General features: G+C 45.0%; 51 protein-coding genes, 2 pseudogenes and 1 riboswitch (2 of these 54 cut by a window edge). Of the genes and pseudogenes, 25 read left to right on the plus strand and 28 right to left on the minus strand.

Features of this window, described 5'->3' with window-relative positions; genetic code table 11:
- Nucleotides 1–852 carry the 3' portion of a sodium:solute symporter gene (locus DSM107010_RS11025; RefSeq protein WP_015156133.1) on the plus strand. Its footprint begins 756 nt before the window's first position, so the window shows 852 of its 1,608 coding nt (coding positions 757–1,608); its start codon lies beyond the left edge, outside the window; its stop codon occupies nt 850–852.
- 44 nt (nt 853–896) lie between these two features.
- Here the strand turns inward: DSM107010_RS11025 and DSM107010_RS11030 are convergent, their stop codons facing one another.
- Nucleotides 897–1,799, minus strand: coding sequence for a carbohydrate ABC transporter permease (locus DSM107010_RS11030; RefSeq protein ID WP_199755488.1), 903 nt, complete (start codon nt 1,797–1,799; stop codon nt 897–899).
- A gap of 264 nt (nt 1,800–2,063) precedes the next feature.
- Between DSM107010_RS11030 and DSM107010_RS11035 the strand changes: the two genes are divergently transcribed.
- Together DSM107010_RS11035 and DSM107010_RS11040 are read left to right on the plus strand one after the other, a co-directional pair.
- Nucleotides 2,064–2,588 (plus strand): hypothetical protein, encoded by a 525-nt coding sequence (locus tag DSM107010_RS11035; protein WP_041462559.1) that lies wholly within the window; start codon nt 2,064–2,066, stop codon nt 2,586–2,588.
- Nucleotides 2,585–3,229, plus strand: a complete 645-nt coding sequence (locus tag DSM107010_RS11040) for an OmpA family protein (protein WP_106169094.1) — start codon at nt 2,585–2,587, stop codon at nt 3,227–3,229. Before DSM107010_RS11035 ends, DSM107010_RS11040 begins: the two co-directional genes overlap by 4 nt.
- A 41-nt stretch (nt 3,230–3,270) precedes the next feature.
- On the opposite strand, the gene ilvD is transcribed toward DSM107010_RS11040, so the two are convergent.
- The 5 genes and pseudogenes from ilvD to DSM107010_RS11060 all read right to left on the minus strand — a co-directional run bounded on the left by ilvD (nt 3,271) and on the right by DSM107010_RS11060 (nt 8,478).
- Nucleotides 3,271–4,956: a dihydroxy-acid dehydratase gene (gene ilvD / locus DSM107010_RS11045; RefSeq protein ID WP_106169095.1), complete on the minus strand. Its 1,686-nt coding sequence runs from the start codon at nt 4,954–4,956 to the stop codon at nt 3,271–3,273.
- Nucleotides 4,957–5,444: 488 nt separating this feature from the next.
- Entirely contained in the window at nt 5,445–5,624 is a 180-nt protein-coding gene (gene psb34 / locus DSM107010_RS11050; protein ID WP_015156128.1) for a photosystem II assembly protein Psb34, read from the minus strand.
- A gap of 149 nt (nt 5,625–5,773) precedes the next feature.
- Nucleotides 5,774–6,568 (minus strand): annotated as a pseudogene (locus DSM107010_RS42910) (glycine oxidase ThiO); the annotation flags it as partial.
- Between the two features lie 162 nt (nt 6,569–6,730).
- Nucleotides 6,731–7,810: pseudogene (thiO, locus tag DSM107010_RS42915) on the minus strand (glycine oxidase ThiO); the annotation flags it as partial.
- A gap of 94 nt (nt 7,811–7,904) precedes the next feature.
- A riboswitch (TPP riboswitch) is annotated at nt 7,905–8,000 on the minus strand.
- A 139-nt stretch (nt 8,001–8,139) separates the two neighbouring features.
- Nucleotides 8,140–8,478: a 2Fe-2S iron-sulfur cluster-binding protein gene (locus DSM107010_RS11060; RefSeq protein ID WP_106168436.1), complete on the minus strand. Its 339-nt coding sequence runs from the start codon at nt 8,476–8,478 to the stop codon at nt 8,140–8,142.
- Nucleotides 8,479–8,572: 94 nt separating this feature from the next.
- On the opposite strand from DSM107010_RS11060, the gene cimA reads away from it, so the two are divergent.
- Nucleotides 8,573–10,231 (plus strand): citramalate synthase, encoded by a 1,659-nt coding sequence (cimA, locus tag DSM107010_RS11065; RefSeq protein WP_106168433.1) that lies wholly within the window; start codon nt 8,573–8,575, stop codon nt 10,229–10,231.
- 14 nt (nt 10,232–10,245) lie between these two features.
- Here the strand turns inward: cimA and DSM107010_RS11070 are convergent, their stop codons facing one another.
- From DSM107010_RS11070 to DSM107010_RS11080, 3 genes are all read right to left on the minus strand, one after another.
- A complete protein-coding gene (locus DSM107010_RS11070) occupies nt 10,246–10,533 on the minus strand; it encodes a tetratricopeptide repeat protein (RefSeq protein WP_106168432.1) in 288 nt (95 codons plus the stop codon).
- Nucleotides 10,534–10,604: 71 nt separating this feature from the next.
- Nucleotides 10,605–10,889 carry a tetratricopeptide repeat protein gene (locus tag DSM107010_RS11075; protein ID WP_106168435.1) on the minus strand — a complete coding sequence of 95 codons (285 nt, stop codon included), beginning with the start codon at nt 10,887–10,889 and terminating at the stop codon, nt 10,605–10,607.
- Nucleotides 10,890–10,950: 61 nt separating this feature from the next.
- Complete coding sequence (locus tag DSM107010_RS11080; protein WP_241994188.1) at nt 10,951–11,409, minus strand: tetratricopeptide repeat protein; 459 nt, start codon at nt 11,407–11,409, stop codon at nt 10,951–10,953.
- A gap of 942 nt (nt 11,410–12,351) precedes the next feature.
- Between DSM107010_RS11080 and DSM107010_RS11090 the strand changes: the two genes are divergently transcribed.
- Nucleotides 12,352–12,957: a hypothetical protein gene (locus DSM107010_RS11090; RefSeq protein ID WP_127022959.1), complete on the plus strand. Its 606-nt coding sequence runs from the start codon at nt 12,352–12,354 to the stop codon at nt 12,955–12,957.
- A gap of 55 nt (nt 12,958–13,012) precedes the next feature.
- Here DSM107010_RS11090 and DSM107010_RS11095 read toward each other — a convergent pair whose 3' ends face one another.
- Complete coding sequence (locus DSM107010_RS11095; RefSeq protein ID WP_127022962.1) at nt 13,013–14,689, minus strand: sodium:solute symporter family protein; 1,677 nt, start codon at nt 14,687–14,689, stop codon at nt 13,013–13,015.
- A gap of 9 nt (nt 14,690–14,698) precedes the next feature.
- Nucleotides 14,699–14,953 (minus strand): DUF4212 domain-containing protein, encoded by a 255-nt coding sequence (locus tag DSM107010_RS11100; protein WP_015156119.1) that lies wholly within the window; start codon nt 14,951–14,953, stop codon nt 14,699–14,701.
- 189 nt (nt 14,954–15,142) lie between these two features.
- On the opposite strand from DSM107010_RS11100, the gene DSM107010_RS11105 reads away from it, so the two are divergent.
- Nucleotides 15,143–15,976, plus strand: coding sequence for an aminotransferase class IV (locus tag DSM107010_RS11105; RefSeq protein ID WP_127022965.1), 834 nt, complete (start codon nt 15,143–15,145; stop codon nt 15,974–15,976).
- A 43-nt stretch (nt 15,977–16,019) separates the two neighbouring features.
- Here the strand turns inward: DSM107010_RS11105 and DSM107010_RS11110 are convergent, their stop codons facing one another.
- Nucleotides 16,020–16,877, minus strand: coding sequence for an EamA family transporter (locus tag DSM107010_RS11110; protein ID WP_106218029.1), 858 nt, complete (start codon nt 16,875–16,877; stop codon nt 16,020–16,022).
- Between the two features lie 272 nt (nt 16,878–17,149).
- Between DSM107010_RS11110 and ftsH3 the strand changes: the two genes are divergently transcribed.
- The 3 genes from ftsH3 (at nt 17,150) to cobS (ending at nt 20,482) form a co-directional block, all read left to right on the plus strand.
- On the plus strand, nt 17,150–18,988 hold the full coding sequence (gene ftsH3, locus DSM107010_RS11115) for an ATP-dependent zinc metalloprotease FtsH3 (protein WP_015156116.1): 1,839 nt from the start codon (nt 17,150–17,152) through the stop codon (nt 18,986–18,988).
- Nucleotides 18,989–19,221: 233 nt separating this feature from the next.
- Nucleotides 19,222–19,596 carry a type IV pilus biogenesis protein EbsA gene (ebsA, locus tag DSM107010_RS11120; RefSeq protein ID WP_015156115.1) on the plus strand — a complete coding sequence of 125 codons (375 nt, stop codon included), beginning with the start codon at nt 19,222–19,224 and terminating at the stop codon, nt 19,594–19,596.
- A gap of 133 nt (nt 19,597–19,729) precedes the next feature.
- Nucleotides 19,730–20,482 carry an adenosylcobinamide-GDP ribazoletransferase gene (gene cobS, locus DSM107010_RS11125; RefSeq protein WP_106169765.1) on the plus strand — a complete coding sequence of 251 codons (753 nt, stop codon included), beginning with the start codon at nt 19,730–19,732 and terminating at the stop codon, nt 20,480–20,482.
- Between the two features lie 88 nt (nt 20,483–20,570).
- Here the strand turns inward: cobS and DSM107010_RS11130 are convergent, their stop codons facing one another.
- The 4 genes from DSM107010_RS11130 to DSM107010_RS11145 all read right to left on the minus strand — a co-directional run bounded on the left by DSM107010_RS11130 (nt 20,571) and on the right by DSM107010_RS11145 (nt 23,432).
- Complete coding sequence (locus DSM107010_RS11130) at nt 20,571–20,822, minus strand: hypothetical protein (RefSeq protein WP_127022968.1); 252 nt, start codon at nt 20,820–20,822, stop codon at nt 20,571–20,573.
- Between the two features lie 174 nt (nt 20,823–20,996).
- The gene (locus DSM107010_RS11135) at nt 20,997–21,887 is read right to left on the minus strand and encodes a trypsin-like serine peptidase (protein ID WP_158631769.1); all 891 of its coding nucleotides are present in this window, start codon (nt 21,885–21,887) and stop codon (nt 20,997–20,999) included.
- Between the two features lie 193 nt (nt 21,888–22,080).
- Nucleotides 22,081–22,464, minus strand: coding sequence for a hypothetical protein (locus DSM107010_RS11140; RefSeq protein WP_106167822.1), 384 nt, complete (start codon nt 22,462–22,464; stop codon nt 22,081–22,083).
- 110 nt (nt 22,465–22,574) lie between these two features.
- Nucleotides 22,575–23,432, minus strand: coding sequence for a trypsin-like serine peptidase (locus DSM107010_RS11145; RefSeq protein ID WP_181246366.1), 858 nt, complete (start codon nt 23,430–23,432; stop codon nt 22,575–22,577).
- 404 nt (nt 23,433–23,836) lie between these two features.
- Here DSM107010_RS11145 and dxs point away from each other — a divergent pair, with 404 nt between their 5' ends.
- The 9 genes from dxs to DSM107010_RS11190 all read left to right on the plus strand — a co-directional run bounded on the left by dxs (nt 23,837) and on the right by DSM107010_RS11190 (nt 34,564).
- Nucleotides 23,837–25,747 carry a 1-deoxy-D-xylulose-5-phosphate synthase gene (gene dxs / locus DSM107010_RS11150; protein ID WP_106167820.1) on the plus strand — a complete coding sequence of 637 codons (1,911 nt, stop codon included), beginning with the start codon at nt 23,837–23,839 and terminating at the stop codon, nt 25,745–25,747.
- 195 nt (nt 25,748–25,942) lie between these two features.
- Nucleotides 25,943–27,007, plus strand: coding sequence for an S-methyl-5-thioribose-1-phosphate isomerase (gene mtnA, locus DSM107010_RS11155; protein WP_106167819.1), 1,065 nt, complete (start codon nt 25,943–25,945; stop codon nt 27,005–27,007).
- A 113-nt stretch (nt 27,008–27,120) separates the two neighbouring features.
- The gene (locus DSM107010_RS11160) at nt 27,121–28,557 is read left to right on the plus strand and encodes a serine/threonine-protein kinase (protein WP_015156109.1); all 1,437 of its coding nucleotides are present in this window, start codon (nt 27,121–27,123) and stop codon (nt 28,555–28,557) included.
- Nucleotides 28,558–29,005: 448 nt separating this feature from the next.
- Complete coding sequence (locus DSM107010_RS11165) at nt 29,006–29,674, plus strand: COP23 domain-containing protein (protein WP_106167818.1); 669 nt, start codon at nt 29,006–29,008, stop codon at nt 29,672–29,674.
- Nucleotides 29,675–30,529 (plus strand): S1 family peptidase, encoded by an 855-nt coding sequence (locus tag DSM107010_RS11170; protein WP_241994190.1) that lies wholly within the window; start codon nt 29,675–29,677, stop codon nt 30,527–30,529.
- Between the two features lie 194 nt (nt 30,530–30,723).
- On the plus strand, nt 30,724–32,490 hold the full coding sequence (locus DSM107010_RS11175; protein ID WP_106167816.1) for a tetratricopeptide repeat-containing S1 family peptidase: 1,767 nt from the start codon (nt 30,724–30,726) through the stop codon (nt 32,488–32,490).
- 120 nt (nt 32,491–32,610) lie between these two features.
- Complete coding sequence (psb28, locus tag DSM107010_RS11180; protein WP_015156105.1) at nt 32,611–32,946, plus strand: photosystem II reaction center protein Psb28; 336 nt, start codon at nt 32,611–32,613, stop codon at nt 32,944–32,946.
- A gap of 14 nt (nt 32,947–32,960) precedes the next feature.
- Nucleotides 32,961–33,464, plus strand: coding sequence for a MogA/MoaB family molybdenum cofactor biosynthesis protein (locus DSM107010_RS11185; protein ID WP_106167815.1), 504 nt, complete (start codon nt 32,961–32,963; stop codon nt 33,462–33,464).
- A gap of 398 nt (nt 33,465–33,862) precedes the next feature.
- Nucleotides 33,863–34,564 (plus strand): hypothetical protein, encoded by a 702-nt coding sequence (locus DSM107010_RS11190; RefSeq protein ID WP_015156103.1) that lies wholly within the window; start codon nt 33,863–33,865, stop codon nt 34,562–34,564.
- Between the two features lie 153 nt (nt 34,565–34,717).
- Here the strand turns inward: DSM107010_RS11190 and mraY are convergent, their stop codons facing one another.
- Both mraY and DSM107010_RS11200 read right to left on the minus strand, forming a co-directional pair.
- The gene (gene mraY, locus DSM107010_RS11195) at nt 34,718–35,827 is read right to left on the minus strand and encodes a phospho-N-acetylmuramoyl-pentapeptide-transferase (protein ID WP_015156102.1); all 1,110 of its coding nucleotides are present in this window, start codon (nt 35,825–35,827) and stop codon (nt 34,718–34,720) included.
- Nucleotides 35,828–35,996: 169 nt separating this feature from the next.
- Nucleotides 35,997–36,254, minus strand: a complete 258-nt coding sequence (locus DSM107010_RS11200) for a DUF3134 domain-containing protein (RefSeq protein ID WP_015156101.1) — start codon at nt 36,252–36,254, stop codon at nt 35,997–35,999.
- A gap of 277 nt (nt 36,255–36,531) precedes the next feature.
- Here DSM107010_RS11200 and DSM107010_RS11205 point away from each other — a divergent pair, with 277 nt between their 5' ends.
- A complete protein-coding gene (locus tag DSM107010_RS11205; protein ID WP_015156100.1) occupies nt 36,532–37,116 on the plus strand; it encodes a PAP/fibrillin family protein in 585 nt (194 codons plus the stop codon).
- A 23-nt stretch (nt 37,117–37,139) separates the two neighbouring features.
- Here DSM107010_RS11205 and DSM107010_RS11210 read toward each other — a convergent pair whose 3' ends face one another.
- The 5 genes from DSM107010_RS11210 to DSM107010_RS11230 all read right to left on the minus strand — a co-directional run bounded on the left by DSM107010_RS11210 (nt 37,140) and on the right by DSM107010_RS11230 (nt 43,314).
- Entirely contained in the window at nt 37,140–37,910 is a 771-nt protein-coding gene (locus DSM107010_RS11210; protein WP_106169590.1) for a Uma2 family endonuclease, read from the minus strand.
- A gap of 86 nt (nt 37,911–37,996) precedes the next feature.
- Nucleotides 37,997–38,422, minus strand: coding sequence for a pentapeptide repeat-containing protein (locus DSM107010_RS42185; RefSeq protein WP_015156098.1), 426 nt, complete (start codon nt 38,420–38,422; stop codon nt 37,997–37,999).
- A gap of 177 nt (nt 38,423–38,599) precedes the next feature.
- Nucleotides 38,600–40,144 carry a MocR-like pyridoxine biosynthesis transcription factor PdxR gene (pdxR, locus tag DSM107010_RS11220; protein ID WP_127022972.1) on the minus strand — a complete coding sequence of 515 codons (1,545 nt, stop codon included), beginning with the start codon at nt 40,142–40,144 and terminating at the stop codon, nt 38,600–38,602.
- 377 nt (nt 40,145–40,521) lie between these two features.
- Entirely contained in the window at nt 40,522–41,736 is a 1,215-nt protein-coding gene (locus tag DSM107010_RS11225) for a DUF790 family protein (RefSeq protein ID WP_106170325.1), read from the minus strand.
- 48 nt (nt 41,737–41,784) lie between these two features.
- Nucleotides 41,785–43,314 carry a DEAD/DEAH box helicase family protein gene (locus DSM107010_RS11230; protein ID WP_015156095.1) on the minus strand — a complete coding sequence of 510 codons (1,530 nt, stop codon included), beginning with the start codon at nt 43,312–43,314 and terminating at the stop codon, nt 41,785–41,787.
- Nucleotides 43,315–43,747: 433 nt separating this feature from the next.
- On the opposite strand from DSM107010_RS11230, the gene DSM107010_RS11240 reads away from it, so the two are divergent.
- Complete coding sequence (locus tag DSM107010_RS11240) at nt 43,748–44,200, plus strand: hypothetical protein (RefSeq protein WP_015156094.1); 453 nt, start codon at nt 43,748–43,750, stop codon at nt 44,198–44,200.
- 39 nt (nt 44,201–44,239) lie between these two features.
- Nucleotides 44,240–44,500 (plus strand): hypothetical protein, encoded by a 261-nt coding sequence (locus tag DSM107010_RS11245; protein ID WP_015156093.1) that lies wholly within the window; start codon nt 44,240–44,242, stop codon nt 44,498–44,500.
- Between the two features lie 93 nt (nt 44,501–44,593).
- Here the strand turns inward: DSM107010_RS11245 and DSM107010_RS11250 are convergent, their stop codons facing one another.
- The 3 genes from DSM107010_RS11250 to DSM107010_RS11260 form a co-directional block, all read right to left on the minus strand.
- On the minus strand, nt 44,594–47,599 hold the full coding sequence (locus tag DSM107010_RS11250; protein ID WP_158631771.1) for a CHASE domain-containing protein: 3,006 nt from the start codon (nt 47,597–47,599) through the stop codon (nt 44,594–44,596).
- 361 nt (nt 47,600–47,960) lie between these two features.
- Entirely contained in the window at nt 47,961–49,664 is a 1,704-nt protein-coding gene (locus DSM107010_RS11255; RefSeq protein WP_106168623.1) for an OmpA family protein, read from the minus strand.
- Nucleotides 49,665–49,694: 30 nt separating this feature from the next.
- On the minus strand, nt 49,695–50,903 hold the full coding sequence (locus DSM107010_RS11260) for a hypothetical protein (RefSeq protein WP_106168624.1): 1,209 nt from the start codon (nt 50,901–50,903) through the stop codon (nt 49,695–49,697).
- A 274-nt stretch (nt 50,904–51,177) separates the two neighbouring features.
- On the opposite strand from DSM107010_RS11260, the gene DSM107010_RS11265 reads away from it, so the two are divergent.
- From DSM107010_RS11265 to DSM107010_RS11275, 3 genes are all read left to right on the plus strand, one after another.
- Nucleotides 51,178–52,137, plus strand: a complete 960-nt coding sequence (locus DSM107010_RS11265; protein WP_051033284.1) for a DNA-methyltransferase — start codon at nt 51,178–51,180, stop codon at nt 52,135–52,137.
- 318 nt (nt 52,138–52,455) lie between these two features.
- Complete coding sequence (locus DSM107010_RS11270) at nt 52,456–53,253, plus strand: hypothetical protein (protein ID WP_015156088.1); 798 nt, start codon at nt 52,456–52,458, stop codon at nt 53,251–53,253.
- A 364-nt stretch (nt 53,254–53,617) separates the two neighbouring features.
- On the plus strand, nt 53,618–54,673 hold the full coding sequence (locus tag DSM107010_RS11275) for a DUF4082 domain-containing protein (RefSeq protein WP_015156087.1): 1,056 nt from the start codon (nt 53,618–53,620) through the stop codon (nt 54,671–54,673).
- On the opposite strand, the gene DSM107010_RS11280 is transcribed toward DSM107010_RS11275, so the two are convergent.
- Entirely contained in the window at nt 54,670–55,902 is a 1,233-nt protein-coding gene (locus DSM107010_RS11280) for a methionine gamma-lyase family protein (RefSeq protein WP_127022974.1), read from the minus strand. The two genes, DSM107010_RS11275 and DSM107010_RS11280, sit on opposite strands and share 4 nt — an antisense overlap.
- Nucleotides 55,903–55,989: 87 nt before the next feature.
- Between DSM107010_RS11280 and DSM107010_RS11285 the strand changes: the two genes are divergently transcribed.
- Nucleotides 55,990–56,802 (plus strand): acyl-CoA desaturase, encoded by an 813-nt coding sequence (locus DSM107010_RS11285; protein ID WP_015156085.1) that lies wholly within the window; start codon nt 55,990–55,992, stop codon nt 56,800–56,802.
- Between the two features lie 214 nt (nt 56,803–57,016).
- Here DSM107010_RS11285 and DSM107010_RS11290 read toward each other — a convergent pair whose 3' ends face one another.
- Nucleotides 57,017–57,671 carry the 3' portion of a glutamate-5-semialdehyde dehydrogenase gene (locus DSM107010_RS11290; RefSeq protein ID WP_015156084.1) on the minus strand. It continues 611 nt past the right edge of the window, so the window shows 655 of its 1,266 coding nt (coding positions 612–1,266); its start codon lies off the right edge, out of view — the gene reads right to left on this strand; its stop codon occupies nt 57,017–57,019.

The raw sequence follows: 57,671 nt of genomic DNA on the forward strand, positions 1-57,671 counted from the left end.
CGCACCCTTGCCGCACCTAATATTGAAGTCGCAAGGCGATCGACAATTTTTGCTGGATTTTTAAAACTTCTACCTGTATTTATCCTTGTCTTACCAGGGATCGCCGGGAGAATTCTGTTTCCCGATGTAGAACCAGACCGGATATATGCCACGATGGTGAATAATCTCCTCCCGCCTGGAATTAAAGGATTAGTGGTAGCTGGGTTGCTGGCGGCGTTGATGAGTTCTCTTTCCAGCGTCTTTAATAGTAGTTCCACGCTAGTTGTGATGGACTTCTACCAAAAATGGAAACCAGAGGCAAGCGATCGCGAGTTAGTGCGAGCCGGACAGATTTCGACTATTCTACTGGTAGTGACTGGTTTGCTATGGCTCCCCTTTATCGGGTTGATGAGCAATCAGCTTTATGTCTATCTCCAGTCAGTACAAGCCTACGTTTCGCCACCGATTGCTGCTGTCTTCTTGATGGGGATATTGTGGAAACGCGCTACTGGTAGGGCGGCTTTCAATACCTTAATTACTGGTTTTATTTTGGGTGCAATTCGATTTATCGCCGAAATCGCCGTAAAAGCAGGTTGGATAACTTGGCGACCTTTGGTAGCCTATGCCACAATCAATTTCTTACACTTCGCGATTCTGCTGTTTGTCATTTCTATTGCCATTTTGGTACTTGTCAGTTTAACCAGTGCTGCACCAAACCAGAGACAACTAGAAATCTTCCAACACTCAGATGCAGAGTTGGAGAAGTTTGCTGGTTCGCATCGATCGCACAATCTCAATGTTAGGTCGAGTTTCATCCTCGCCGCGATCGTCTTGGTATTTTGGGTTGTTTTTAGTCCCTTTGTCGTTAGTTAATCGCTAGAAAAAGTAGAGACGTTACATGTAACGTCTCTACACTGCTAATTCTTTGGCGACAGTTTCAGATTCAAAATTGACAAAACCAAGATGATTAAAAACATTGCCAAACCGATCGTGCAGGCGTAGCTAATATCTAAACTACTGCCAAAAGCTTGTTCGTAAAGGTAATAAACAATAGTTTTAGAACTGTTGCGGGGTCCACCTTTGGTCATGATGTAGATTTCTTCAAAAACCTTGGTGGCGGAAATGGCAGAAATGACAGCTACTAGCATTAAGTAAGGTCGCATTAATGGCACTGTAACATCCCAGTGTTTGCGCACGCCATCGGAACCGTCGATCGCAGCAGCTTCGTATAATTCTGCTGGAATCGACTGTAACCCAGCTAAATAAATCACCATGTAGTATCCCAGTCCTTTCCACACTGTCACCGCGATGACGCTAAAAAGGGCAAATCTGGGACTAGTCAGCCAGGGTATACCACTAGTTAAAATTCCAGTTTGTTTCAATAATTGATTTAGCAATCCATTCTGAGCATATAACCACCGCCAAGCAATCCCTGCTACGACCATAGAAATAATCACAGGCGTGTAATAGGCAGCGCGAAACCAGTGCATTCCTCGTAGTTTCTGGTTAACTAAAATCGCCAAAACCAAAGGAATTGCAACCAAAATCGGCACGGCGATCGCCAAATACAATATTGTATTTCCTAGAGTTTGCCAAAAGACTTTATCCTGCCACAAACGCTCAAAGTTAGCCAAGCCAATCCATTCAGGTGCTTGGGTTATGTCGTATTCGTAACGAGTAAAGCTCAAGTAAAATGCTTGCAGGGCAGGATAAAAGACCGTTAACCCCAGAACAAGCAGTGCTGGTAGTAAAAATAAGTATGGAGTGAGGCGCTGTTGAATTAACGTCCAGTTAATGGGAACGGATTTCTGCATGGTCATTGCTTTGTAGTGGCAATCAGAGCTTTTCGATGTTTCTAGTGTTACTCGAATAGGATTTGCAAGTAGATAGCGGACGTGTAAAAGTTTTCTCGCTTCATTTATAATTTTCTGGTCGCCGCTAAACACGACGGTTAGATGGCTTGAATCAGTGTAGATTGTATTGATATCTAAGGCAACGGAAATATTACTATGAAAACATGCAAGGTTATTTCAGTCTCTTGCCTAATATTCTCTACTAGTATTTGTGGGTGTCAAATAGATACTTTGAACGCACGAGCAACTCAGCCGAGTGTTGCGGCTGCTCAAGAGCCAGAAAATTCTACAGGTGTCCAGCTTGCAAGTATAACTTCAGCGTCAGCTAAAACATTGTTAATAACGCTTAGTAAGGACTCGAAGCCTAAACCGATCCAGACGCGATCGGGACCAGGGGGTTTAGAAGTTGACCTCGTGCGTGCTGGCATCACTGGAAAAATTCTCACTGTCGAACTGCTCTATCGCAACCCAACCAGTGCATACACCCGCAATGTCGAGATGCCGATTCAGCAAGTTAGCTATATTGATGATGCGACAGCAAAACGCTATGGCGTGCTTAAAGATGAATCCGGTCAATACTTGGCATCGCCGTTGGGAAAGAGGGACAAAACAATCGTGGATTTGGGAAATTTTTCTAGCGTCGAAAAGTCTAAGGTGGCGTGGTTTAAGTTTCCTGCACCGCCTGCCGGAACAAAGACTATTTCGATTAACATTCCCGATGTAGGTCCTTACGACGGTATATCGGTACGACCATGAAATACGTTCTCCTCCAAGCGGCTTTCAGCGTTTCTGCGATGATGTTGGCAAGTTGCAATGAGCCGATCGAGAAATCTCGTGATGCTTCTACTGCTGAGTCAGTTAATCCGAAACAAGTACAGCAGTTTGCTACTGCGCAAGTACAACCGGAGCCGTTGAAGCAGGAACGAGAACGCGCCTCATCTTTTCCGGATTCCGGTAGTCAATTAACAGGTGATGTTAGCGATCTGGAAGGACTGGTTGCTGACTTGGATGGTCGTATTACAGAGTCGGAAACAATTATCGATCTGCCAGCTGATGTGCTGTTTGATTTTGACAAAGCTAATATTCGTCCCGATGCTGTTCCAAGGTTAGAGAAGTTAGCTCGCCTGATTCAACAATCCGGTAGTGTTATGGTGCAGGTCAACGGTTATACAGACTCGAAAGGCAGCGATGCGTATAACATGAAGCTATCCCAGCGTCGCGCTGCTGCGATCGCCCAGTGGCTTGCTAGCAAGGAAGGCATAGAGTCCGAACGCTTGCGGACTAAAGGCTATGGCGAGAGCCAACCTGCTGCACCAAATGTGAATCCAGACGGTTCGGACAATCTAGAAGGACAGCGGACAAATCGCAGAGTTCAAGTAATCATTCCGCGATCGTAGGTTTTGTCCTCTGCCATCCGCTTTAAGAATTCGCTTCGATATCAACCCAGACCCAGATCCGTCACAGCACCGAGACTGCTAGAAGATACTAACTTGGCATACTTTGCTAACACGCCTGTAGTATACCGTGGCGGGCGGGGTTTCCAGCTAGCGCGACGTTGGGCTAATTCTTCATCCGATACGTGCAGGTGTAAGGCACGGGAACGAGCGTCGATGGTAATTGTATCTCCTTCTTGCACTAGGGCGATCGCACCTCCTACAGCGGCTTCTGGGGCGACGTGACCGACGACCATACCGTATGTTCCACCGGAGAAACGCCCGTCAGTGATTAATCCCACCGAGTCTCCCAAGCCAGCGCCGATAATTGCCGAAGTAGGGGCTAGCATTTCTCGCATCCCAGGACCTCCTTTGGGTCCCTCGTAGCGCACGACGATGACATCACCTGCTTGGATCTGTTTTGCCAAAATTGCGGCTAGACAGGCTTCCTCGGATTCAAATACCCGCGCTGGACCCGAAATTTTTGGTAACTTCACCCCTGTAATTTTTGCTACCGAACCTTCTGTAGCCAAATTTCCCTTCAAAATAGCTAAGTGTCCTTCAGCATAAAGGGGATTTTCCCAAGGACGAATCACATCTTGGTTTGTAGGTGGAGTATCGGGGACATCAGCTAAAACTTCAGCAATGGTTTGTCCGGTAATTGTCAGCGCATCGCCATGTAATAAACCATGTACGAGCAACATTTTCATCACTTGGGGAATTCCGCCGACTTTGTGTAAATCTGTTGCTACATATCTACCACTCGGCTTGAGATCGCATAGGACTGGAACGCGGGCGCGAATGGTTTCAAAGTCATCTAGAGTGAGTTCTACTCCTATTGAATGGGCAATCGCCAGCAGGTGTAAAACAGAATTGGTAGAACCACCCACAGCCATGATCGTCGCGATCGCATTTTCAAACGCCTTACGAGTGAGAATTTGACGGGGTAAAAGTTGGTTGCGAATGGCTTCAACTAAAACAAAAGCTGATTTTTCCGTACTTTCGGCTTTTTCTGCATCCTCCGCTGCCATTGTGGAAGAATAGGGCAAGCTCATCCCCATAGCTTCAAACGCAGAAGACATTGTATTTGCCGTATACATTCCACCACAGGACCCAGCCCCAGGACAAGCACGGCGTTCGACTTCGATTAATTCTGTTTCGTCAATTTTGCCAGCACTGTATTGTCCTACAGCTTCAAAAGCACTGACAACTGTTAAATCTTTGCCGTTGTAGTGTCCGGGTTTAATTGTTCCACCATAGACAAATATTGCTGGGATATTCATCCGCGCCATAGCAATCATCGCCCCTGGCATGTTCTTATCGCAACCGCCGATCGCTAAGACTCCATCCATACTCTGTCCGTTACAGACAGTTTCAATTGAATCGGCAATCACTTCCCGCGATACGAGGGAATATTTCATCCCTTCCGTTCCCATCGAAATGCCGTCGCTGATGGTAATCGTACCGAACATTTGCGGCATTCCCCCAGAGTTACGCACTCCGGCTACAGCACGTTGGGCAAGCTCGTTAATTCCCATGTTGCAGGGAGTAATGGTACTGTAACTGTTAGAAATACCAACGATGGGTTTAGTAAAATCTGCATCGCCAAAACCGACAGCCCGTAACATAGCACGGTTAGGCGATCGCTGTACGCCTTGGGTAACGACTTGACTTCTGAGGTTGTCCGACATTTTCTATCCTTGGGGATACGATCGTAGGGGGAGAGTTTGTATTGTCGCAAAAAAAGATTGGACTTGGTAATAGAACTTCTTACGATTTAATCATGCCGCAGATAGATACTGATATTCACAGCAAAGTTACATAATAGTAATGTCGAGAGCAGAAATTTAGTTAAATTTCTGCTCTCGACAAGGATAGTGAGTTAGATGGCAAGGCAAAAAGTTTGCCTGCTTGAATTGAGATTAATAGCGATTGTTGACTGAACTAGTGGTAGAAAAGCAGCGATCGCATTGTTGTTTTTTGAATAAAAATCAATAAATATAAATAACGCTAGAGGTGTAGGGTGAGCAACGCCCACTCTAATACTGAAACCAAAAACAAAAATTTCGCCCAAATACTTCTTTACTGCTTAGATCTCTCACCTTGTATAGTAGGTGCGATCGCGATCGTCGGGTATTTGGCGAAAAACTAATGGTTAAATTGTCAAAAACCCTTAATGTTAACTGGCGCTAGAGACCGCTACAGCAACGAATACTAAAGCCACAACCAAAAATGCACCTGCAACGCCACCAATAATATAGTTACGCTTCTGAGTACTGCTTGGTGGTTCTGCCGTGTAAACTTTGGGTTCTACAGCAAAGTTATTTAAACGACCGCCTTCTTCGGTGGTATAGGGCATGAATCAAGTCCTTTCTATTTTTGCTTTGCTTAACTGTAACAAAAAATGGTAGAAATACTCTCATACTTTAGTTAAGAAAATTTACATATACGGGAGTCGGTAGGGGCGCACGGCTGTACGCCCTTACAGGAGTTGGGGAAACAACCGCTTTAGCTCGTGACAGTGCCGCTAAGAGGGGAACTAGCGATCGCGTAATCTTTAATTGGTATTCGTCCGGCGAGGTAGGCGAGTCGTCCGGCTTCGGTGGCTAGTTTCATACCGCGTGCCATAGCAGGAGGGTTCTTAGCTTGGGCGATCGCCGTGTTAATCAGTAAAGCATCTGCCCCCAACTCCATTGCTTGCGCGGCTTCGCTAGGCGTGCCAATTCCCGCATCTACCACCACTGGTACGCCAGCATTTTCAATGATGATTTGAATATTTGCCGTTGTTTTCAATCCTTGTCCAGAACCAATTGGAGAAGCCAAAGGCATCACAGTCACGCAGCCGACTTCCTCCAAGCGTTTCGCCAGCATTGGATCGGCATTGATGTAAGGTAATACGGCGAAACCTTCCTTCACCAGTTGTTCTGCTGCTTGTAAAGTCCCGATCGGATCGGGCAGCAAATATTTTGGATCGGGAATCACTTCTAACTTGACAAAATTGTTATCTTCTTGTCCTAAAACCTTCGCCATCTCGCGCCCCAAACGAGCAACGCGAATTGCTTCTTCCGCCGTCTGACAACCAGCGGTATTGGGCAACATCCACAGCTTTGTCCAATCCAAAGCCTCAGCTAAATTTTCATGTCCAGGTGCTTTTGTTTGCACTCGTCGCACAGCAACGGTGACAATTTGACAACCGCTAGCAACCACGCTTTGCTGCATCTCTTCTACGTTGCGATACTTACCAGTACCAGTCATCAAGCGGGAAGAAAAAGTGCGATCGGCAATCACTAAAGGGCGATCGAGGGACTGTTGCTGTGATAGATCTAAGGTTTGCATTTGTGAATTGTTGGTAATTGGTAATTGGTAATTGGTAGTTGGTAATTGGTAGTTGGCAATGTCTCCCTCAGCTCCCTCAGCTCTCTTCTCCCGACTCCCGACTCCCGACTTCCAACTCTCGCCAAGAAATCGCAAATAACTAAAACTCTCTAGCAAAGGATCTAATTTTTGTTCCCATAAGTCAGCAATTAACTTGGCAGTGATGGGTGCGAGGAGGATACCGTTGCGATAGTGACCAGTGGCTAAGGTAAGATTCGAGCAGGGGCTATTTCCTAAAATGGGTAGTTCGTCAGGAGTCGCAGGACGAAAACCCCACCAAAATTCGCGAATTGGATAATCTTGTAACTGGGGATAGATCCGAATGGCTCGTTGCAGTAAAGTTTGAATTCCCGCTGGGGTATTATAAGGGGTAAATCCTACATCTTCACTGGTAGCACCAATAATAATGCGGCGTTCGCGGCGCGGTACGATGTAGACATCTGAAGCATACAAAACCCGCTGGAGCATCGCATCAGCGCGATCGCTATCTGGTATTTGTACCGATAGCATTTGCCCTTTTTTCGGACGCACGGGTAAAGGTAACAACTCTGACGACCAAGCACCGGATGCCAGGATATAGCGATCGGCTGAGAAGTTGCCACTGGCAGTCTGAACGCCAATAACTCGCCCTTGATGCTGTAAAATGCCTTCAACAGCAATTCCATCGTGCAAATCTACGCCCAACGATTCTGCTGCCGACCATAAAGCCAAAGTCAAAGCCCGATTATCGACTTGAGCATCTTCGGGATACCACCAACCGCCCTCAACTGCTTCACTCAATCCTGGTTGATAGAGGTGGATTGCCTCTTTATCGAGATAGTAAGCGGGGGAAGAATTATTTTCTTGTAGGAGTGTACGGCTGTGCGCCCCTACATCTTCATAAACAGGCGCGAGAATGCCGCAAGCCCAGTAACCTGTTGGTTTACCGCTAATTTCTTCTAGCTTGCGCGTCCATTCGGGGTAGAGCGATCGCGATCGCAAACACAGATCTAACATTGCCCCTGGAGGGATTTGCTCGGCTTGAGGCGCTAGCATTCCCGCCGCTGCATGACTTGCCGCAGCATGAAAATCGCGACAGAGTAAAGTGACAGATGCACCGCGCAATCTTAACTCAACGGCGATCGCCAAACCAACGACCCCGCCACCAATAATTAAAATGTCATTTGTCATTTGTCATTTGTCATTTGTGAGTTAGGCAAGAGGCGAGAAATTGAGCGATCGCTTTTACCTGCAATGCTTCGCCAGCCATTCTGTATATATCTTGAGTTCTCATAAACAGCTTCCCTCCGCTGGTATTACCCAGTCTCAGGTTCTAAGGGACTATCTCAGCCTGGTTCCCCAGACACCCCTAGCTATGGTTGACTATCCTAGCACGCGGATAAGCGGAAAATGTGGATAGCTTCTCATGTTATCCCTATTGTCATAGTAGTTCGCTACATAACACATCGACAGGAAAAACGCAGATCATCTCCATCAATAAACCCCTCAGCTTTCACTTTCTATAATTCCGAATTCCACACAGTTTCCGTACCTTGTCCCCAGAAGCCGTCAAATTTTGTTACCTTTACATCACCTAAAACTTTTGTCTGGCACGCTAACCTTAGGTTGCGCGTGGGAGAATGGGGAGGAAGGGAGCGACGGGTTTTATCTTGCCAATTTGGTTCGGAAACTTCGCCTTCGACTAACACCGCACAAGTACCGCAACTGCCAATACCGTGACAATTGATAACTTTAGCGCCACCGTTGTACAACTCAATGTCATGCTTAAGCAAGACTTGTCGTAAATTAGCGCCGCGATCGCATTCAATTGTTTTACCTTGAGCAATTACCTTTACCATATCCATGTTAGCTAGCGACTCCACCATCTAGTTCTACCTAAAATCAGAATATCGCTTTCTAGAGTTCGAGCTTTCCTGTGTTTGTTCTTTCCCTATGACCGAAGCATTACCCCTCGCCTCCAACCCAAACCAGATCTGGATTTACGATACAACCCTACGCGACGGTACGCAGCGTGAAGGCTTGTCTGTATCCTTAGAGGATAAATTACGCATTGCCCGCCAACTCGACCAATTGGGCGTTCCCTTTATTGAAGGTGGATGGCCTGGGGCAAATCCTAGAGACGTACAATTTTTCTGGCAGTTGAAGGAAGAGCCCCTCAAGCAAGCCGAAGTCGTTGCTTTTTGTTCTACCCGTCGCCCCCATGTTAGTGCGGCTGAAGATTCACTCCTGCAAGCGATTCTGGCTGCTGGAACTCGTTGGGTGACAATTTTTGGTAAATCTTGGGATCTCCACGTTACAGAAGGGCTAAAATGCAGCCTGGAAGAAAATTTAGAGATGATTCGCGATACAGTTGCCTACCTTCGCAGCCAAGGGCGACGAGTCATTTACGATGCCGAACACTGGTTTGATGGCTATAAACACAATCGCGATTATGCCTTAAAAACGCTAGCAGCCGCGATCGCCTCTGGCGCAGAATGGCTCGTCCTGTGCGACACCAACGGCGGGACTCTCCCACATGAAATTAGTTCTATTGTTCGCGACGTAGCCTCATTTATTTCTGTAGGGGCGCACAGCTGTGCGCCCCTACCCATTCCCCAAATAGGAATCCATACCCACAACGATTCCGATACAGCTGTCGCCAATGCGATCGCCGCTGTGATGGAAGGGGCGAAGATGGTACAGGGGACGATCAACGGCTACGGCGAACGCTGCGGTAATGCTAACCTCTGTTCTCTCATCCCTAACTTACAGCTCAAACTCGGATACCAATGCCTTGCTGACGCACAAATGCCTCAACTAACTGAAGTCAGTCGTTTTGTCAGCGAAGTTGTCAACCTTGCCCCTGACGAACACGCACCTTTTGTAGGGCGTTCTGCCTTTGCCCATAAGGGGGGTATCCATGTCTCGGCTGTAGAACGCAATCCCCTTACCTACGAACATATTCAACCAGAACAAATTGGCAATCGCCGCCGTATCGTGATTTCTGACCAAGCAGGAATTAGCAATGTCGTCGCCAAAGCCCGTACTTTTGGGATTGAATTAGATAAACATAACCCCACAGCACGACAAATTCTGCAACGCTTGAAAGAATTAGAAAGTGAAGGCTATCAATTTGAAGCTGCTGAAGCCAGTTTCGATCTCCTCATGCGCGAGGCTTTAGGTAAACGACAGCAATTTTTTGAAATTAAAGGCTTTCAAGTTCACTGCGATTTAGTCGAAGGGCGAACGAATACTAATGCCCTCGCTACTGTTAAACTAACTGTCAACGGTCAAGACATTCTCGAAGCCGCCGAGGGAAATGGTCCTGTAGCAGCATTAGACAGGGCGTTAAGAAAAGCTTTAGTTAACTTTTATCCACAAATTGCTCAGTTTGAATTAAGCGATTACAAAGTCAGAATTTTAGACGGACACAGCGGTACGGCAGCAAAAACTCGCGTCTTAGTAGAATCAAAAAACGGTCATCAGCGTTGGACGACCGTTGGTGTTTCTCCTAATATTTTAGAAGCTTCTTATCAGGCAGTTGTAGAAGGATTGGAATACGGATTAATGTTGCATATGATGGCAGAAACAGTATTAAGTGCTTCTAGTTAGGCTAATTTTATTGATTATTCGTCACCCCATTCAATTTCATTTTTTAGTGCCTGTAATGGTGTTAGAAGCAGATCGGCTATATCCGATCTTCCTCTAGATTTGTAGATATCTATAGCTTTTTGAAAATCTGCCACTGCCCCCTGTTTATCTTCTATTCCAGTTCTAGCATGAGCGCGGTAAATATAAGCTTCTGCAAACTCAGGATTGAGATTAATGGCTTGAGTAAGATCGTCAAATGCTTCTTTGTATTGACCTTTTCTACCTCGATCAATCCCTTGTTGATAAAATTCGTTGGCTTTCATGAGATTTTTTAAACTCTCACTTTTATTATCTTATAGACAAATTTCTTCAAAAAAAAGGAACTTATTTAAGCTTACTCACCCCATTCAATTTCATTTTTTAGTGCCTGTAATGGTGTTAAAAGCATATCAGCTATGTCGGCTCTTCCTCTAGCCTTATAAATGTCTATAGCTTTTTGAAAATCTGTCACTGCCCCCTGTTTGTCTCCTAGTAGAGTTCGAGTATCTGCACGGATCATATAGGCTTCTACAAAACCAGGATTGAGATTAATTGCTTGAGTGAAATCCTCAAATGCTTCTTTATAAAGCCCTCTTCTAGCTCGGTCACTCCCTTGTTGATAAAATTCGTTGGCTTTCACTATATCCTTTAATTCTATTTTTAGAACGTTACATCTGAACTTCTTCAATAAGTTGGAATAACTAGAGGTTTTTCTCCCATTCAGCCTCTCTTCGTATATGCTGAACCATATCGAGAACGATATTATATCTTTGTGTATCTCCCCTATCCTTATATATATTCAAAGCCTTATTGAGGTCTTCAAAACCTCCCTGTTCATCTTCTGTTAAATATCGAACGGTAGCACGAGAAACATAAGCCTCTGCAAAATCAGGATTGAGATTAATTGCTTGAGTATAATTAGAAATTGCTTCCTTATAAAATCCTTTACGACCTAATTCAATTCCCTGATGATAAAGTTCGTTGGCTTTCATTGCAATTCTTAATTTCTTCTCGTCATTACGCTTTTTGTATAGAGGGTCAAGGCTAACTATCTTGCCATCTGAACCAATTATAAAGCAACCTGGATACTCTTGAGCTGTTGATACATTTTGAAGAAAAGATAGAATCGACATTGTAGTAGAAAAAACAGTAACAACCAAATATAAAAACTTAATTATTATTTATATCACCTATATATAAAATTTACATTACTATTTTTGCTTTTATTTCTCAAAGCATAATCAATTTTATAAAATTACTGTAGTTTTACCTAATTTAGCTAGCAAGTACGAGTAAATGTTTTCAGTAAAATCACACTGATAGTATTGAGAAAAATAGAGTTAAGTTTATTTTGTATTTTTGTTTTGCTGCTCTATATTTGAGCGTTTATCTTTGTCAATCTATGAAGATATCTACACTTTGCACTAGCTACTATCAGACTAGGTATTCCAATTCCAGAAAATACCGAAAATTTGAATCACCCCAAAGGAGAGACAAGACAAATGGTAAATTAGTAAACGTAGTATCAGATGGTGTGCTTCCACTTGTAATTCAGAACCTTCCTTTGGGTTCACCTTTAACATATGACAAGAGCGTGTTTTACGAAGTTAAAGCATTAAGTGGAGGTCTACTACCCCTAGTTATGATGATTACCAAATTCTAGGTTTTCTTGATGCTCTTAGTAGGAGTGATGCAGCAGATGCAGGAAGAATACCAGCAATGATTTTTCTTACTACCGCAGATGTAAGGGAGATTAGCACAAAAACAAGGTTTGAGGCTTCTACGAAACGTGTTGGTGTCTGGCACTCTATAGGCTGTGAAGTTCCAGGTAGTTTCAATAACCTCCAGCTTGGTCAAGCTTCGCTGAGAAATCCTGAAGTTTATATTCTCAATCTAACGCTTCCAGAATCAATAGGTCCTGGAATGCCTGGAAGACTTTTCTTGAATCCATCAAATTCAGATCCAGATTAATTAATAGACTAGAGATTATCTGAGCTATATCTCAATCCAAGCATAGGGCTTAGTGTTATCATTGCCCTATGCATTTATTTATATTCATTCAAATTAATGCTTTTACCTCGTTTTTACAATCAGACAAAAATATGGTTCTAGAACAGAAAAGAGGGATTGAATCTATTGATTTAAATCAAACTTTTGTTTTCGTTAAAGCCCCAATAGAAACTGTCGCATCAGCCTTTGTTCGAGTAAGACAAGCGGAGAGATGGGAACAGGATGTGTACGATCGCGAAATAGTAACTACAGGTCAAGGCTTTATTGTATTTCAATTTCAAGAACAAACTTGGACATCAATTTATAACTTCGGTTTTGTACCAGGTTGTACTCCACTCGACAAAAAAGATACTCAAACTCTTTCTAGTCTGCTGCAAACTCGCACAGTTTACTATAGAGTGAGCGATACGGGTGGCTATATTGGATATGAATTATATGAAAACGGCAACTTTATAGAAACGTTAGACTTTGAAGAAGATATTTCTTTTTACTTCCAATCTCAAAATCGTCAGCTTCAACGTGAAGACATGGGAAGTGTATACGGATTTATTTATGATTTTATGGTCGAGCAAGATATTTATATCCCAGCTATACGTCGAGTTGAGAATCAGCAAGGTTACGTGCGACTGCTGGGTCCTGAATTAGAAAATTTAGAACGCAGTGACTTTGAACGAATAGATTACCTCACGCTAGGATAAAGACATAATAAGGGCGCATAGCTATGCGCCCCTACCTACAGTCTACAAATTCAAATTAATGGACAGACTCAATAGGTAATTCTGCCCCCGCAGGAGAACGTAAATCTTCTACCATTTCTTGTACGGCAATTGGTGGTGGTGGAGTCAGGCGTGAAACCACCAGCGTGACGATGAAGTTAATTATCATCCCCACCGTACCAATTCCTTCAGGAGAAATCCCAAATAACCAAGGTTGCATTCCGTAGAATTTTACCCCGACGATGTAGAATAGGGTGAAGATTAGACCGACTACGATACCTGCGATCGCCCCTTCTCGATTCGTTCGTTTGTCAAAAATCCCGAGAACAATGGCAGGGAAAAAGCTAGCAGCAGCTAACCCAAACGCAAACGCTACCACTTGCGCCACAAAACCCGGCGGATTAATCCCAAAATATCCCGCCAGCACCACGGCTAACCCGACCATAATCCGACCGACAAACACCCTTTGGGTTTCCGAAGCGTTGGGATTAATGATGCGGTAGTAAATATCGTGCGCCACAGAACTAGAAATCACCAACAGCAAACCACTAGCCGTAGATAAAGCTGCGGCTAATCCCCCAGCAGCGACCAGTCCGATGACCCAAGGAGCTAACCTAGCCACTTCTGGCGTAGACAAGACAATAATATCGGGGTCAATCGTAATTTCGCTCGTATTTTTATCTGGTGTTAGCTCAATTCGTCCGTCATTGTTCTTGTCGTCAAAGGTTAATAACTTGGTTTTTTCCCATTTATTCGCCCAGTCTAACTGTCGCACTTCGGTAATTGGCTGGTTGTGCAAAGTGCTAATTAAGTTGTAACGGGCGAAAGTTGCCAAGGCGGGAGCGCTGGTATAAAGTAGGGCGATAAACAACAGCGCCCAACCTGCTGAATAACGTGCCGCTCTGACGTTAGTCACCGTGTAGAATCTAACAATTACGTGGGGTAGTCCTGCCGTCCCTACCATCAAGGCGAGGGTAGTGAACAGCACGTCCAACTGAGATCTGTTAGCAAATGGTTGCGAGTACTCTTTAAAACCCAAATCCAACTGAATTTGATTCAGCTTGCCCACAATATCGCTAAAAGTAAAGGCGAGTTGCGGAATTGGATTGCCAGTGAGAATATAAGCGATCGCCGCTGCGGGAATCAAATAAGCCACAATTAATACACCATACTGGGCTACTTGCGTCCAGGTGATGCCTTTCATTCCGCCCAAAACTGAGAAGAACGCCACTACCACCATCCCAATAATCACACCCGTGCTGATATCGACTTGGAGAAAGCGGCTGAAAACAATTCCGACACCCCGCATCTGTCCGGCGACATAAGTTAAAGAGACAAATAAAGCAGCAACAACCGCGACTAACCTAGCAGCATTAGAATAATAGCGATCGCCGACAAAATCCGGCACGGTATACTTACCAAACTTGCGCAGATATGGAGCAAGTAGGAGTGCCAGCAACACGTAACCGCCAGTCCAACCCATCAGATAAATCGAGCCATCGTAGCCCAGAGTCGAAATTAACCCCGCCATCGAGATAAAAGAAGCCGCCGACATCCAATCCGCCGCTGTCGCCGCCCCATTTGCAATCTGGGGGACACCTTGCCCAGCGACGTAAAAGCCAGAACTATCTTTGACGCGCGATCGCCAACCGATGTAAAGATACAGTAGAAAAGAGAGGGCAACTAAAATAATCGTCCAAAGCTCTGCTGACATGATTTTCCCTCACTTTCTAATCCCATATTTGCGATCGAGCTTGTCCATCTGAAAAGCATAGATAAAAATCAATACTACGAAAGTTAAGATCGAGCCTTGCTGTGCCATCCAAAAGCCTAGAGGAACGCTTCCAAGTCGGATTGCATTCAACGGCTGTGCTAACAGGATGCTAAACACCAGGGATACCAGCGCCCAAACAATTAATAGATTCCGAATTAAAGCCGTGTTTGCCCGCCAGTATGCTTCTTGTCTATCTCTATCCATAGTTTTATAAATTGAATTTGTGAAATGATATGAATTAAGATGTAAAAACGCAAGGCTTTGGCTGTAAAAATAGTTTAAAACTTAACAATCTAATCATTACAAAAAAAGTTTGCTTTTCAGTTGCAAGAAAGCATGAATTAACTGACAAAGAAATTAAAACTTAAAGACAAGTAAACTGAGGCAACGGCAATTTTTTGGTATAACGGCGACTTAATCACAACAAATGTCATCGAGTTAGCGGTTGACGATCCAGGTTTATTGTATGGAGCAACCGTGTTTACTACCCTACGAGTTTATTGTCAGTCGCTCGATCGCCCCTTAACCAACTGGAAAAGGCATTGCGATCGCCTCCGCTCCAGCATTCAATTCTTAGACTGGCAAGAACCAAACTGGCAGAAAGTTCGACAAGGGGCAGAAATCTTACTGCAAGATTTTCCCGTATTGAGAGTCACAATCTTTCCTGACGGCAGAGAGTGGATAACTGGGCGATCGCTACCACGGGACTTGACAGAAAAGCAAAGACATGGGGTAGCAGCTAGCTTAATATCTGGAGAAGAAGTTCACCGCTTTTTACCCACCCATAAAACAGGTAACTACTTAGGTGCGTGGCTAGCCAAGATAAAAGCCCAACACATAACAGCCAGCGAAGCAATTCTTGTCGATGCCAACGGTAACTGGCTAGAAACCAGCACAGGTAATTTGTGGGGATGGCAAGACGGTAACTGGTGGACACCACCACTAGAAGCAGAAATTTTACCAGGAGTCATGCGATCGCAACTCATAGACTGGCTCAAAAATCAAAACCAACAAGTTATTGAACAACCCTGGACACCAGACGTAGCTGCAAAAATGGAAGCGATCGCCTACAGCAACAGTATTGTAGAACTCATTCCCATCCACACCATATTTGAGGAGCGAGGAGTCAGGAGTGAGGAGCGAGGGCAAGAAAAAATAAATCAGCTAAACTACAACCCCCATCATCCAGCTTTGACAAACTTACAAAAACTATTTCAGCACGAATGAAATCTTCCTATTCCTCTTAGCGCCTCTGCGTCTTTGCGCGACATCATCTTCCCCTACTCCCATAAAGAGAAGCCCCACCCGCCGCAACTGTCACCAAAGCGATCGCCATTATTGCCCGCAACTCCAAAGTTTCCCGCAAAACAATAAAACCAATAACAGCCGCCGCCACAGGCTCCAAACTCAACAACACGCCAAACACCCTTACAGGTAGCCACCGTAACGCCTCTAACTCAAACGAGTATGGAATCGCCGAAGACAGAATCGCCACCCCAAACCCAAGAAATAACATTTGTGGATTTAACAGCGCCGAGCCACCCGTAACAATTCCCATTGGCAAAATGACGATCGCCGCCACAGCCATCGCCAAAGCCAGCCCCACGCCTCCAGGAACAACCCGCCCCACTTTGGCAGAAAGGAGAATATAAGCTGCCCAAAATCCCCCCGCCGTCAGCGCCAAAATAATTCCAGTCAGATTGACACTCAAACCACCAATTGGAGCCAGCAACACGATCCCGCATCCAGCCAGCAACACCCACAACAAATCGAGCAAGCGCCGAGAATTGGCGATCGCCACTCCCAAAGGACCAAGAAACTCCAGCGCCACCGCAATCCCAATCGGAATCCGCTCGATCGCTAAATAAAATGAGAGATTCATCAAACCCAGAGCCAAACCAAATAAAATCAGCACCCCGTAGTTCCGACGCTGAATACCCTTAATTTGCGATCGCCACAGCACCAGCAACACCACCGCTGCGAAACCCACCCGTAACAGCACCACAGCAGCAGGACTGAGCGTATTAAATAATGTTTTCGCGATCGCCGAACCTAACTGAGTCGAGGCGATCGACAGCAGCACCAAACTCGTAGGCGATAGAGTAGGCTGAGAACCAATCTTTTTCATCGTTCACCAACATCGTCGATCGGAGTGCGATCGCGTAACCCCAATCCACCATAATTCAACATCAGCCGCCGCAACAAATCACCCCTAAGAATAGTGGCTAGTGGCTAGCACTTAGTGGCTGGAAACTGAATTGTTATGTCTAGCCGCCAGTCACCAGCCACCAGTCACTGATAATTGATACCTGACAAGTGGCAAGTTTCTAAGGTAGATTAAAATTAATTAACATAAGAAAAAAACGCCCTTGCCCGTAAGCTTTAGGAGGCTAACCCTCGGTGAATAAACGGTGGAGAAACGCAGGGCTGTACGCATTACTGGCAATTGTGGTCATTGCGCTGGGAACGGCGTTCTTTGACAAACAGCCTCAGAGTCGAGAGACATGGCGATACAGCGATTTTATTCAAGCAGTTGAAAAAGGTAGAGTTGCTCAGGTCAGACTTAGTGCCGATCGCACTAGAGCGCTTGTCAAGCCTCAAGATGGCAGCCAAGTCATCGTTAATTTACCCGATGACCCCGAATTAATTTCAATCTTGACGGAGAGAGGAGTTGATATTGCGGTTCTACCTCAAACTGATGAAGGTTTTTGGTTTAAAGCCCTAAGCAGCTTATTTGTCCCCGTCTTGCTTTTAGTTGGCTTATTCTTTTTACTACGCCGCGCCCAAAATGGTCCTGGCAGCCAAGCAATGAACTTTGGCAAGTCTAAAGCCAGGGTACAAATGGAGCCACAAACGCAGGTAACATTTGGCGATGTAGCTGGAATCGACCAAGCCAAATTGGAATTAAACGAAGTTGTAGACTTCCTGAAAAATGCAGATCGCTTCACCGCAGTCGGGGCGAAAATTCCTAAAGGTGTATTGCTAGTTGGACCTCCAGGGACGGGTAAAACCCTGCTGGCTCGTGCTGTAGCGGGTGAGGCTGGCGTTCCCTTCTTCTCAATTTCCGGTTCTGAATTCGTTGAAATGTTCGTTGGTGTAGGTGCGTCTCGCGTCCGCGACCTATTCGAGCAAGCCAAGGCAAACGCACCTTGTATCGTATTTATCGATGAAATCGATGCTGTCGGACGGCAGCGGGGTGCTGGTTTAGGTGGTGGTAACGACGAACGGGAGCAAACCCTGAACCAGTTACTCACCGAAATGGATGGTTTTGAAGGCAATACTGGAATCATCATTATTGCTGCGACTAACCGCCCAGACGTACTCGATGCAGCGTTATTGCGTCCCGGTCGTTTCGATCGCCAAGTCGTTGTAGATCGACCCGATTACGCCGGACGTTTGGAAATCCTCAAAGTTCACGCCCGTGGCAAGACTTTGGCAAAAGACGTAGATCTAGACAGAATTGCCCGTCGTACACCAGGTTTTACAGGTGCAGACCTATCGAACCTATTGAACGAAGCTGCAATTTTAGCTGCTAGACGCAACCTGAGCGAAATTTCGATGGATGAAGTCAATGACGCGATCGATCGCGTTTTGGCAGGTCCAGAGAAGAAAGACCGCGTGATGAGCGAAAAGCGCAAGCAACTGGTTGCCTATCATGAAGCCGGTCACGCTCTCGTAGGGGCGCTGATGCCAGACTACGACCCCGTACAGAAAATTAGCATCATTCCTCGCGGTCGTGCTGGTGGTTTGACTTGGTTCACACCTAGCGAAGACCGGATGGACACCGGACTTTACAGCCGTTCGTATTTAGAAAATCAGATGGCTGTAGCTTTAGGTGGTCGGATTGCCGAAGAAATTATCTTTGGCGAAGAAGAAGTCACCACTGGTGCATCCAACGACTTACAACAAGTCGCTAGAGTCGCCAGACAAATGATCACTCGTTTTGGTATGAGCGATCGACTCGGTCCGGTTGCTCTCGGTCGTCAACAAGGTAATATGTTCCTCGGACGCGATATCGTTGCCGAACGCGACTTTTCCGAAGAGACAGCCGCCGTCATTGACGAAGAAGTGCATCAGCTCGTTGATACCGCTTACAAGCGAGCAAAATCAGTCCTAACTGACAACCGTGCCATTCTAGATCGGCTAGCTCAAATGCTAGTAGAGAAAGAAACTGTAGATGCAGACGAATTGCAAGAGTTGTTAGCAAATAACGATGTTAGAACGGCTGCGATCGCATAGTTGTTCAAAACATCAACATTAGTAGGGTGGGCAAGGCTCACCTTTTTTTTATTTCAATAGTAGGGTGGGCAAGGCTCACCTTTTTTATTGCAGCGAGTAAGTGTTGTCATAGGGTAATTTCTGGGAATACTGAAAAATAGCAAACAATTATTAGTGTAGAGACGTTACATGTAACGTCTCTACAAAATTACCAACAACCAACAACTACCAGTAAATTTTATCCCCTAACACCTATGTCCATTCAACAACTTCAACCCGCCAACCAGCAAGAATTAAGAGTTTACCTTCCATATTTTCAAGGCAATAAACGTAATATCTTACCTCTTGCCATCAGTTTGTTTAAAAAAGGAGTGATGGAAGGACAGCGTAGAATTGAAGGCGCGGATGGTATTCCCTTTATAGCAACTTGGAATATTTCCACATTACCAGCAGACCTGATCCGGTGTCGGCTACAATTTGATAATAATGCCGAGTTGAGTTACGAGCTGCTAATGCAAAGCTCGGAATATATCGATCATTTAATCGATGTCATTCTCAATTTTCAGCGCAGCCGCAGTACAGATTTTTCTAAACCTTTTTACCGCAAACTACTCCGTATTGAAGAATAGCAAATAGTGATTTTTATGAGTAGTTCTGAGCAATTAGCTGCTAGCGATCGATAATTGGTGGCGCGATCGCTTGAGGGTGAGAACATAGATTATATCTCCCTCAATTCCCTTTAGAAAGGGAGATTTGTAAATTGTGATATTAAAACTTGGATTAGACTTTCTAGCAGCGATCGCATTTTATACTTGTCTGCCCATCCCTAAATTGAATTTAGACTTTCAGCGCGTAGCGTGTCTTGTACCGCTGGTAGGTTTGATTGTTGGTGGAATTCTGGGATTGTTAGATCTGGGCTTATTTTTATTAGGCGTACCCATACTAACTCGCAGTGCTGTAGTTGTCGTGAGTTGGATGGCGCTGACTGGGGGACTGCACCTAGATGGTGCAATGGATACTGCTGATGGCTTGGCAGTACAAGATCCGCAAAGACGCTTACAAGTCATGGCAGATAGCGTTACAGGTGCGTTTGGAGCAATGGTGGCGATCGCCATTCTAATATTAAAAATATCAGCCTTAACCGATCTCGATACCTATCGCCCTTTAATATTGATGGCAGCTTGTGGTTGGGGACGATGGGGACAACAAGTCGCGATCGCCTGTTATCCTTATCTCAAACCTACAGGTAAAGGAGCGTTTCACAAAGCAGCGATTCGGTCTTATTGGGATTTATTGCCAGGACTGTTATTATTACTCGGTCTTAGTGGAGTACAAATCTTGCTAAACCGCGATCGCATTGTAGCGTCTCTTGCTATGGCATTAGGTGGAAGCGCGATCGCGATTGTAACTGGAGCTTGGCTCAATTATAAGTTAGGCGGTCACACGGGAGATACCTACGGTGCAGTGGTGGAATGGACGGAAGCTTTATTTTTGTGCTTGCTGACAGCTTTTTGACAGTTATCAGTTATCAGTTATCAGTTGTCAGTGACTAGTGGAATCGATAACAAGAAAAGAGTCCAGCCACTAGCCACTAGCTACTCATTTAATGCCGAATTGTCCGTCCTTCGATTGCAGGATAAGGTAAGTCGGGAACGGAGTTCCACAATGCAGATGGTTTGTCTTTGAGGATGAGAGGAACCTTTACTGGCATTTTTGGATCGATAGCAGGTATTTTTGACTCGTTGGGAATTGCCTGCGAATTAGCAGGAGTGGTAGTAGGATGATTGATATTAGTAGTTCCAGGTATCCCAGGAGTTGGAGATGTCTTCTTGTTGCATATTCTAGAGAGATCCACTTGTTTTCCATCCCTAGTCTGAATATAGCAGAGTAGCTCGTTAGCACTGACACCTGATACAAATGCGGTTGCAGCGAGCGACATCGAAGTAGTGACTGAACCTAGTAATAAAAAGTATTGTATTTGCTTGTAGATCATTGGTGGTAGAGCTTTTAGTAGTGCGGTTGAAGTAATTTATGGGGCAATAACTGTTGTACTGCTAGCCGCTCCTGTTGCTCTCAGTTTAAGAATAGCTGGCATAAACCGCTCTAGAGGAACGGCTATACTAATTGATGTGCCATCAGGATAGGCTATAAAACCGTTATTCAAAGCCATAGTCCGAAAGTCTATTTCTGAAGCCGCAGTAAACAGAGACGAACCAGAGGTTCCTTGCGTGATATCACAGTCATGCAATAGGACTTCTAGCTGCGGATGTTTACCCAAAATGTTACAGCCACCCTGTAAGGCTGGTAAGTATCCTTGATAAGCTTTCAATGCTGGATCTGTGGGCCAATCACCAGGATAACCAATGTAGTTTGTAGGCTGACCCACAACAGTTGCTCCTGCACTGTTAATATCGTTCCGATTCCACTCAACGGTACCATACCAACCCGTGGTGTCTCCTAAATTTGTGGTAAACCGGATAATTGCCCAATCCCGCCTCCATTCTTCTGGAGTTTTAGGAAAAGCTGCCAGTCCTGTCCAGTAAGCATTAACATTTGCTACAGCTAATTGAGTCGTTCCATAGCGCACGACATAGGCTTTAGCCTGTACTGGTATCCTTCCTTGTTCGTCTCGTACGCAATGACTATTTGTTAATCCAATATTACGACCGACAACGGTGAAAGTACAATGTCCCCATTTTCCATCTGCCCTCTGAGTTTCTAGCTGCCCCACTGCTGCACGAGGTCGTGCTGTCAACCACTGATAGGAAGGTAAAACGCGGTCATCTTGCCCGATGATATTTGCTCTTGTAGGTTGAACAGTTGGTGCGATCGCTGCCAAACAACTACCGAGCGATAAGATAGTTGCAGCTAACCGACGGCTTTTCGTCAGAAACTTTAAGCAATTAAGATTTTGACTCATAACGAGTACCTTCATCTATGCTCCTTAAATCTGTGGCTCGAAGCTAATACATAAGGCAGATGACATATTCACTACGATTTACTAACTATTTACCCAATCTTCACAGTAGAACAAATAACAGTAAATGCAGTTAAATTTCTGTAAACTTCAGCTAGGCAATTGACCTCTTTCTCCATGCCCTGCTGAAACAGTTTTATTGACTGTTGCTAGTACGCCCCTTGAATGGTGGATGAGGCAAGTCGGGAACTTGATACCAAAAATCAGGTGGTTTGTCAGTGACGACGCGGGGAATTTTTGCTGGTGCTTTGGGGTCGATTTTTTCGACAATGGAACTGTTAGTTGGGGAATTGCTTGTATTAGCAGTAGGTTGAAGTTTATTAGTAGTTGGAGTAGGAGAATTGGCAGGTGTAGGGCGATCGCATAATTTAGATAGGTCAAGTTGCCGACCGTCTCTATTCTGGATGTAACAAATTGGGTCATCGTCAGCGATCGCAATCGTCGCAGATGTTGTTGCTACGCCAACAGATGCAGTTATAAGAATTCCTAATAATATGTTTTGATTGCGTTTAATGCTCATTAGCAGAAAAGGTAAAGGATAGAAAAGGCTAGGTGAAACCCAGCCATAGTGACTAAGTGAAGATAAGACAGAATAGATATTTAGTGTTTCAAATTCTGAATAACAAAAACTTAGGGGCGAGGAACTACTGTATCGGACGCTGCTCCTGTCTGCCTCAATTTCAGTACTGCTGGCATGAACCGTTCTAAGGGTACAGCTAAGTTGATATAAGGGTTTTGCACTGGATATTCACCAGAGTGTAAACCGATAGTACGGAAGTCTGTCTGTGACACTGCTGTAAACAAAGAAGAGCCAGAAGTTCCACCTGTAGTATCGCAGTCATGCAGTAATATACTCCCTTCTACGTTGTGAATAGTACAGCCATAGTGCAAGGCTGGAGTATAGCCGCGAACATTTCCTGGCTGGAAACGTGCATCAGTAGGCCAGTCTTGAGGATAGCCAACATACCCTGCAGTCAGACCGACAACGGTTTGACCAGCAGTGTTAATATCGTTTGGATTCCAATCAGTATTACCCAACCAGCCTGTCAATTCTCCTAGATTGGTTGTGAAACGAACAATCGCCCAATCGCCAGGAACATCCTCAATACCTACAGGAGCGGTGTCCCTGCCAGTCCAATAAACATCAACATTGGTCACTGCTAAAGCGCGATCGCTGTGTTGTGCGGCAATAGCAGCTTTTATTTGAATTGGCGCTCCTTTTTCATCTAACAAGCAATGGGCATTTGTCAGTCCGATGTTACGACCAACAACCGTGAAAGTGCAATGACCAAAACTTCCGTCAGCTTTCTGAAGAGCGAGCCGTCCTACAGTTCCCAATACTGAGTTAGTTAGCTGTTCGTAAGTCGGCGTGATGCGATCGTCTTGTCCAATTACGGCTGCGGACGAGGGTTGCAGCGTAGAGGCGATCGCTCCCAAACAACTGCCGAGCGATAAGATAGTGGCAGTTAACCTACGGTTTTTCGTCAAAAACTTTAAGCAATTAAGATTTTTACTCATAAAGAGTACCTTCATCCATAATCCTTAATTTGTGGATGAAAGCTAATACATAAGGTAGATGACATATTTCCTACCGTTTACTAGCTATTTACCCAATCTTCACAGTAGAGTTAAAGCCTTGGTAAGGCAACAACTTTTTATGTCAATTTAATGACTAAAACTCGGGTATAACCTGTAGGATGTGAATTTAAGGTATAGCTAGAGAGGGCGATCGCGGTAACTCTCCGAACGGAAAATATTTACTAATATGCATTGCACCCGAAATCTTTTACATTGAGGAAGGAATACATACTTCACCACTACGACTCCACCCAAGACAGTTGGCAACAGTCGAGTGGTGAAGCACAAGACGCAACGCAGAGGGAACACCCAATATGCACCTGAGTGAAATCACCCATCCTAATCAGTTGCACGGTTTGTCGATTCGTCAATTACAACAAATTGCTCGTCAAATTCGCGAAAAACACTTGCAAACGATCGCCGCTAGTGGCGGACACCTGGGACCAGGGCTAGGCGTGGTGGAATTGACCCTAGCGCTATACCAAACATTAGACCTCGATCGCGACAAGGTGATTTGGGATGTCGGACATCAAGCCTATCCGCACAAGCTGATTACTGGTCGATACAGTGAGTTTCACACTCTCCGGCAGAAAGATGGAGTTGCTGGCTATCTCAAGCGCTGTGAGAGCAAATTCGACCATTTCGGCGCGGGTCATGCTTCTACGAGTATTTCTGCTGCACTGGGAATGGCACTGGCACGAGATCTCAAGGGGGATAAATTTAAAGTCGCAGCAATTATTGGTGATGGAGCGCTAACAGGTGGTATGGCACTTGAAGCGATCAACCACGCCGGACACTTGCCTAAGACAAATTTACTCGTGATATTGAACGATAACGAGATGTCAATTTCACCGAATGTTGGTGCAATCTCTCGTTACTTAAATAAAATGCGTCTTTCTGCACCAGTACAGTTTCTTGCCGATAATTTAGAAGAACAAGTTAAACACATTCCCTTTGTTGGTGAATCTCTCACCCCCGAACTGCATCGGCTTAAGGGTGGCATGAAGCGGTTAGCCGTGTCAAAAGTTGGAGCAATTATCGAAGAACTCGGATTCACCTATCTCGGACCAGTAGACGGTCATAATCTGGCAGAATTGATTGCGACCTTCGAGCAAGCACATCACATCCAAGGACCAGTACTCGTCCACGTTGCAACAGTTAAAGGGAAAGGTTACGAGATTGCCGAAAAAGACCAAGTGGGATACCACGCCCAATCGCCCTTCGACTTGACAACGGGTAAAGCCATACCCTCCAGCAAGCCCAAACCCCCTGGCTACTCTAAAGTTTTTGCTCATACTTTGGTCAAACTTGCCGAAAATAACCCCAAAATTATCGGGATTACGGCAGCAATGGCAACTGGAACGGGACTGGATAAACTGGCGAGTAAGCTACCAAAACAATATGTCGATGTTGGGATTGCCGAACAACACGCCGTCACTCTAGGCGCTGGCTTGGCTTGTGAGGGAATGCGTCCTGTAGTGGCTATCTACTCGACTTTCTTGCAACGTGCCTACGATCAGATAGTCCACGATGTCTGCATCCAAAATCTACCCGTCTTTTTCTGTATGGACAGGGCGGGAATTGTGGGATCTGACGGTCCGACGCACCAAGGTATGTACGATATTGCCTACCTGCGCTGCTTGCCCAACATGGTTTTGATGGCTCCCAAAGACGAAGCTGAGTTGCAGCAGATGGTCGTTACTGGAGTTAACTACACTGATGGACCGATCGCCATGCGTTATCCACGTGGTAACGGTTACGGCGTTCCCCTCATGGAGGAAGGTTGGGAATCCTTGCCAATTGGGAAAGGGGAAATCCTCAGACATGGGGACGATCTCTTACTGATTGGTTTTGGTGCGATGGTTCACCCTGCGATGCAAGTCGCAGAAATTTTGCGCGAACATGGAATTGAAGCCACGGTAATTAATGCTCGTTTTGCCAAACCCTTAGATACAGAGCTAATTCTACCTTTGGCAAAACAAATCGGGCGCGTCGTGACTTTAGAAGAAGGCTGCTTGATGGGTGGGTTTGGTTCTGCGGTAGCCGAAGCTTTACTCGATGCAAATGTTGTCGTTCCTGTCAAGCGAATTGGCATACCAGATACTTTGGTAGATCACGCCGAACCAAATGAATCGAAAGCCGATTTGGGTTTGACCAGTCCGCAAATTGCTGAAACCGTGCGTCAAGCGTTCTTCAGCCAGCAGTTATCTCCTGTAGGTTCGTAATTTTTGATTTTGAGGTGGGCGATCGCCCACCTTTTTTATATTGGTAATTGGTAATTGGTAAATAGTCATTCCTCATTCGTCATTTGTTATGAGTGAGTAGAGTAGGTAGTGAGTAGTGATATATAAGAATTTATATCCAGCTTCTCCTGGCTTTTGACTTTTGACTTTTGACTTTTCCCTAGCCCCTAGCTCTCTATGATCTCTAGTCCTACCCACGTCTACCCTGTCATTTGGTACGAAGGCTCGGTTTTACTCATCGACCAAACGCACTTGCCAGCCGAGTATGCCTTTGTGGAAATTCATCGCTGTGAAGATATGGCACAGGCAATCAAAACGATGATTGTCCGAGGCGCACCAGCAATTGGTATCGCTGCTGCCTACGGTATGTACTTGGGGGCGCGGGAGATTGAAACCCACGATCGGGAGCAGTTTTTGTCGCAGCTAGAGCAAGTGGCTCAGATGTTGCGAACAACCCGCCCAACAGCGGTAAATTTATTTTGGGCGATCGCTCGCATGTTAAAAACTGCCTACGAAACGATCGGCACGGTTGAGGAAATTCGCCAAGTTTTGTTAACTACAGCACAGACAATTCAAACCGAAGATTTACAAACTTGTCAGGCAATTGGCGATCGCGGTCTGGAACTCTTGCCACAAACTCCCGCTCAACTCAATCTCTTAACTCATTGCAATGCTGGAGCCTTAGCAACCGCAGGTTATGGTACGGCTTTGGGTGTTGTGCGTTCTGCTTGGTCTTGTGGTAGGTTATCGCGCCTCTATGCCGATGAAACTCGCCCTCGTCTCCAGGGAGCAAAACTAACTGCTTGGGAATGCGTCCAGGAAGGGATACCCGTTACGGTAATTACAGATAGTATGGCTGCCCACTGTATGCAGCAAGGTATGATTCACGCCGTTGTGGTGGGCGCTGACCGCATCGCCGCTAATGGCGATACAGCAAATAAAATTGGCACGTACAGCTTAGCGCTGGTAGCTAAGGCACATGACGTTCCTTTTTATGTTGCCGCACCCGTAGCAACAATTGATTTTGCGATCGCCACTGGTCGAGAAATCCCAATTGAGGAACGCGATCCGGTTGAAGTCTATCAGATTGACGATACCATCTTGACTCCAGCAGGCGTGGAATTTTACAACCCAGCTTTTGACGTAACTCCCGCTCATTTGATTACAGCAATTATTACCGAGCATGGGGCATTTTCTCCCAGTCAGTTGCAGCAAGAGTTACAGCATAAATATGTAGCATAGAGAAGAGAGAGTCGCGGAGCAACTTCCAATTCACGCATTCACGCATTCAAAACTAATTCCGAATTCCGAATTTTGCATTCCGAATTCTCCACGCACCACGCACCACCTTCTTGATGAACACTTCAAGCTCAGATCCCTGGATCGGTCGTTTTATTGGCGATTGCCGACGCTATTATCTAGAACAGCGCATCGGTGCGGGTGGTATGGGTAACGTTTATCTAGCTATGGATACGCGGCTGGGACAGGAGGTAGCGCTGAAATTACTGAGAGACACGCTCGCTGTCTCGATTCCATTGCATAAACGTTTTGAGCGCGAGGCGATGCTTTGTGCTGCCCTCAAAAGCGACCATATTGTCGATATTAGTGACTACGGCGTGACGGAAGAGGGATACCCTTTCTACGTGATGGAATATCTCGTTGGCGAAACACTAGGGCAACTCCTACGACGAGAGACACGATTGCCTGTAGAACGAACGATTGAAATTGCCTGTCAAGTCTGTGCGGGACTGCAACTCGCTCACCAAGGTGTTAGGATTCGGCGTGAGGGAGTTGTCACCACGAGCGATCCGATCCAAATCGTTCACCGCGACCTCAAACCCGATAATATTTTTCTGATCCCAACCGCTTTAGGGGAGTTAGTTAAAATTCTCGATTTCGGGATTGCTAAAATTCGCGATGAAGCACTAGAGTTAACTAACCTGACTAGTACGTTCTTAGGCACGTTCCGCTACGCTGCACCAGAACAGTTACAAATAGAGAAAAACATCGACGGACGGGCAGATATTTACAGTTTGGGGATGATTCTCTACGAGATGCTGAGTGGTTCCGATCCATTTGGCTTCGGAACTGAAGCCCGCAAAACGAGTGGCGTGTCATGGGGAATTGCCCACACTTCCCAAATGCCTCAATCATTGCGATCGCAACCTCAATGCGCACACTTGTCGGTCGAGCTAGAAGCAATTGTCATGCGCTGTTTAAACAAGCAACCAGAGCAACGCTTTGGCTCAGTGATGGAATTGAGTGCGGCACTACAATCCGTGCTACCAACTTCTTTGGGGCATACTGCTGGTTTTATCCATTCTCAACCCACCAAGGAGGCGATCGCCCCAAATTCGGCAAACTCAGCTACAGATGAGAGAAAGCCTACACCGCCGTCAGTAACTTCCCCTTCGTCCAATCGAACTCAGACTCCTCAAACGCGCATATTCGATCTGCACCAACATCAACCCAAGCAGTATACGCCGCCAGCTCATCGCACCGATGCCATAAACTCGAATCCAACCGACTCGAATCCAACCGACTCAAGACGAGCGCAACAGTTGAGCCAAACTCAGGTGCAAAACCCTTCCGTTGAGCAAAATAGTCGCGAACCACAAAGAACTAGAAGAAACTTATGGTTATTGTCTAGTGCGGGCTTTGTGTTAGGAGTAGCAGGAGTGACACTTGTGGCTGGCATTTTCTATTTGTATTTTTTGCTACCTCAATCCAAGCCTCCAACTCAATCCCCTTCAACGCCACCCGCATCACCACAACCTCTGGAACCGTGGTAAGTAAGCGATCGCGCCATAGCTCCTCAAAATACGCATACAAGCAAAGTATAATAAATTACGAAGAATAATCAAAAAATTCTTAAATTTCTTGCGAACAGGTAGAAAAAAGGTACTATTTTCTATGCAATACTTTTCGGTTAAGACAAGATCCCCCCTAACCCCCCTTAAAAAGGGGGGAACTTAAGCCCCCTTTTTAAGGGGGTTGGGGGATCTTCCAAGATCTTTGCATCACTAATCGAGATGTATTGATTCTCCATGTAAGTTAAGAAAAATTGAATAAATTATTCGAGACATTTCACGAAAATTTAAGATGTCAGTCTGTATAGAGAGTGAGTAGTGTAAGGAAAGTCATAAGTCGTGAGTCGGAATTAACCGATAACTTTGTACAAACGTTACATGTAACGTCTCTACACTGATGACTGATAACTAATAATTAAAAAAGTTCCTCATGAAATTTAAATTTCCAATCTTTGTTTTAGTAGCTAGCTTGACATGTGCCAGTGCCATAGGATTTCAGGATCGAGTAGGGGCGCAGAATACCAGTCGCACTCAAGTATCTCCACAAAATACCTCCAATCAGGCAACCACTTTTGTTTGCGTCCGTTCTGGGAATGGCTTTGCTACAGTTGCAGCTAGGGGAAATCAACGCTCTGCACCAATGATTACCTGGCAAAGACAAGTCAGTGCAGAATATACGCCTCAAGAACGCTGTCAGCTAGTTTCCCAGAAGTTGACTAAAGCAGTTGCCGCGAATGGTGGGAGACTAAGTAATTTACTCCTGACAACTGGAATCATTAGAAATGAGACAGTTATCTGTTATGTCAATTCTGGTGCTAGCTGCGATACAAGCAATACGCTATTTACCCTCTCTCCAGAAAATGCTAAAAACCCTGGTGCAGCTTTAGCCAATTTGCTGCGTTTCGGTCAGCGTGCCGACTATTCGGCAATTCGTGAGAGTGCTAGCGGTGAAGGTGAGACTGCAACTACTGGCGCTATTGATATGGAAGCAGCAGTAGAGGAGGCTTTTTCAGCTGGTTACGAATCAGCGGGTACAGGCGCAAGCGAGGCATCTCCCGTGCAGCAACCTAGTAACTCTCCTGCAAATAGTAGTTGGTAGTTGGTAATTGGTAGTTGGCGAGAGGCAAGAGGTAAATTGATTGTTAAAGTCTTGGTAAGTACACTGATAATTGCGAGTTTAGCGTATATTTCTATACTAAAAAACTCCGAGCAAGCCTTAGCGCGATCGCAGTCTCAGCCGATGCTGATGAGTCAGGTTACAAGTGTAGAACCCGCCGTAGCGATCGCAGTGCCAGTAGTTGCCAGACAAGTGACTGTACGAATTTTTGCCGCTGCTGCTACAGGATCGGGCGCGATCGTGCGGCACAAAGGAGAAACGTACACCATATTGACCTGCGCTCACATTGTGGGTGAGGGTGAGGACGAGCGCTTCACGATTCTAACCGCAGACGGACAAAAGCACGTAGGTAAGCGGTTGCGATCGACTGTATTGTCTGGATCGGATTTAGCCTTGGTAGAGTTTACCAGCAAAACAGCATATCAAGTCGTGGCGATCGCCGATACCAAAGCTGTAGCTGTCGGTGATTCCATCTATGCAGCTGGATTTCCTAATTGGCAATGGACGAGTGCGGATGCAGTCGAAGACACTAGAACTTGGGGTATTAAAGCCTTACGAGTGACGGAAGGTGAAGTAGCAATGCTACCAGAAAAATCTCTACAGGAAGGATATCAACTGGGTTATACCAACGAGATCGATCCAGGGATGAGTGGTGGTCCAGTTTTGAACCGCAAAGGGCAACTAATTGGAATCAACGGACGCTTGAAATACCCGCCTCAAGGTATTAGTGCATTTACATTTACTGATGGTTCTGCACCATCCGAGCAAATGTACCAGCAAATGGAAGCATTGAGCTGGGCAATTCCCACTACAGCTTTTTCGCAAGCACTGAAGTGAAGAAGTCAAAAGTCAGAAGTCAAAATTAACCGATAACTGATAACTGACAACTGTACGGGTGGGTATGAAGCGAAGATTATGGCTAAAGCCCGTGAAACTGCTTGCGCGCACCCGCACGGACAGTTTGCTCAACGGGGGATACCCCCGCACGCAACTGTCCTCTCCTACCACAACTGATAACTGATAACTGATTTATGAAAACAAACTTTACTTATCCTCTTTTGACCGGAACGGTAACTTTAGTAGTGTTAGTAACGAGCCATAATTTAGCGCTGGCTCTATCTCCTCAAGAAATTGTCAAAATTGGCAGTCCAATGACGGTGCAGGTCAATCCTCCGATGGGAGTTAAAGATGGCGGTTCTGGAGTGATTATTCAACGACAGGGCAATACTTACACTGTCTTGACGTGCAATCATGTTGCTTTAATGCCTGCACCGCATACGATTCGTACTCATGATGGTCAGAGTTATGCAGTTGTGAGTACGAAAAAATTGCAAAAAAGCCCCAATGACCCCGATTTGGCATTGGTGACATTTAGTAGTGCGGCTGTATACCCGGTTGCCAAACTAGCGCCGTCTAACGTGCCTGTAGGAGCAGAAATTTTTGTCATGGGCTTCCCTGCTTTAGACCGGAAATTTGGTGCAGACCGCGATTTTGTCTTTTCGCCTGGATTCGTGACTAGTCGTCCCAGCAGTGCGCCAGAAGGCTATACACTGCGTTATAACTCAGTGACAAAAGGTGGAATGAGCGGCGGTCCTGTCTTTGATATTGATGGTCGAGTCGTTGGGATTCACGGGTTGGGAGGTAGCGATCGCGTAGACGTGAAGCAGCAGGGCAGCGACGCGACGATGGCGGTGAATATGAAAACTGGTTTTAATGGGGCAATTCCGATTAATACGTTTTTGGCAATGCGATCGCAGATCCCTCAAGCTCCAGCAGTCGCGGTGGATACTGCCCCCAGTACGGATAAACCAGCTCAAAGGTTAGAAAATCCCAAATCTGCTTCAGACTTTTTCGCTAAAGGATCGGTAGAACGCGATCGCGGCGATCGATCCAGAGCAATTGCTAACTACACTCAAGCGATCGCCCGCAACCCCAACTACGCCGACGCTTACTATCAAAGGGGAAACGCCCGTTACGACCAAGGAGACAAGCAGGGGGCGCTAGCAGACTACGACCAAGCGCTGAAATTTGACCCCAACTATGCCAATGCTTATTATCAACGGGCAGTCATTCTTTACAATCGGGGGAACAAACAGGAAGCGCTGTCAAGTTTTGATCGCTACATCACTCTCGTTCCTAACGACGCTCAAGCCTATCACAGTCGCGGTGCGATTCGCCGCAGTATGGGAGACGGTCAGGGAACGTTTGACGATTTCGATCGCGTCGTCCGGCTCGAACCGGATAATTCTAGGGCATATTACAATCGCGCCTTAGCTCGGACGATGTTGCGAGACTCTAAAGGAGCGCTGGACGATTTTAGCCATGCTTTAAATCTCGATCCGAGTTGGACGACAGTGTACAACAACAGAGCAATTCTCCGCCGCCGCTTAGGAGATCGAGAAGGAGCAGTTGATGATTTTAGTAAAGTCATCAGTATAGAGCCGAAAAACGCCGAAGCTCACTACAACCGAGGTTTAGTACGACGCGATTTAGGCGATCGCCAAGGTGCGATCGAGGACTTACAGCTGGCTGCTAATATATTCCAACAAAAAAACGACAGCACGAATTATCAAAAAGCATTGGAGAAAATTGAGAGCATTCAAGCAATGCCCGTAATTCCCGCAGTACCCGCACCTGTAGTGACTCCAACAACAACTTCACCATCAGATAATTCCACCAATCTCAATCAACCAACTAACTCTCAACCAACCAACTCTCAACCAACTAACTCTAGCGATTCAGGTAATATTCCCGAATCTGCCGCACCAACTCAACCCGAAAATAACTCAACTTGGTAGTGGTTAAGTCAGTGTAGAGACGTTACATATAACGTCTCTACACTGACTGATGCGTCAGCTAGTTCAAAATGATGAGAAAATACTTAAACAACTCATCATAGAAATTTACAGCTCGTCATTATGGCTCAGATTCAGTTTTCTAAAGGTGTTACCGAAGAAACAGTCCCAGATGTACGCTTGACGCGATCGCGAGATGGGAGTAATGGTACGGCAACTTTTTATTTTCAAAACCCCCAAATTTTGAGCGAGGGTAGCAATGAAGAAGTGACGGGGATGTACTTGATTGATGAAGAAGGGGAACTTGTGACCCGCGAAGTCAAAGGAAAATTTATCAACGGTAAACCAGAAGCCATTGAAGCGATCTACCTGATGAAATCGACCGAAGAGTGGGATCGGTTTATGCGGTTTATGGAAAGATACGCCAACGAACACGGCTTGGGATTCAACAAATCGTAGTTTTTTAGAAATCTGTGACACATCAGCCTCACCCTGACATACCAGGATTGACAGTCAGTTGTGCTGTTATCACCGTCAGCGATACCCGTTCACCAGAAACAGATAAAAGCGGTCGCCGAATCGAGCAATTGCTCGTAGCAGCGCGTCATACTGTGGGATTTTATGCGATTGTTAAAGACGAACCAGAGCAAATTCGATCGCAGATAGAATCGTTCAGCCAGCGTGTAGATTTAGATGTGGCAATTTTTAATGGGGGTACGGGTATCGCCCCCAGAGATACAACCTACGACGCGATCGCCTCTTTACTAGAGAAAACTTTACCAGGATTTGGCGAATTATTTCGGTATCTGAGCTATCAAGACATTGGTTCCCGCGCCATAGCTTCGCGAGCGATCGCGGGTGTATATCAGGGTAAACTCATTTTTTCGCTTCCAGGTTCTACTAACGCCGTACAACTGGCAATGGAAAAGCTAATTTTGCCAGAGTTGACTCATTTAGTCAGACAGTTACGCAAGTAGTTGGCGATCGCCGATCGGTGTGCAGACATCTAGCAAAAGATATAAGTAGAAATATAAAATTTTGTCTCTCCACCATTCAAAAGAACTGACAAGTTAATCTAAATATTTCTCATAGTAATCTTTTCGTAACTTGCATAAACTGCTAGGCATAGTGTAGCGATTGTTGCATTTTTATCGATGGAATTAAGCTTGCAATTTGACTGCGATCGAGCAAATTGTCGAGCTTGCCATGCTCTCTTTTCTACATTCTTCTAGCTTAAATTGCCAAAACTAGAAGTAAAAAGACAATCTTCGGGTTTTTAAGTACAAACAAATTGCTGGTCAAAAATATTTTTGGCAAAAAATGTGCTTAGGCTCTATGCAATTTCAGTCATAAAAGTTAAGAGGATTCTTGTTGAATGGCAACGTCTGAAAATGACAATAACGGTAACGATATGACCAACAGTGAAGATACACCTTTTGCTGTTGGATCGAACGTTACATTGCAACTTCCTGCTGATAGCAATCTACCAACTGATAGTAGCGAACCCTTTGCTGTAGGTACGAATATGACAATACAATTCACAGATGAGAGCGGTCAACCACAAGGCGAACAGTTAAGTTCGGATAACATTGTAGGAACAAACTCAGCCCCTTGGGGCGATCGCGAGACTTCGAGCGATTCAGGTGAAACATCAGAAGGTAGCGATTCTCTAACTGGTGGTGCTACTGGCGATTCCGGTAGTTATACATGGGATTTTAGTCAGGTATCTGGCGGGGAGTCCAACCCCGATAGTGAAGGTAGTGAAGGTAGTGAAGGTAGTGGTGACAGCACTGGGATGAGCGACAGCACCGATATGGATAGCCTCTTTCAACGATCGCCTTGGGGTTCGTTGCAAGAAGTTGGCATCGACAGCTTTGAAGATGTCTTCGGCAATGTTGGCGCTTCTGGTGGTGGTGAAAACCCCTTCGGTGGCGGTGCTGGCGGTGGCGAAAATCCCTTCGGCGGCGGTGCTGGCGGTGGTGAAAATCCCTTCGGCGGTGGTGCTGGCGGTGGTGAAAATCCCTTCGGTGGCGGGGGCAATCCTTTCGGCGGTGGTGCTGGCGGCGGATTCATGTAGTTCTGTGGCGCGATCGCCGTTTAACTGATCGCGATTCTCAGTCCAGTGCATAAAACTTGTAGGGGCGCACAGCTGTGCGCCCCTACGAAATATCCCTACAAAATGTCTATGTCTACGCCCCTACGAAATGTTTGTGGTTTGTTTTTCAATCGCTCAAGCCAGCCAAATAGATACCAAAGCCAAAAAAGCATTAATTGCATAGAATACGGCAACCACTTGTAGTTCCGACCATCCAGACAATTCTAAATGGTGGTGGAAGGGAGCCATTTTAAACAGACGCTTTCCTTTACCATCGGCTCCTTTGGTGGCTTTGTAATAACTAACTTGTGCGATCACTGATAAAGATTCGACAAAAAAGATCCCACTGAGAATAAATAGCGCCCAGAGGGTGTTACTCATGAGAGCGACTCCTGCTAACGCGCCTCCTAGTGCTAAAGAACCCGTATCTCCCATAAAGACGCGAGCGGGATTGCGGTTATGTACTAAAAAGCCGATACAGCTACCGCTCAAACAAGCACAGAAAATTGCCAAACTGGGGAAATTAGGCGCGACGATCGCTCCCAATCCTAAAAGCGCGATCGCTACCGTTCCTCCTGCCAAGCCATCCACACCATCGGTTAAATTAGTGGCATTGCTTTCGGCAGTCAAGACAAACACTGCTAACGCCCAGAATAGCAAACCCAAGGGTAAAGCAAACCCAAATGGTAACGAGATCGTCGTCAGATCCCCCGATCGACTCCACAGCCACAGGCAATATAGGCAACCGAAACCAACTTGCAGAGCCAGTTTCAGACGTGGGGAAATACCTTTATTAGACTGGCGACGCAAAATTTGCCAATCATCCAACCAGCCAATAAACCCGTAACCGACCGTAATTCCAGCGATCGCCAATACAGGGGCGAGGTTTTGGATTCCCAGCACCAGCGCCGATAAGATGATGCTAGCGATGACCGCTACAGGTACAAAAAATATGCCACCCATCGTCGGCGTACCTGCTTTTTTTAAGTGTGCTTGGGGACCGTCTTCGCGAATGACTTGTCCGGCTTTTAACTGCTGAAGGATCGGGACTATCCAAAAACCAACTGCGGCAGTGACAGCAGCGCAGAATAAGAAAGGAAAAGTTAGCGATCGCCCTTGCCAGGGTAGGCGCTGCGCTGTTAGATCGAGAGTCAGCGAGGCGGTAGCGAGTGCAAGGCTTAGGACGATAAGCAGTCTCGTACCGGAGAGATGGAAAGACCAGAAAGAAGATGATTTCGCGTCCACAACAAAGTTGCCTTTTGACTAGATACGTGCTGAGGACATTATCGGAACTGAATCGAAAGTGCTGCCTTGAAAGTATTTAAATGTAATATTTTTGAAGAGTCATTGGTCATTGATTCTTCATCATTTGTGAGTTGCTAATGACCAATGACAGATGACAAATGACTCTCAGCTACGCATCATCAGCTTCATCAATATCTCCTAAATCATCGTCATCATCGTAGAAATCGCCAACATCATCACCTTCAAGCAAGTCGAGAGAAGAGTCGCCGTCTTCCACTTCGGTTAGCAGATCTGGTTCCTGAACGCCATCGCGGGGGATCAACCGACCGTTAGATTGCAACCAGTCAATGAGTGACGATTCTTGTTTTAAAGGAATGACACGAGCTGGCTGTTCCCGTGGTTCTTCTCTAAGCGGAGAGTTGTGCATACCTAAGCTTTATCTAGACAGGGGGATGTAATTATACACCTAAAGTTTATCACTTGGTAATTGGTAGTTGGTAATTGGTAGTTGGTTGTTGGTTGTTGTAAGTGACAGATGACTGCAATAACAGCTCTGACAAAAAGATTTATCTAATAATAGATAGCAAAAACTACGTAGCTCCGTATGATGAGATTATATATAGCAATCCAAATTGATTTTTGAACGTTTCCCGTGTAGAGACGTTACATGTAACGTCTCTACACCCGACCAAGAGGAGATAAAAATGTTAGGAAAAGAAACACTTTTGGAAAAGATTGCTGGTAAGAATCGCGGGTTGTTATCAACAGAAGTAGATAAACAAGCTGTCCTTGCCGCGATCGCTCAGTTAGAAGACCGTAATCCTACACCTCGTCCGGTAGAAGCTAGCGAACTTTTGAATGGAGACTGGCGCTTGCTCTATACGACAAGTAAAGGATTGTTAAATATCGACCAATTCCCATTACTCAAACTCGGACAAATTTATCAATGCGTTCGCGTTCAAACTCAAAGTCTTTACAATATTGCCGAGGTTTACGGTTTACCTTTTCTTGAAGGGGTAGTTAGCGTTGTAGCTAAATTTACTCCTGTCTCCGAACGCCGGATTGAAGTTAAATTCGAGCGATCGATTATTGGGTTACAACGCTTATTTAGCTATCAATCTCCTGCTAGTTTTATTCAAGAGATAGAAGCAGGAAAAAAATTTCCGGCTTTGGATACCAAGATTAACAGTAACAGACAACAAGGCTGGGTAGATATTACCTACCTTGATAGCGATTTACGCATCGGACGGGGGAATGAGGGTAGTATCTTCGTGTTAACTAAAGTTTAATTTTTGAGATTATAGTCATTATTTCAATCTGGCAATTCACCGAAGCGTTCTCGGTAGCGTGCCAACATAGACTCTAACTCTATTGCCTGTTGTTGCGCTGCTTGCGCTTGCTGTTGTGCTGCTTGTGCTTGCTGTTGTGCTGCTTGTGCTTGCTGTTGCGCTAGTTCTCTTTGCTGCTGTTCGGCGATCGCCACTTCTTGCGGAGTCGGTATTAATTGACCATCAGGAGTAAAAAACCGTAACTTTTCTTCAGAAATCCCTAAATACAACTCTAGCTGCTGACTCCACAACCAACCTTGAGGATTTGGCTGTAGTTCTTGGTATTGACCTCCAACCAATTGAAAGCCCTTAAATTCAAAACTTTTTGGGTCGAACCAGAAATATTCTGGAGTGCGAAAAGTATCTTGGTAAATTTGTTTTTTTAAACCCCTATCAGTTTTGGCGGTTGTATCGGAGAGAACTTCTACGATGACATTCGGATACTTACCATCCTCTTGCCAAACAACCCAGCTTTTGCGCGGTTTGCGTTCTGTACCCAGCACGACAAAGAAATCGGGACCCCGAAATTGTTCTGATTTGAGTTGGCGAGGACTGTAGTATATGGTGAGATTGCCGAAAGCATAGAAATCTTGACGATCTTTCCACCACAATTCCAAGCATTCAATTAGCAGTAGCAGTTGGCGTAAATGCAGTTCGCTTTCCAAAGGCGGTTCGTCACTCCATAAGTCCCCAGGAGGAAAGATAACATCTTCTGGTTCAAGTTCTGGAGTTTCTAAGTCTTTTGCCAGGGACATTGCATTTAAACCTGGGAATGTAGACACACGTATTATAGTCTAGTGGAAGAAGGCAGCAACGTTTGATAACTGATAACTGAAACTGACTACCGATCGCTAAAATTTGCCGTGTAGAGTTTCGCACCTTGGAAATTCGCGCCAGTTACAACAGCACCGTCAAAAATTGTACTTGCTAATTGTGCTTGTTGAAAATTAGCACCTTTTAAATTTGCATCAATTAAACTTGTATCGCTAGCCAAAACTTTCTGCAAATTGGCTTTTTGTAAGTTAGCACCCTCTAAATCTGCACCTTCTAAATTGGCATTTGTCAGGTTAGCACCTGATAAATTTGCATTTCGCAAATCCGCACCAATTAAATGAGCGCCACTCAAATCTGCCCCAGAAAGATCGCAACTCGGGCATTCTCCGGTTGCCAGTAATTGTCTGACATGAGCTGGGTTTTCTGCCCGTACAGGAGTCGCAATCGAAAGAGCAGCGATCGCAACCGTAGTAGAGAGCATTGCTAGTTTCATCTTGCTTCACCTCAATTCACGGATGCAGCTATCTAGTAGCTTGTTACTAGGATCGCGCAACTAAAATGCTATTTCCATCAGGCAATAGGTGGAACTGGATAGCAATTATACTCAACCTTAGAGAGAAAATATCAAGGCTTGCAGCAAAAAAGATGTATTTTGTCAATAGCCTTGCACCTAATTTTTTGTCAACATTCCCAGATTTGGAACGCGCACGTTGCTCGCTATTTCCAGAGGGCGATCGCTAATCGCGCGACTAGGTTGAGGCACGACTGCTACTAAATATTTTTGTACTAGCTCGCCCAACACAGCAACCCCGCGATCGATGTCTGCAAGGGAATTAGAAAAATTTAAGCGCAGGGCTGGATAACCTTGGTGATTGGGAAAAAATGCCGTTCCAGAGGCGACAAGAATCTTACGAGATAATGCTTCTCGACAAATCGCTTGTACGGATATACCTTCTGGTAAATGTACCCAAAGAAATAGCCCTCCCTGGGGAATAGTCCAACTGGCTTGGGCAGGAAAATAACGCTCTAAAGCCTGAAGCATGGCGTTACGGCTGTGAAGATGGTTTGTCCGCAAGCGGTTGAGATAGCGACGATAATGTCCGCCAGCCAAAAACTCGCTGACAATTGCTTGCGAAACTGTAGATGAGTGCAAATCTTGCAGAATTTTCTGTTCTAAAATTGGTTGATAATGCTTGCCCGTCACAACCGTGTAACCGACTCGCAATCCAGGCATTAAAGTTTTAGAAAACGTACTAATATAGGTGACAATATCGCTGCGATCTAAAGCTTTAATTGGAGCTGCAACAGGCTCAGATTCAAAATTTAGCGCTTCATAAGCATTATCTTCCAAAATGGGACATTCGTATTGTTGAGCCAGAGCTAACAATTTTTGGCGATGAGTTTGGGAAGTCGTAATCCCAGTCGGATTGTGTAAAGTACTAATTGTATAAATTAATTTAGGGCGATGACTGCAAAGATATTGTTCCAGTAACTCCAAATTCATACCTTCTGCTGTCATGGGAATACCAATAACTTTAACGCCCAAATTTGCTAGTATTCCCAAAGCTCCGTGATAGGTAGGCGTTTCAACTATTACCCAATCTCCAGGCTGAAGATAGTAACGCATTGCCAGCGATAATCCTTGTTCCGAACCATTGGTCACGATAATTTCTTCAGGGGAAACTTCTAGACCTTGGTTTAATAGCATCTGAGCTATTTGTTGGCGTAAAACAAGCTGTCCTTGTGGCAGATCGTAGCGAAATAAAGTATCGGTAGAATTGGCGATCGCTCGTTTGGCAATGCGTTGAAAATTAGCCGATTCTTGTGTTAGAGGAAATCCAGAACTAAAATTAATAATGTCTTTTTGTTGTTGAGCTTGCAAAGTAGCCATAATTTGCTCGCAAAAAGTTTCTCCCGTTTCAGAAATCGTCACTTTTTGAGTTGGAGCAAAATGCGATTGTCGCTGTGGCGAGGATACAGTATTGCTGACAAAATATCCCGCCCCTGGACGAGATTGAATTAAACCGTCAGCTTCTAATACAGCGTAAGCCTCAACAATCGTCAATTTATTCACACCAACACTTGCTGCTAAATTCCGAATTGAAGGCAATTTTTCCCCAGGTGGGAGTTTACCAGATTGAATCAAACGACTCAAATAATTGCGAATTTGTAAATAAAGCGGTTGGGAAGAATGGCGATTTAAAATAATTTTCATAATAAATTGGTAATGGGTAATGGGTAATTGGTTATTTCACTTGTCACGCACCACTGATAACTGATAACTGACTTGTGTACGGGCGGGTTTTGACCAAAAATTTACCGTTTTAATTATCAATCTATTGGCTAAACCCGCCCCTACGATAACTGATAACTGATAATTGCACTATAAAAGATTTTTCCAAACTGTACCCGGTACAATTCAGTGTATTTGAACTAGGACAGTTGAAAATTGCGATCGCCGTACTGATACGTAAACTGATTTTTCTGTAGCAATCCTAGATGAATCGTGAAATCGGTTGTCCGTGTAGAGACGTTACATGTAACGTCTCTACACGGGAAACTGTCAGGAGATCGCCAGTTATTGAGCCAAGTTTAATCCATCACCTTCAATACATCTCTTGGCAAGAGCTTATCTTTAAACCAAACAATCCTAGCTGGCACATCATTCATTTTGACACCTGCTTTTTCTAAATTCAATCGTTCGGAAATTGCCAAAATCAAATTATCGGATTGAGCGCGACGAACTTGAGAAAATTTCTTTTGTAAATATTCCGGTCGCCAGTACCCCACAATTTCTAACAAAAATACTCGTCCGTTAGGATGTACCAAACGAAAATCGGGAATCATGACGCTACCAGGAATTGGAATTAGATCGACTTCTCGCTCTAGTACCCATTCGGTTTTTGTAGCATTCCAACGCTCGACAAAAGCCGCTTCTAGCATACTGTCATAAGGTTTACCTGGTGGATAATGAGAGACTAAACCGCACTCAGAATTCAGCGTAAATCGTCCTGTTTTCCAGTTATTAGTGTAGAAATCGCGGGTTTGTAAAATTGCGCTCAAACTCCATTTGGTGACGTGGAGTAAAGCCGGAATAAGTTTGGCGATCGCCAGCCCATATCTCGTACTAGGATTAAATAAACTCGCCGGACCATCAACCGTAATTGTAAATCCGTGGTCGGCATCTCCTTCGATGTATGCCATTAATTGAAATAATTTAAGATAGCGAAATAACAGCTTGTATTCTCCTGGAACGTTGCGATGAGCGTTGAGAGTCAGGTGGCTGGCGCGATAAAATACCCCTTGAACTTGGGATAAATTGTAGCGGTGCAGTAGTGCTTCTGGTGTTGGCGGCTCGAACCGCGTCATGATGCGATTTTCTGCTAAGTCTGCATACAAACCCGTGCGAATTTGTTCGGGGAAGACTTCTTTGTCTAATTCGCGGCTGAGTTGTAATGCTAACTGTTCTAATACCTGGTGGCTTTGCTGGGGACTGGGAGCCGATTGTGCTGCAAGGGCGAAGACTCGTTCGCGCAGCATTGGTGGTTCTAAGGGGCTGACAATTTCAAATTCACAGAAGCTACTACGCAGGAGATAAGCTAAGCCGCGTTTGAGGCGATAATCCGGGCTATCTCCTTCGAGTTCTTGTAGTTGTCGGTCGAGTGCTGCTTGGATATTACCGAGATTTTCTTGGAATGTGGTAATAATATCAGTGGCGATTTCTAGATTGTGTTTGTCTATTTTGAGCCGTTTAGGGGTGATTTCTTCCCCGTTTTGGCGGTGCATGAGTAAGTCGGTTGGAAGCATAGATTAAGATTTGGTCGCGCAAAGACGCAAAGGCGCAAAGGGACAAAGTTATTCTTCGGTTTCTAGGGAGTTATTATCGTCCCATTTTCCTGAAGATTCAGCGGCGCGTTGGCTGGTGCGATCGCCACTTCCATAGGTAATCTGTTTGGTAGGTAAGATCTCTAACTGCGTAACTTTCCCCTCACTCCTTGCCCCTCGCTCCTCACTCCTCTTCACTCCTCGTCTCCTCACTGAAGTTCTTTCTTCGCTGGTGTCTTCGGCTACGACTTCATACATGAGGGCAAATTTGTCTTTGTCTTTACCTTTACGTAGAACTCGCCCTAAGCGTTGAATGTATTCCCGTGCTGAGCCTGTACCGGATAAAATAATGGCAATTCTGGCGGCTGGTACGTCTACACCTTCGTTGAGAACGTGGGAGGCGATGAGGGTTTTGTATTCCCCTTCCCGAAATTTAGTTAAAACTTCGTGGCGTTCTTTGACGGGGGTTTGGTGGGTGATGGCGGGAATGAGAAATTCTTGCGAAATGCGGTAGACTGTGGCGTTGTCGGCGGTGAAAATTAGCGTTCGTTCTGGATAGTGTTCTGCTAACAAGTCGGCGAGAATTCTGATTTTGCCATCCGTACCTAAAGCAATTTCTTTGGCTTGACGGTGTGCTATCATGGCTCTGCGTCCGGCGGCGGATCTGGCACTAGCTTGGACGAATAATTGCCATCCTTTAAGGCTACCAAGAGAGATTTTGGCTTCGCGGAGAAAGTCGTTACGGGTTTGAATCAGTTGGTTGTAGCGATCGCGTTCGTGTTGTGATAGTTTGACTTTAATCTGCACGACTTCGTGTTCTGCCAGCGCTTTACCGGCTAAATCTGCGGCAGTTTTGCGATAGATTTCTTGTCCGATGAGCAGATTTAAGTCTGAGTGTTTGCCATCGGTGCGTTCTGGGGTTGCAGTCAGTCCGAGACGATATGGTGCGATCGCGTATTCGGCAATGACGCGATTAAAATCTGTGGGTAGGTGATGGCATTCGTCAAAGATCAACAGCGCGTAACGGTTGCCTAATGCTTCGGCATGAATTGCCGCACTATCGTATGTCGATACTAATATGGGCGTGCGATCGCGGGAACCACCCCCTAATAATCCCACTTCAACATCGGGAAATGCTGCTGTTAAGTGAGCGTACCACTGGTGCATTAAATCCAAAGTTGGCACGACAATCAACGTGCTGCGGGGAGTGGCTTGCATCGCCAACTGCGCTAGATAAGTTTTCCCCGCCGCTGTTGGTAACACGACAACTCCCCTACGTCCGGCTAGTTTCCAGGCTGCCAATGCCTCGCTTTGATGCGGATATGGCTCCATTTCCATGCTAGGAGATAGTTCTAGCGGTTCAAAGGCTTTAGCTTCGTCGCTAAAGTAACTTCCTTCTGCTTGTAGTGCTTCTACAACTTGGCGATATTGAATGGCGGGAATGCGAAATTTTTCTACCCTGTCATCCCACGTCGCATAGTCCATCCACGATTTACCTCTGGGTGGTGGGTGCAAAATTAACGTACCGCGATCGAACGATAAAGTAGGAGTACGAGGCATTAAAAAAAGTTGTAAGTCGTAAGTTGTAAGTCGTCAGTGATGAGCAGCTGACAATGAGTGCTGATGTTTGTTTACTTTACTCACTCTATAAAGAGACTGGAACGGCTGGCAATAATCAGTTATCAGTTATCAGTGAAGAAGGGGTGTAGGGTGTGGGAAATTTGTTGTTGGTTGTTGGTTGTTGGTTGTTGGTTGTTGGTTATCGCTCCTCTGCTCCCCTGCTCCCCTGCTTCCTTGTCCCCCTTGTCCCCATTTTGAATGCGCGAGCGTGAATTTTGTCTCCGACTCCCGACTCCCGCCTACAATTGCGGTTACTTACGTAAATCTACGCCAGTATAGTTCACACTTCGCAAAATATGAATCATAATATACAAACTTGAGTTAATTAGCATCTCACTTGTTTAGATAGCAGTCGTTGCAAGGTAGGGAAGTTATGCTAGGGCAAGCTTGGAAAAAATTACTTTGGCTGACGATAGTTTCGCTCTGTATCAGCATAGCCGTGCCAATTTTTGCCCAAAACTCTCCTGTCAGCGCTTATCAATCTAATTACTGGCAGCCAGTATCGCGAGTGAATCCTGGTGGTCCTGTTAATGTGATGTTAGTTAATCGCACCAAGTCACCTTTAAAATACAATTTTCTCGACGATCGCGACGAGAAAGATTTACCAGTCGGGGACAGCGTTCAAGAAAAAATTTCCTTCCTCCCCATCGATGTTGCTATTTACGATCCCGCACCTCAAACTCCTACTAGCAAGACTGGCGGATTGAAGTATAAAACGACTGTTGATAAACAAAACAATGATGTGACAGTCCAAGTTTTATCTAGAGAAGATAGCAGAATGAGTGTAGTCAGAATTGCTAAGAGTGGATCGATTTACATTTTTTAGAAGAGCATTTATTAGAAAAACCTAACAAAAAATATTACTATGCCGCGACACAATCCCTACAACTTGCAGATGGAAATTACTCGCTTGTTCGAGCAGGGACAATCGTTTTTTGCCACAATCAAGGTGCAAGATTGGTTAAAACAACGTAACGAAAATCCTGCTGACTACGACATTCTTTTCCATCAAAAACCAGCTCCACCTGGCTCCAAAGCCGTCATTGCAGTTGAAATCGAACTACGGCGCAAAGACGGACAACCAGTCGATCCTTGGTTGCAAGAACAAGCGAATTTACATGCATAAAATTGGGAGCAGGGAGCAGAGGGAAGAGAGCTGAGGGAGACAAGGGAGACAGGGGAGACAAGGGGGACAAGGGAGAAAACAACCAAATAGCCATCAACTCACTTTTCGAGCCAATTCACTCACAACCGCAGCTAATTTATCGGGATTGACTGGCTTGGCAATATGTTGTTGAAAACCTGCTGCTAAAGCGCGATCGCGGTCTTCTGTTTTAGCATAGGCTGTAAGCGCGATCGCGGGAATTTGTCCGCCTTGTTCTGGTGGTAGTTGTCGCAAGCGATGAATCAAAGCATATCCATCCTCTTCTGGCATTCCAATATCGCTGACGAGGACGTGCGGCTGAAATTGAGCGATCGCCTCAATTGTCTCCCGGGCAGTTTCACGAGTCACGACTTTAGCGCCATACTGGGTCAAAACTGTATTGAGTAAGTCTCTGGCATCGGCTTCATCATCGACGACGACAATCCGTAAACCGTCTAGGGATGGAGGCGCGATCGCAGTTTCTTCTTTTTGGCTGTGAGGTTGCTCTGGCTCATTCAGATTGTAATCTACGGCGCGAATTGGCAGAGCTACGGTAAATGTAGCCCCTTTACCCAATCCCGCACTTTCAGTTCCTACCGTACCACCATGCAGTTCTACCAATTGACGCACGATCGATAAACCCAGTCCTAAACCACCATACTCTCTGGTCGTAGTGCTGTCTGCTTGCAGGAAGCGATCGAAGACGTGGGGTAAAAACTCAGGACTAATACCTTGTCCGTTATCAGCAACTCGTACTTGTACTTGAGAATCAAACTGAAATAAACGCACTTCAATTCGTCCGTCTCTGGGAGTAAATTTAACGGCATTAGCAAGCAAATTCCAGAATACCTGCTGCAAGCGATTGGCATCTCCCATGACCGATCCAATGCTAGAATCTAATTTCGATTCAATCTGAATGTTTTTGGCTGTTGCTGCGGGTAAGACGGTTTCAATCGCAGCAACGATAACTGGTACGATGTCTATCGTACGGATCTCTAAATGCAGCTTTCCCGTAACGATCCGCGACATATCTAAAATATCTTCGATCAACTGCGCCAGAGATTTGGTGTTGCGATCGATAGTCTCTAAAGCGCGTGCTGTCGTCTCTTCATTAAACTTGCGGTTACGAAGTAACTGCGTCCACCCCAGCATTGCATTTAAAGGCGTGCGTAATTCGTGAGATAGAGTAGCCAAAAACTCGTCCTTGATTCGATTGGCTGTTTCTGCTTCTTCGCGAGCTACCTTTTCCCGTTGTAACAATCGTTCTCGTTCTACTTCTGCTTGCTTGCGTTCCGTAATGTCCGTATGAACGCCGATCCATTCCCTCACGCTACCATCTGTTTCTAAAACTGGCACGCCACGGGCATTCATATACCTATACTCGCCGTCATAGCGCCGCACCCGATGCTCCATCTCGTACACGCTGCGATGAGCCAGAGCTTTTAACCATGCTTGCGCAGTGCGATCGCGATCTTCTGGATGAATCGCTGCAATCCATCCCCATCTCTGATACTCTTCAAACTTTTGTCCGGTAAAAGCACTCCATCCAGGCAGTTCGGTAACGACTTCCCCTTCTGCTTTGGTATCCCAAATAATGTTTGTCGTCGCTTCTACCAAAGAACGATAACGTTCTTCACTCCAACGTAGAGCTTCCTGCGCAGCTTTACGATCGCTCAAATCTAGAATAAAGCCGATAATTTCTGGTTGAGGCGTATTTGTATCTGCTAACAAAGCTGCACCAATTAGAATTGGGACTCGCGTACCATCTTTACGGATATATTGTTTCTCAAATGGAGCTGCAATTCCGCGTTTTTTCAGTTCTTCAGCTGCTTGAAGATCTAAAGGAAGAAACTCCGCAGGAGTTAAACTGTCCCAATACAATCTCCCTGCCAGCAAATCTTCTCGCTCGTAACCTATGAGTTGGAGAAAATAGTCGTTTGCGTAATGAATTTTTCCCTGAAAGTTCCCAAAGGCAACGCCAAAAATATTTGACTCTACCAAACGTCGAAACCGCTTTTCACTTTCTGTAAGAGCTGCTGCCGATCGCTCGGCGGCTTTGCGCGACGAAGAGAGCGAGTGTGTCATGGCAAATAGAATCATACTCATTGCCACTCCAATAAAGGCAACGAAAGGCGCAAGATCGATGTCTGAAGCTAGTTCTAATTCAGGGCGAGAGGTAAAAACTAAACTCCAAGTACGTCCGCCAAGATCGATCTTTTTGTGAGTCTGAAATTGCGGGCGATCGCGGTTATTTAGCGTATGAGATCTGGATGAGTGTAGCAAATTTGCCGAGCTGACATTGTGACTATCGTAAATTTCAAAATTCACCAAGCGGTCTTCATCGCCAAAAATACCATTCATCAGATCGTCAGCCCGAAAAGGACTGTAAATAAAACCCATTAACTCTGTTTGCCTTTGCCTTTTTGTGGCGGGAATATTACCACCACGGTAAACCGGAACGTAGATTAGAAAACCCGCTTGCTTGTGTTTGTCAATTTCTTGAACTAAAGTCACTTTACCTGAAGCAGCGGGAATACCAGTATCGCGGGCGCGTTCCATCGCAGCGCGGCGCACTGGCTCGGAGAACATATCGTAACCAACTGCAACTCGGTTGCGACGATCTTGTGGTTCTAGATAAATAATGGCATGATATTCCAAACGAGGATAGTTGGGGCGGATATTGAAGTTAGCGATTCCCTGTTGCCGCATTTGGGTGACAAAGGCATCTTTCGCTGCTGCTGGCACTCGCGCCGAATAGCCAATTCCTTGAATCCCAGGATAGCTACCGCGCAATTTCATCCGATTCACAAAAGCCCGAAATTCTTGCGATGTTACTGTTTCACTCGCGGCAAATAGACCACTTCCTGCCCGCAACAGAGTTATGTAAGCCTCAATCCGATCTTGAATCTTGGCTTGAGTTGTTTGGACATCATTTTCAAACCGCAACCGCTCTTTATTTTGAACCGTACTCGATACATAATAAGTAGCTGCCGTAGTAAATAAGAGCGAGATCGTCAAAACAAAATAGGGAATCCAGCTTCGACGTGGTTGTAAATACCTCCCAAATAAGTTTGCTTTCATTCGTCGCTTCAAATTACAGAATATCAGCCTAAGATAGCAATAAAGCTTAGTCATAGTCGCGCGTGACTTTTCAGGCGATCGCACCCCCGATCTACACTTGACTGCTTAAGACTCCATATATTGCTACAGACAATATTAACCAATTATAAAAATAATCTGATAATTTCTCGCTCATCTCTACACCCCACACCCTTTCTTCACCGATCGCTTTGTAGAGACGTCACATGTAAAGTCTCTACACTGGTAACTGTACGAGCGGGTTTAGCATATAGATTGACAACCAAAGCTCTAAATTTTTGGTCAAAACCCGTTCCTACGATAACTGATAACTGATAACTGTTATCTGTATTCAGACAGACATTTAACTCTTCAATCGCAACAATTGAATCTCTGTTCGTTGGTTCCGATTATCATAGGGAGAAATATCCCCTCTGAGTTGGCTAAAACCTTTTCCTACTGCAGACATTTTGTGTCGCAGACCGCGTTGTTTGAGATAATTAACAACTTCTTGCGCTCTTTGCTGACTTAATTTTTGATTCAAATCGGCTAATCCTTTTCTAGAAGTATGACCGATTACTCTTATAGCTACAGTCTGCGAATTAAACTCGGCTATTTGCTTAGCCAATCTATCGAGTGTTTGCTTACCTTTCCTAGTGAGTGTAGTCGAGCCAAATTGAAACTCTATCTCTCCTTGTACGCGCAAATTTCCCAGATTAGAGGCAGTTTCAAATTTAGAATTAGTATCGTTCGCTACTCCTTCTAGTAGACTATCAGCTAGTTTTGGATTGTCAGAGCGGATCGAACTAATGAGTTTCTGGGTATGACTGGCGGCGCGATCGAGGAACTGGTAAGTAAATAAGTTTTGAGGAGCTGGAGGCACTTGCTTCATCCTACCTGTTAGTGCCAACACCGCAGCTGTAGAATTTATTCTTTTTTCTAGCGTGCCATCCCTCATCCAGTTTTTCGCCTCAACTGACGTAAAAAAATCAATTCCTTGCATGACCGTTGTTGCATCGCTAGCTGATAAATTACCATCTCGAGCGATTTGATTTTGCAACAACAGACGATCGCTAGTGGATGTATCAATTAAACGATAATAAGCTTCTAAAAAAGCTGAGATTTTTTCAGGTTGCGATTGGAGAAGGCGATCGCCAGCAACAATAACATCGACAATTACACCTGGAGTATCTCGACTTGATAAGACTACTGTATATCCTTGTTGCCGAGCTTTCGTGACAAAAGGTTCCCAAAGTATAGCTGCTGCTAGATTTGAATTAGATTGCAATTGCTTCCAGGCATCAGCAGCATCGACTACTTTTATTGTTTGAAAATCTAATAATCTAAATGCTTCAAATTTAGCATCTAGCAACAAACCTAGATATTCACTGGGAGAATCGCCAGCAAAAACAATGCTTAACTGGTTCTGCGATCGCCTCTGCTGTACTAATTGGTTCAGAGCTTGGAGCGATCTGAGGTTAGGATATTGTTTCGTGTTTAAAACAACTGCATCACCTCCGATTGTATGGTTAATCAAACCAACTATTTTCCCTTGGGGTTTTTGTTTTAAAAACTGATCTAGAGTTGTGACTAAGAAATCGGCTTGTCCTTCATTTAAAAGTCGAGCGCGTCTAGCTTGATTAAATTCATCTTTATAGTGCGCTTCAATTTGAAATTCTTTGAGTGCTTGCCGCAATCGATCGCTCCGAAAAGTACTGTAGCCGCTAAAGGTGTCGCCCAAAATTACGATTGCTTTTGAGTTACCCCGATCTCCTAACCGCTGAAAATTTTGAGTGCTAACGCTTTGACTGCGCCAAAAGAACAAGCTTCCTCCCAGTAGCAGTGATAGTATTGACACTAATGTCAACCAAGTATTAGGGAGATAAAACCGATACCGAGTTGTTTTTTTACTATTAGATACACTATTTCTAATAGTACTATTGCTATTTAAAGCATAATTTAGCTCTAGTGGCTGCTTGCATAAATCGCACCGAATGGCAGTAATAGAATTGCCATCATAGCCACAGTTATGACAAGTTATGGATGATTTTGGTGGTTTTGGAGCCATATTTCTGCTTGACAAAAACCAATTATTTGCTTAACTATTTTGGTCTAAAATTTCAGCTCGATTAATTTTTAGTAAATATTGGTAGCACTCTATATATACTTCCATACAAACTGGATGCAGTTTTATCAAAATTTCCTGACACAATAATTCTGTTTGAGTCCAGCTTAAACTATGCCATTTTTGCAGAGGACAGCTTACTGTTGCTTCTATCTCGCTAAGTAATTTGATTATGTCTACCTTTTGCTCTAAGCGCTGTTTTAAAATAGGTGCAAAGACTGGCTCTTGAGGACATTGTTGGCTAAACCAACTTTCCAAAATCGTCAGAGAGCGATCTGTATGAGTTATGGAGGCAACGCGATCGCCTGTCTGTTGTATGAGCTGGCTAACTAATTGACCGAAGCGGTCGTAAATTTCAGCATTAAATGTAAAGTAGTATCGCTTGGCAAGTGCTTCTACAACTGCTTCCCAGTCAGTCTGTCGCCGACCGAATTGCCGATCGCGCGGTTCAATTCTGGTTTTTAAATTGCTGTAAGCGCGCTCCGCTGCCATCGCTTTTTGCAACAACTCTTGTTTTTGAGCCTCGCATTCCTCTGCTAATCGCTGGAAGATCGCGCTCAAAGTTTCTAATACTCTTAGCACCGAGCGCGAACCGGAGTGCTGTAGTGAGTTGAAGAACTCCTGCATCTGAACTTGGTGCTGCGATCGCATTGCTTCCACATTGGACTGTAATTGCGCTCTGAAGCCGTCGGCTGGGTAAGAAGATGTGCGTTGAGTAAATTCAACTAGATCGGCAGCTTTCTGCTCGATCCATTCTTTGATATCAGAATCTGAAGATTGCCAGCCGAATTTGTCAATCGACTTCACGTTCGCCACCAACTCTACAGAAATCAGCGTTCCTTGCTCCATTCGATCCAGAGCTGTAACAATGGGATAACTATTTTCTGTCTTGATGAACCCTAGTCGATCGAGAATTGTCCCTACAGCAATTTGCTCTGCCGAGCGATCGCGCCATTGTGCAATCAGTTGAGCTGCCAACCAGTAACTCCATAACTTCAGATCGGGTACTGGTAAGCGGACAGGTAGGAATTGTAAGTCAGCCAACTGCTGATAACTTTTTTTCACCCTAGAAAGTAGATGGTGTAATAGCGCAACGCTCTCCTCGTCCTTGCTATTGAAGTTAAAGAGTAAAATAGCATCTTCCTGTTTACCATCATGAGGCTGCCAGCTTTCTAGCACCATGTTCCAAACTCCAACTACACAAATATGAGTGCGTAGCGGCTTCCCAAAGGGAAGTTCACTGGCGCGGACTGAGGAAATTTACAGCTTTTGAACCTGTGTGGTGCGCTTCGCACACTGCCAGCGCGATCGGCAGGTTGTATCTGTATAGTTCCACGACTCGCAGTCGCCAAGTACAAGTAGATATTTCCTAAATAATTTCAACTTGTTGCATAAATATATTCTATCGACTGCAAATAAAATGAGTTACGCATTGTGTTTTCATAGCAAAGTAAATATGTTTCTATGTTGCCCTTTATACAATACTGATTATGGCTCTGCATATGTTGGTAATGCTTTGGAATTACTTGACTGCCTCGAATCCAATTCTATCGATTTAGTTATTACTTCTCCACCTTTTGCCCTACAACGTGAAAAGAGTTATGGTAATGTCGAGCAAGAGGCTTATGTAAATTGGTTATTTAATTTTTGTGAAAAAGTCTATCGAGTCTTAGCACCACACGGTAGTTTTGTCCTCGATTTAGGAGGAGCATATCAAAGTAAACGTCCCGTGCGATCGCTCTATAATTACCGTATTTTAATTAAACTTTGCGACGAGCTAGATTTCCGTCTTGCAGAAGAGTTTTTTTGGTATAATCCCTCAAAATTACCATCTCCGATTGAGTGGGTCAATAAACGCAAGATCCGCACTAAGGATGCTGTCAATACTATTTGGTGGTTATCAAAAACTGATAATCCCAAAGCTAATGTGAGTAATGTACTCGTGCCTTACTCAGAGCGCATGAAAAAATTACTTCAGAATCCAGAAAAATTTTATCAACCAAAAGAACGTCCATCAGGACACGATATCGGTAAAGCTTTTGCTAACAATAATGGAGGAGCAATCCCTTCTAATTTATTACAAATACCCAATACTGAAAGTGGCTCTCGTTACATCCAATTATGTAAAGCAGCTAAGATTGGCGCACATCCAGCACGTTTTCCGCAGAAACTTCCCCAGTTCTTTATTAATTTTTTGACAGAACCAGGCGATACAGTCCTCGATATCTTTGCAGGTTCTAATACTACAGGTGTAGCAGCCGAATCATTACAACGACATTGGATCGCGTTTGAACAAAACAGATCGTATCTCGCAACTTCTGCATTTCGATTTGTTGATGCTAATCTGAATCAATCACAAGCTAATACTCTATACACTCAGTTGATGTCAAGTTCGCAGACAGTAGCTTTGAAGTGATTCGATACTCATCGCATAGTTGATTAAATATTGTTACTAATGTTTTCTCAACGCGATCGCATCTAAAAATAGATTTATTGCATCAAAATTAGAATTGTAAACCTTTGACTGGATATTTTGTTATTTCTGATAGATTCAACTCGGTCTATCTAAAATAGGTATTTATCAAATCGAGTTATTTCTACAAAAAAAATAAGTCGATCCGGCTAAACTTTAAATTTTAGTGCGATCGATCGCGTTCGTCAATATTACCGAGGCGATCGCTAATCGTGCCGACCTAAAACTCATTATTATAGTGAAGTTATATGACTTAATTCTATGAAAATAAAAGTTAAAATCTCTTATCTCTCGCTCTGCTATTTAGTAACGGGATTATTATTTTATCTAAATACAGTTGTCAAGGCGATCGCTATTTCACATACAAGCATAAAATCTTCTCCTCAGATAAATAAAATCAACTTATATAACATTCCCATATATGATGTCGAAGCTCTCATCCCTAGCGATCGTACAACTGTCGATTTGATGCAAATTGTACCACCAATTCGTTTGGTCGAACTGAGCCAGAAATTTAAAATAGCATTACAAAAAAAATCCGATAGTGAATGGTTATCGAGCTTAATTAAAAATACCTCTGCCGGACAACCTCTACCTTACGATTCTCGGCTTGGTGTTTCTAAAACTGAGTATCAAGAATTTCTTAGCCTCTCTCACAAATTAATTATGAAGAAGATAGGAACGTCTATGTTACAAATCAAACGTGAGGGGAATAAATACGTATTTTTAGGTAATAATTCTTTATCTGATTTAGCCGGAATCACACTCGATCTTGACCGCAATCTTCTAGAAACTCCGTATGGGACAACGGTAGAAATATTAGAAGTTGTAGCTGATGCAGAGCGACAACGCCTGACTGGTGCGTGGAGTGGATTCATGTGGAAATTAGAACAATTCGATCGCCATACTAACTCTAATATTAAAATCCAATTTAGTTTGGGTAGAATGACGCATAATGGACGAGGAATTTTGCATTACGGTATCACTAGAATTAGCGGTCGTGCTGTGGCAAAATCTACTCTTCTCATCCTTCAGTACGATTTAGTTTCATTCCATTAATTCGATAGAGTTTGAGTTTTTCATACGTTATTTAATTTTCGATGCTCATCGATTTACCTTGCCAAGCTTTAACATATATTTATTTTTCTATCTGTAAAATTACTGAATAAATGTGGACTTTATGAATTAGTTTAAGAATTCCTAAAAGTGAGTCATACTAGTGTTGTCCATGCCACCTTCAGTGTGATTCATTGAAAAGTTATACAGCTTTGTTTTGAAAACTATGCAGAATCAAAAATCCAAATTCATCACGGATTATTTGAAAGTTTGCAGTAGGTGAAACTAAGTTGAAATAGCAATTTGAATTCGATTTAAGCTGTTCGTTTGTAGATGCTTGTATTAATTATAAAAAACTGGGGAAACTATGTATAAAAGATTATTATTATCGAGTGTCAGTGTCATTACAGCATTACTGGCGATCGCCGCTCCGCGCTCTCTAGCCGAACCGTCAAGTTATTCTATTTGGTCTGACTCTACACCTTTAAATGCAGTTGTAGACAAAGATACTAAACCTGTGGAGCTAGGTCTAAAGTTCCGTAGCGATGTAGATGGGGAAGTATCGGCAATTAGATTTTATCGAGCCGTAGCAAACGAAAGCGGTTACTTCGTTCATCTTTGGTCTAGTACTGGAGAATTACTCGGTACGGGCATGGCTTTTGAAGGACAGCAACCTGCTCCAGGTTGGCAAACCGTACAATTCTATCCACCCATACCAGTTAAGGCGAAACAAATATATATTGCTTCTTATTACGTCAACTCTGGGCGATATGTCGCCAGCGAAAAATTCTTCGAGAATGCTGGGGTAGATAATGGGTTTTTACACGCTCTGCGTAATGGTGAAGCTGGAAGTAACAGTACATACATTTACGGTTACGGCGGTGGTTTTCCAACTCAGTCATACAATAGCACTAACTACTGGATAGATGTTGTCTTCAAACCTAAAACAACGAGTATTTGGACTGATTCTGTAGCTCCATCTTCCATTGCCACTTTTGATTCTAGAGCAATAGAGGTAGGTGTAAAGTTTAAAGCCACGAAAGAAGGCTTTGTGACTGGCATTCGATTCTACAAAGCCGCGACTAACACTGGTACGCACGTCGGCTCTTTATGGACTGCTGGGGGTCAGCTCGTCGCACGCGGTACGTTTGTTTCCGAAACAACTTCTGGCTGGCAACAACTTAAATTCGACCAGCCAATTCGGATCTCGGCAGATACGATTTACGTAGCTTCCTATCACGCTCCAAAAGGTAACTACGCTTACACGCTGAATCACTTTGCCAGCCCTATGAGCAATTCTGGTTTGCAATTTCTTGATGGTAATAATGGCGTGTATAAATACGGTAACTCCAGTTTCCCCAGCCAAACATATAAAAGTAGCAATTACTGGGTAGACGTTCTATACACTCCGATTGGAGATTAATTGGCAGCTCCTACTGCCTCAATCGCAGCTTCTAAGGCGATCGCCACGTGCGTCCAATGAGTACCCCCTTGACAAAAGATCGCGTATGGCTCCCGTAAAGGACCATCAGCCGAAAATTCCGAGGTACTGCCATCAATAAACGTCCCCCCAGCCATGACTAACTCGCTCTCATAACCAGGCATTTCGGCGGGTACGGGGTCGAGATAAGAACCGATGGGCGAGTTTTGCTGAATTGCCCGACAAAAAGCCACTAATTTTTGTGGCGAACCCAATCGAACTGCTTGAATCGTGTCTCGACGCGGAACCAGTGGGGCGGGATTCACCGAATATCCTAACTTGTCGAACACGTATGCAGTCAGGTGATTACCTTTCATCGCCTCTCCTACCATTTGTGGAGCGAGAAATAGTCCCTGAAACATCAGTCGATGCTGGTCGAATGTCGCCCCGCCAGCACTACCAATTCCTGGGGCTGTGAGGCGACAGGTAGCTGCTTCTACGAACTCTTCTTTCCCTGCGACATAGCCGCCAGCCGTGACAATCGTGCCACCAGGATTTTTAATCAAAGACCCCGCCATCAAATCCGCACCGACCGCCGTAGGTTCTCGATCTTCAATAAATTCGCCGTAGCAGTTATCGACAAAACAAACTGTATTCGGGTTTTGCTGTTTGACGATGTGGACGATCTTTTCAATCTCGGCAATGGAAAGGCTAGAACGCCAGGAATAACCGCAAGACCGCTGAATCGAGACTAAACGGGTGCGATCGCGCACCGCCGTTTCTAACGCCTGCCAATCAATCGTTCCGGCTGCGGTTAGATCTATTTGGCGATAATTAATGCCAAACTCTATCAAGGAGCCTTGTCCGCTGCCCCTAAGCCCGATCGCTTCTTCCAGCGTATCGTAGGGCGCACCTGCAACCGCCAGCATCTCATCCCCTGGGCGCAATACACCGAACAAAGCACAGGCGATCGCGTGGGTTCCAGAGACAAACTGGACTCTCACTGCGGCTGCTTCTGCTTGCATCACCTCAGCAAATACCCGATCTAACGTCTGACGACCCAGATCGTCGTGACCGTAGCCGCTGACAGAAGCAAAATGATGCGCCCCCACCCGCTGGTGGCGAAAAGCACTCAGCACTCGTTGAAGATTTTGCTTGACCTGAGCGTCAATTCCAGAAAAAATCGGAGATAGTGCCTGTTCTGCTAGTTGCAGCTGTTCGTAGCTGTTCATCGTCAAATTTATCGCTTTAGATTAACTTAATAGGTGGATCTTTGATTCTGGCAGATCGGACGCTAGTTTTTGAATTTAGGTTATCGCATGACGATTGCTACCCCAACCAAACTGACAATCAACTGGGTCAATACCCTATTTTTTATTGGTTTGCATTTTGGAGCTTTATTTGCTCTACTCCCTAGCAACTTCAGCTGGCAAGCAGTTGGTGTTGCCGTGTTTCTCTACTGGGTCACTGGCGGTTTGGGAGTTACTCTAGGCTTTCACCGTCTTGTCACCCACCGCAGCTTTCAAACTCCAAAATGGCTGGAGTATTTCTTGGTCTTTTGCGGAACACTCGCCTGTCAAGGAGGACCGATTGAATGGGTAGGGACGCACCGCGCCCATCATCTTTACTCCGATACCGAACCCGATCCCCACGACTCTAACAAAGGTTTTTGGTGGAGTCACATCGGCTGGTTAATTTATCGCAGACCGATTGAATTAGATCTTGCTCGTTTTACAAAAGATATTGCTGGCGATCCAGTTTATCAATTTCTAGAAAAAAATATGATTTTCATCCAGATCGCTCTGGGTGTCGTCCTATTATTACTTGGTGGCTGGTCATTTGTCGTCTGGGGAATTTTTGTGCGAGTCGTGTTCGTCTACCACTGCACCTGGTTGGTAAACAGCGCCACGCATAAATTTGGCTATCGCAGCCATGAATCCGGCGATCGCTCGACCAACTGTTGGTGGGTAGCCCTGTTGGTGTTTGGCGAAGGCTGGCACAACAACCACCACGCCTTCCAATACTCTGCCCGACACGGCTTAGAGTGGTGGGAAGTCGATCTCACCTGGATGACGATCTGCTTGCTACAAGCTCTTGGCTTAGCTAAGAATGTGAAGCTGGCTGAAAAGTAGTGGTTAGTAGCTAGTGACTGGCGGCTAGTGAATAAAATTCTTCCTTAACAGATGTGAGTGAGAGTTGTAGCTGGAGTGCTACTTGTAGTCCATCTCCTTGCTTACCTTTTCATTTCTATCTGTCTCTAACCGCTAAGCACCAGCCACTAGCCACTAGCCACTAGCCACTCTATCTGTCTCTAACCGCTAACCACTAGCCACTAGCCACCAGCCACTAAAATCTACTATTCCCCTGCACGATATGCTTTACCGTCGTCAGGCTTTCGGGGCTAATTAGTCCTCGGCGGTGTCCTTTCTGATTTGACATCCCTAGAAATATTGACTCTCCTCGGGCGGGATTGCGGCAAAAGCGCGGGGAGGCGTTGATATAAGTGGAGGCGCTATTCACCCGCAAAGCAAAGTGACGGCTTTCTTGATAGGACTCAGTAACGATGCAGTCGGCATGACCGCTACTATAACGATTGATCCACGAAATGGCTGCTTCTAAGTTGTCTACTACCTTAAAAGCTACTGTTTTGTTTAAATATGATTGACTCCACTCAGAATCCTTTGCTAGTTGTAGCTGGGGAAATGCTTCAACTAATGCGGTATCTCCCCTAACTTGAAAACCTTTTTCTTGCAAGCTGTTCCACAGGGTAACGAGGGACGAGGGATTGGTGGTGCGGTGAATCAAGACTTTCTCGATCGCATTGACCGGATCGGGTTCGCTAGCATGACTGTCTAAAATCGTCCAGCGCATCATTTCAATGCTGCCAGATAGCGACCAGTAAAGGTAACAGTTCCCCATCGCCGATTTCAAAACTGGGGCGGTGGACTGTCGCACGACTTGCTGAACTAAGCTGGGGCGACCGTAGGGAATGACAAGGTTT

It is taken from the genome of Chroococcidiopsis cubana SAG 39.79, from assembly GCF_003991895.1.
In the GTDB taxonomy this organism is placed as follows: domain Bacteria; phylum Cyanobacteriota; class Cyanobacteriia; order Cyanobacteriales; family Chroococcidiopsidaceae; genus Chroococcidiopsis; species Chroococcidiopsis thermalis.

Bases quoted from the DNA above. Each gene is read 5' to 3' on its own strand.
- DSM107010_RS11030 (WP_199755488.1), bottom strand. From the start codon at position 1,799: ATGACCATGCAGAAATCCGTTCCCATTAACTGGACGTTAATTCAACAG.
- DSM107010_RS11040 (WP_106169094.1), top strand. From the start codon at position 2,585: ATGAAATACGTTCTCCTCCAAGCGGCTTTCAGCGTTTCTGCGATGATG.
- ilvD (WP_106169095.1), bottom strand. From the start codon at position 4,956: ATGTCGGACAACCTCAGAAGTCAAGTCGTTACCCAAGGCGTACAGCGA.
- psb34 (WP_015156128.1), bottom strand. From the start codon at position 5,624: ATGCCCTATACCACCGAAGAAGGCGGTCGTTTAAATAACTTTGCTGTA.
- DSM107010_RS11060 (WP_106168436.1), bottom strand. From the start codon at position 8,478: ATGGTAAAGGTAATTGCTCAAGGTAAAACAATTGAATGCGATCGCGGC.
- cimA (WP_106168433.1), top strand. From the start codon at position 8,573: ATGACCGAAGCATTACCCCTCGCCTCCAACCCAAACCAGATCTGGATT.
- DSM107010_RS11070 (WP_106168432.1), bottom strand. From the start codon at position 10,533: ATGAAAGCCAACGAATTTTATCAACAAGGGATTGATCGAGGTAGAAAA.
- DSM107010_RS11090 (WP_127022959.1), top strand. From the start codon at position 12,352: ATGGTTCTAGAACAGAAAAGAGGGATTGAATCTATTGATTTAAATCAA.
- DSM107010_RS11095 (WP_127022962.1), bottom strand. From the start codon at position 14,689: ATGTCAGCAGAGCTTTGGACGATTATTTTAGTTGCCCTCTCTTTTCTA.
- DSM107010_RS11100 (WP_015156119.1), bottom strand. From the start codon at position 14,953: ATGGATAGAGATAGACAAGAAGCATACTGGCGGGCAAACACGGCTTTA.
- DSM107010_RS11110 (WP_106218029.1), bottom strand. From the start codon at position 16,877: ATGAAAAAGATTGGTTCTCAGCCTACTCTATCGCCTACGAGTTTGGTG.
- ebsA (WP_015156115.1), top strand. From the start codon at position 19,222: ATGTCCATTCAACAACTTCAACCCGCCAACCAGCAAGAATTAAGAGTT.
- DSM107010_RS11135 (WP_158631769.1), bottom strand. From the start codon at position 21,887: ATGAGTCAAAATCTTAATTGCTTAAAGTTTCTGACGAAAAGCCGTCGG.
- DSM107010_RS11140 (WP_106167822.1), bottom strand. From the start codon at position 22,464: ATGAGCATTAAACGCAATCAAAACATATTATTAGGAATTCTTATAACT.
- dxs (WP_106167820.1), top strand. From the start codon at position 23,837: ATGCACCTGAGTGAAATCACCCATCCTAATCAGTTGCACGGTTTGTCG.
- mtnA (WP_106167819.1), top strand. From the start codon at position 25,943: ATGATCTCTAGTCCTACCCACGTCTACCCTGTCATTTGGTACGAAGGC.
- DSM107010_RS11160 (WP_015156109.1), top strand. From the start codon at position 27,121: ATGAACACTTCAAGCTCAGATCCCTGGATCGGTCGTTTTATTGGCGAT.
- DSM107010_RS11165 (WP_106167818.1), top strand. From the start codon at position 29,006: ATGAAATTTAAATTTCCAATCTTTGTTTTAGTAGCTAGCTTGACATGT.
- DSM107010_RS11175 (WP_106167816.1), top strand. From the start codon at position 30,724: ATGAAAACAAACTTTACTTATCCTCTTTTGACCGGAACGGTAACTTTA.
- psb28 (WP_015156105.1), top strand. From the start codon at position 32,611: ATGGCTCAGATTCAGTTTTCTAAAGGTGTTACCGAAGAAACAGTCCCA.
- DSM107010_RS11190 (WP_015156103.1), top strand. From the start codon at position 33,863: ATGGCAACGTCTGAAAATGACAATAACGGTAACGATATGACCAACAGT.
- DSM107010_RS11200 (WP_015156101.1), bottom strand. From the start codon at position 36,254: ATGCACAACTCTCCGCTTAGAGAAGAACCACGGGAACAGCCAGCTCGT.
- DSM107010_RS11205 (WP_015156100.1), top strand. From the start codon at position 36,532: ATGTTAGGAAAAGAAACACTTTTGGAAAAGATTGCTGGTAAGAATCGC.
- DSM107010_RS11210 (WP_106169590.1), bottom strand. From the start codon at position 37,910: ATGTCCCTGGCAAAAGACTTAGAAACTCCAGAACTTGAACCAGAAGAT.
- DSM107010_RS42185 (WP_015156098.1), bottom strand. From the start codon at position 38,422: ATGAAACTAGCAATGCTCTCTACTACGGTTGCGATCGCTGCTCTTTCG.
- pdxR (WP_127022972.1), bottom strand. From the start codon at position 40,144: ATGAAAATTATTTTAAATCGCCATTCTTCCCAACCGCTTTATTTACAA.
- DSM107010_RS11225 (WP_106170325.1), bottom strand. From the start codon at position 41,736: ATGCTTCCAACCGACTTACTCATGCACCGCCAAAACGGGGAAGAAATC.
- DSM107010_RS11230 (WP_015156095.1), bottom strand. From the start codon at position 43,314: ATGCCTCGTACTCCTACTTTATCGTTCGATCGCGGTACGTTAATTTTG.
- DSM107010_RS11240 (WP_015156094.1), top strand. From the start codon at position 43,748: ATGCTAGGGCAAGCTTGGAAAAAATTACTTTGGCTGACGATAGTTTCG.
- DSM107010_RS11245 (WP_015156093.1), top strand. From the start codon at position 44,240: ATGCCGCGACACAATCCCTACAACTTGCAGATGGAAATTACTCGCTTG.
- DSM107010_RS11250 (WP_158631771.1), bottom strand. From the start codon at position 47,599: ATGAAAGCAAACTTATTTGGGAGGTATTTACAACCACGTCGAAGCTGG.
- DSM107010_RS11255 (WP_106168623.1), bottom strand. From the start codon at position 49,664: ATGGCTCCAAAACCACCAAAATCATCCATAACTTGTCATAACTGTGGC.
- DSM107010_RS11260 (WP_106168624.1), bottom strand. From the start codon at position 50,903: ATGGTGCTAGAAAGCTGGCAGCCTCATGATGGTAAACAGGAAGATGCT.
- DSM107010_RS11265 (WP_051033284.1), top strand. From the start codon at position 51,178: ATGTTTCTATGTTGCCCTTTATACAATACTGATTATGGCTCTGCATAT.
- DSM107010_RS11270 (WP_015156088.1), top strand. From the start codon at position 52,456: ATGAAAATAAAAGTTAAAATCTCTTATCTCTCGCTCTGCTATTTAGTA.
- DSM107010_RS11275 (WP_015156087.1), top strand. From the start codon at position 53,618: ATGTATAAAAGATTATTATTATCGAGTGTCAGTGTCATTACAGCATTA.
- DSM107010_RS11280 (WP_127022974.1), bottom strand. From the start codon at position 55,902: ATGAACAGCTACGAACAGCTGCAACTAGCAGAACAGGCACTATCTCCG.
- DSM107010_RS11285 (WP_015156085.1), top strand. From the start codon at position 55,990: ATGACGATTGCTACCCCAACCAAACTGACAATCAACTGGGTCAATACC.